This window comes from Pseudomonas edaphica (assembly GCF_965277385.1).
In the GTDB taxonomy this organism is placed as follows: Bacteria; Pseudomonadota; Gammaproteobacteria; order Pseudomonadales; family Pseudomonadaceae; genus Aquipseudomonas; species Aquipseudomonas edaphica.
This window is the reverse complement of sequence record NZ_OZ255725.1, coordinates 858,135-915,805: the sequence shown is the minus strand read 5'-3', so window position 1 is coordinate 915,805 and position 57,671 is coordinate 858,135. Positions and strand designations below refer to the sequence as shown.

Annotated in this window: 36 protein-coding genes (2 of these 36 cut by a window edge); 21 read left to right on the top strand and 15 right to left on the bottom strand. The window is 55.7% G+C overall.

Annotated features, from left to right (window positions below; translation table 11 throughout):
• From ACQY47_RS03715 to ACQY47_RS03705, 3 genes are all read left to right on the top strand, one after another.
• On the top strand, window positions 1-1,135 hold the 3' portion of the coding sequence (locus ACQY47_RS03715; protein WP_428555782.1) for a Gldg family protein. 695 nt of this gene lie to the left of the window's left edge; the window shows 1,135 of its 1,830 coding nt (coding positions 696-1,830); the start codon falls outside the window, past its left edge; the stop codon is at window positions 1,133-1,135.
• 269 nt (window positions 1,136-1,404) lie between these two features.
• Window positions 1,405-2,394 (top strand): fimbrial protein, encoded by a 990-nt coding sequence (locus ACQY47_RS03710; protein ID WP_428555779.1) that lies wholly within the window; start codon window positions 1,405-1,407, stop codon window positions 2,392-2,394.
• 138 nt (window positions 2,395-2,532) lie between these two features.
• A complete protein-coding gene (locus ACQY47_RS03705) occupies window positions 2,533-3,282 on the top strand; it encodes an SDR family NAD(P)-dependent oxidoreductase (protein WP_428555776.1) in 750 nt (249 codons plus the stop codon).
• Here ACQY47_RS03705 and ACQY47_RS03700 read toward each other — a convergent pair.
• Window positions 3,279-4,199 (bottom strand): AraC family transcriptional regulator, encoded by a 921-nt coding sequence (locus ACQY47_RS03700; RefSeq protein ID WP_428555773.1) that lies wholly within the window; start codon window positions 4,197-4,199, stop codon window positions 3,279-3,281. The genes ACQY47_RS03705 and ACQY47_RS03700 overlap by 4 nt on opposite strands.
• 86 nt (window positions 4,200-4,285) lie before the next feature.
• Here ACQY47_RS03700 and ACQY47_RS03695 point away from each other — a divergent pair, with 86 nt between their 5' ends.
• The 7 genes from ACQY47_RS03695 (at window position 4,286) to ACQY47_RS03665 (ending at window position 13,187) form a co-directional block, all read left to right on the top strand.
• Window positions 4,286-5,761, top strand: coding sequence for an aldehyde dehydrogenase family protein (locus tag ACQY47_RS03695; protein WP_428555770.1), 1,476 nt, complete (start codon window positions 4,286-4,288; stop codon window positions 5,759-5,761).
• A 580-nt stretch (window positions 5,762-6,341) separates the two neighbouring features.
• Entirely contained in the window at window positions 6,342-7,019 is a 678-nt protein-coding gene (locus ACQY47_RS03690; RefSeq protein WP_428555767.1) for a fimbrial protein, read from the top strand.
• Between the two features lie 332 nt (window positions 7,020-7,351).
• The gene (locus ACQY47_RS03685; protein WP_428555764.1) at window positions 7,352-7,939 is read left to right on the top strand and encodes a fimbrial protein; all 588 of its coding nucleotides are present in this window, start codon (window positions 7,352-7,354) and stop codon (window positions 7,937-7,939) included.
• A 56-nt stretch (window positions 7,940-7,995) separates the two neighbouring features.
• A complete protein-coding gene (locus ACQY47_RS03680; protein WP_428555761.1) occupies window positions 7,996-8,718 on the top strand; it encodes a fimbrial biogenesis chaperone in 723 nt (240 codons plus the stop codon).
• A gap of 79 nt (window positions 8,719-8,797) precedes the next feature.
• Window positions 8,798-11,293, top strand: coding sequence for a fimbria/pilus outer membrane usher protein (locus ACQY47_RS03675; protein ID WP_428555758.1), 2,496 nt, complete (start codon window positions 8,798-8,800; stop codon window positions 11,291-11,293).
• Window positions 11,294-11,440: 147 nt separating this feature from the next.
• The gene (locus tag ACQY47_RS03670) at window positions 11,441-12,427 is read left to right on the top strand and encodes a fimbrial protein (RefSeq protein ID WP_428555755.1); all 987 of its coding nucleotides are present in this window, start codon (window positions 11,441-11,443) and stop codon (window positions 12,425-12,427) included.
• A gap of 130 nt (window positions 12,428-12,557) precedes the next feature.
• Complete coding sequence (locus tag ACQY47_RS03665) at window positions 12,558-13,187, top strand: response regulator (protein ID WP_428555752.1); 630 nt, start codon at window positions 12,558-12,560, stop codon at window positions 13,185-13,187.
• 11 nt (window positions 13,188-13,198) lie between these two features.
• On the opposite strand, the gene ACQY47_RS03660 is transcribed toward ACQY47_RS03665, so the two are convergent.
• Together ACQY47_RS03660 and ACQY47_RS03655 are read right to left on the bottom strand one after the other, a co-directional pair.
• Window positions 13,199-16,831, bottom strand: a complete 3,633-nt coding sequence (locus tag ACQY47_RS03660) for a transporter substrate-binding domain-containing protein (protein ID WP_428555749.1) — start codon at window positions 16,829-16,831, stop codon at window positions 13,199-13,201.
• A 111-nt stretch (window positions 16,832-16,942) separates the two neighbouring features.
• On the bottom strand, window positions 16,943-17,791 hold the full coding sequence (locus ACQY47_RS03655; protein WP_428555746.1) for an EAL domain-containing protein: 849 nt from the start codon (window positions 17,789-17,791) through the stop codon (window positions 16,943-16,945).
• 194 nt (window positions 17,792-17,985) lie between these two features.
• Between ACQY47_RS03655 and ACQY47_RS03650 the strand changes: the two genes are divergently transcribed.
• Complete coding sequence (locus ACQY47_RS03650) at window positions 17,986-21,228, top strand: response regulator (protein ID WP_428555743.1); 3,243 nt, start codon at window positions 17,986-17,988, stop codon at window positions 21,226-21,228.
• Window positions 21,229-21,257: 29 nt separating this feature from the next.
• Here ACQY47_RS03650 and ACQY47_RS03645 read toward each other — a convergent pair whose 3' ends face one another.
• The 5 genes from ACQY47_RS03645 to ACQY47_RS03625 all read right to left on the bottom strand — a co-directional run bounded on the left by ACQY47_RS03645 (window position 21,258) and on the right by ACQY47_RS03625 (window position 29,588).
• Window positions 21,258-22,691 (bottom strand): efflux transporter outer membrane subunit, encoded by a 1,434-nt coding sequence (locus ACQY47_RS03645; protein WP_428555740.1) that lies wholly within the window; start codon window positions 22,689-22,691, stop codon window positions 21,258-21,260.
• A gap of 10 nt (window positions 22,692-22,701) precedes the next feature.
• Complete coding sequence (locus ACQY47_RS03640) at window positions 22,702-25,803, bottom strand: MexW/MexI family multidrug efflux RND transporter permease subunit (RefSeq protein WP_428555737.1); 3,102 nt, start codon at window positions 25,801-25,803, stop codon at window positions 22,702-22,704.
• A gap of 18 nt (window positions 25,804-25,821) precedes the next feature.
• Entirely contained in the window at window positions 25,822-26,937 is a 1,116-nt protein-coding gene (locus ACQY47_RS03635) for an efflux RND transporter periplasmic adaptor subunit (protein ID WP_428555734.1), read from the bottom strand.
• Between the two features lie 61 nt (window positions 26,938-26,998).
• Window positions 26,999-28,216, bottom strand: a complete 1,218-nt coding sequence (locus ACQY47_RS03630; protein WP_428555731.1) for an MFS transporter — start codon at window positions 28,214-28,216, stop codon at window positions 26,999-27,001.
• A gap of 235 nt (window positions 28,217-28,451) precedes the next feature.
• Window positions 28,452-29,588, bottom strand: a complete 1,137-nt coding sequence (locus ACQY47_RS03625; protein ID WP_428555728.1) for a fimbrial protein — start codon at window positions 29,586-29,588, stop codon at window positions 28,452-28,454.
• 278 nt (window positions 29,589-29,866) lie between these two features.
• On the opposite strand from ACQY47_RS03625, the gene ACQY47_RS03620 reads away from it, so the two are divergent.
• On the top strand, window positions 29,867-30,976 hold the full coding sequence (locus ACQY47_RS03620; RefSeq protein ID WP_428555725.1) for a P1 family peptidase: 1,110 nt from the start codon (window positions 29,867-29,869) through the stop codon (window positions 30,974-30,976).
• Here ACQY47_RS03620 and ACQY47_RS03615 read toward each other — a convergent pair.
• Window positions 30,967-31,767 carry a response regulator transcription factor gene (locus ACQY47_RS03615; RefSeq protein ID WP_428555722.1) on the bottom strand — a complete coding sequence of 267 codons (801 nt, stop codon included), beginning with the start codon at window positions 31,765-31,767 and terminating at the stop codon, window positions 30,967-30,969. The genes ACQY47_RS03620 and ACQY47_RS03615 overlap by 10 nt on opposite strands.
• A gap of 103 nt (window positions 31,768-31,870) precedes the next feature.
• Between ACQY47_RS03615 and ACQY47_RS03610 the strand changes: the two genes are divergently transcribed.
• Window positions 31,871-32,686: a carbon-nitrogen hydrolase family protein gene (locus tag ACQY47_RS03610; protein WP_428555719.1), complete on the top strand. Its 816-nt coding sequence runs from the start codon at window positions 31,871-31,873 to the stop codon at window positions 32,684-32,686.
• Between the two features lie 63 nt (window positions 32,687-32,749).
• Window positions 32,750-33,850, top strand: a complete 1,101-nt coding sequence (locus ACQY47_RS03605) for a polyamine ABC transporter substrate-binding protein (protein ID WP_428555716.1) — start codon at window positions 32,750-32,752, stop codon at window positions 33,848-33,850.
• Window positions 33,851-33,974: 124 nt separating this feature from the next.
• On the opposite strand, the gene ACQY47_RS03600 is transcribed toward ACQY47_RS03605, so the two are convergent.
• The 3 genes from ACQY47_RS03600 to ACQY47_RS03590 all read right to left on the bottom strand — a co-directional run bounded on the left by ACQY47_RS03600 (window position 33,975) and on the right by ACQY47_RS03590 (window position 38,181).
• Window positions 33,975-34,835: a fimbrial protein gene (locus tag ACQY47_RS03600; protein ID WP_428555713.1), complete on the bottom strand. Its 861-nt coding sequence runs from the start codon at window positions 34,833-34,835 to the stop codon at window positions 33,975-33,977.
• 1,577 nt (window positions 34,836-36,412) lie between these two features.
• Window positions 36,413-36,745, bottom strand: coding sequence for a hypothetical protein (locus tag ACQY47_RS03595; protein WP_428555710.1), 333 nt, complete (start codon window positions 36,743-36,745; stop codon window positions 36,413-36,415).
• A gap of 1,244 nt (window positions 36,746-37,989) precedes the next feature.
• Window positions 37,990-38,181 (bottom strand): hypothetical protein, encoded by a 192-nt coding sequence (locus ACQY47_RS03590; RefSeq protein WP_428555707.1) that lies wholly within the window; start codon window positions 38,179-38,181, stop codon window positions 37,990-37,992.
• 352 nt (window positions 38,182-38,533) lie between these two features.
• Between ACQY47_RS03590 and ACQY47_RS03585 the strand changes: the two genes are divergently transcribed.
• The 3 genes from ACQY47_RS03585 to ACQY47_RS03575 all read left to right on the top strand — a co-directional run bounded on the left by ACQY47_RS03585 (window position 38,534) and on the right by ACQY47_RS03575 (window position 51,010).
• Window positions 38,534-43,339 (top strand): dermonecrotic toxin domain-containing protein, encoded by a 4,806-nt coding sequence (locus ACQY47_RS03585; RefSeq protein WP_428555704.1) that lies wholly within the window; start codon window positions 38,534-38,536, stop codon window positions 43,337-43,339.
• Between the two features lie 328 nt (window positions 43,340-43,667).
• The gene (locus ACQY47_RS03580) at window positions 43,668-45,692 is read left to right on the top strand and encodes a M3 family metallopeptidase (RefSeq protein WP_428555701.1); all 2,025 of its coding nucleotides are present in this window, start codon (window positions 43,668-43,670) and stop codon (window positions 45,690-45,692) included.
• Between the two features lie 110 nt (window positions 45,693-45,802).
• The gene (locus ACQY47_RS03575; protein ID WP_428555698.1) at window positions 45,803-51,010 is read left to right on the top strand and encodes a dermonecrotic toxin domain-containing protein; all 5,208 of its coding nucleotides are present in this window, start codon (window positions 45,803-45,805) and stop codon (window positions 51,008-51,010) included.
• 366 nt (window positions 51,011-51,376) lie between these two features.
• Here ACQY47_RS03575 and ACQY47_RS03570 read toward each other — a convergent pair whose 3' ends face one another.
• On the bottom strand, window positions 51,377-52,396 hold the full coding sequence (locus tag ACQY47_RS03570; protein WP_428555695.1) for an alpha/beta hydrolase: 1,020 nt from the start codon (window positions 52,394-52,396) through the stop codon (window positions 51,377-51,379).
• A 169-nt stretch (window positions 52,397-52,565) separates the two neighbouring features.
• On the opposite strand from ACQY47_RS03570, the gene ACQY47_RS03565 reads away from it, so the two are divergent.
• Window positions 52,566-53,051 carry a hypothetical protein gene (locus ACQY47_RS03565; protein WP_428555692.1) on the top strand — a complete coding sequence of 162 codons (486 nt, stop codon included), beginning with the start codon at window positions 52,566-52,568 and terminating at the stop codon, window positions 53,049-53,051.
• A 996-nt stretch (window positions 53,052-54,047) separates the two neighbouring features.
• Here ACQY47_RS03565 and ACQY47_RS03560 read toward each other — a convergent pair.
• Window positions 54,048-54,299 (bottom strand): hypothetical protein, encoded by a 252-nt coding sequence (locus tag ACQY47_RS03560; RefSeq protein WP_200434083.1) that lies wholly within the window; start codon window positions 54,297-54,299, stop codon window positions 54,048-54,050.
• Between the two features lie 96 nt (window positions 54,300-54,395).
• Between ACQY47_RS03560 and ACQY47_RS03555 the strand changes: the two genes are divergently transcribed.
• Together ACQY47_RS03555 and ACQY47_RS03550 are read left to right on the top strand one after the other, a co-directional pair.
• Window positions 54,396-55,181 (top strand): AraC family transcriptional regulator, encoded by a 786-nt coding sequence (locus ACQY47_RS03555; RefSeq protein ID WP_428555687.1) that lies wholly within the window; start codon window positions 54,396-54,398, stop codon window positions 55,179-55,181.
• Between the two features lie 183 nt (window positions 55,182-55,364).
• Window positions 55,365-56,729 carry an ArnT family glycosyltransferase gene (locus tag ACQY47_RS03550; protein WP_428555684.1) on the top strand — a complete coding sequence of 455 codons (1,365 nt, stop codon included), beginning with the start codon at window positions 55,365-55,367 and terminating at the stop codon, window positions 56,727-56,729.
• Between the two features lie 222 nt (window positions 56,730-56,951).
• Here the strand turns inward: ACQY47_RS03550 and ACQY47_RS03545 are convergent, their stop codons facing one another.
• Entirely contained in the window at window positions 56,952-57,377 is a 426-nt protein-coding gene (locus ACQY47_RS03545; protein WP_428555681.1) for a helix-turn-helix domain-containing protein, read from the bottom strand.
• Between the two features lie 81 nt (window positions 57,378-57,458).
• On the opposite strand from ACQY47_RS03545, the gene ACQY47_RS03540 reads away from it, so the two are divergent.
• Window positions 57,459-57,671, top strand: partial view of a DUF2938 domain-containing protein gene (locus ACQY47_RS03540; RefSeq protein WP_395600010.1) — the start only. It continues 279 nt past the right edge of the window; the window shows 213 of its 492 coding nt (coding positions 1-213); the start codon lies at window positions 57,459-57,461; its stop codon lies beyond the right edge, outside the window.

Sequence of the window (57,671 nt, the reverse complement as noted above, 5' to 3'; positions counted from 1 at the left end):
GATGCTCGTGCATCCCAAACGTTTACCTGTGACGACACTGCGAGCTATTGACCAGTTTGTGCTGCGTGGCGGGCGTTTGCTCGTGTTCGTCGACCCCTATAGCGAGCAGGATCGTGGCGATTACTATTTCGGGATACCCAGCAAAGACAAGTCTTCTGACCTCGCGCTTTTGTTCAAGGCGTGGGGCATCAAGCTTCTACCCGATAGCGTGTTAGGCGACAGCCGCTACGGTCAGTTTGTGGCACTGGCACAAGGCGCAGAGCCGGTCTGGCAAGCGACTGCCTTGGGGTTGTCACCCTCTGCGATGAATGAACAGGATGTTATTACTGCTGGTATTGGCAGCCTTAACCTGACCACCGCCGGTATCTTGAGCGCCGTGCCGGGTGCAACGACTACCCTGACGCCGCTGCTGCACAGTTCAGAGCAGGCCATGCCCTACAAGACGGCGCTTCTGGATCATCTGGAAAGCCCCGATGCGTTGACCAAGAGCTTCAAGGCTACAGGTGAGCGTTACCTGATCGCGGTACGCCTGCAAGGACCGGCGCGCTCGGCTTTTATTGATTCACCCGGAGCATTGATCGAGGCGCAGAACATCAACGTCGTGGTCGTGGCGGACACGGATGTATTGAGCGATAACCTGTGGGCGGATGTGCAGCGCCAAGGCAATCAACTGATCACAGTGCCGTGGGCTGACAATGCGGTATTGGTGCTTAACGCGCTGGACAGCCTGTCGGGGTCGGATGCGTTGATCAGCTTGCGCTCACGCGGTCATTACAGCCGCACCTTCACCGTGGTGGAACACGCACAGCAACAAGCGCGTGCGCGCCTGCGCGATATGAGTGTTGAGCTGCAAGGCAGGTTGGACATGACCGAAAAGCGCTTGGCCGAATTGGCCGCGGGGCGTGAACTGAATAAACAGCTGACCGTTGAGCAGCAATCCTCTTTCGATCAATTTTCTGCTGATAAAGCGGTTATCGAAAAGTCCATGCGCCTCGTAGCGCGTCAGCTGGATGTACAGGTTGAGGGGCTCGGGATAAAACTCAAGTTGATCAATATTATTTTAGTTCCGTCGCTGCTTTCCCTGGCAGCATTGGGTGCTTTTCTATGGCGTCGCCGAGCGCAGGATCTAGGTTAGTCAGGACATCGCCACTGTATTCCTTTGGTGCGCACTGTAGGAATTATCTAGCTTTCTGGGTGGCTATATCTGATGGGGGCGTCAGATTGGTGCGGTAGTCGCGATTTTCATGCTGAGTTAAATTTTTGCGTGCTTTCAACGAGCGTCTTTTTGAGACGCCGATTATTCAATTCCGGAAGTTGGCAAGCCCTTTTATATTTACCGCGGCTTATGTATTGGAGTAGTTCCAAAAGGCATTCACGCCCTCTTATAGTGATAAGGAGCAGGAGGTGAATATCAGTAAAGCAATAGTATCTTTGATTCTGCTTTTTTCAAGCTGGCAGGCGCTAGCCACCCAGTGTGTCTATAGTAGCTTGACTTTGTCTCTACCCAATAGTTTTGTTTATCAGGGAGCCGGCTCAGGAATGATTTCTACTGCGTGGCATCAGGCAAGTAATGCATCACTGATGAATTGTGATGTGACAGGCTCCGACAAGGCCGAGATTGTCACTGAAAGTCCGCTGGCGGTTTCTGGAGCATACTCTTTTGATGGGGCTGTCTACGCGCTGTTGCAAAGTTCTTTACCTAATATTTCATTTATTATTGCTTTGGAGGACACCAAGGGTAAATCGAAACCTTATCAAGGGCTACCGGTGACGACCTACGAACAAGTAGGTAGCGTAAGTAGTACCTTTGGAATTAGAGTATTTATTCGTTTAGTGGCTACGGGAAGATTGGATCCAGGTTCGTATATCCTGCCGGCAGTGGATTTGCTGCGTACCGGTGTGAGCCAGGGCGGACATTATACCGGGTCCGCGATTACAAAAACCACGGGGACGATCATTACGTCAAAAAGTCCTACGTGTAAAGTTTTGGTTGCTCGTGAATATACACTTCCAAAAATAGACCTCTCTGATATCCCGCGCGAGAATGCGACGGCGGGTACAATTGCCGTTGCTTTTTCCGCAACGTGTGAGAAGTCGGCTTCTGCGTACAACGTCAAGTATTCACTGGTTGATATGAATAATTCAGTGGCGGGCGCCAATTATGTAACGCTTCGCTCTGTTGCAGAATCGGCTCGCCTTGAGTCGGTCGGTTTGCAGTTAATGGACGGGACTGACACGCTGTTAATGGGTACTGCCTATCCGTTTGCGCAAGTTCCAACAGCCGGTGGGATTATTTCAAAAACACTGCTAGTCAGTTACGTACGTCGCGCAATGACCGCCCTGTCCCCAGGACGTGTCCAAGGTGAAGTAGCGCTCATTTTGTCTTACGAATAAATAGAGGTCGGTGATGCAAGGAACACCGGTGCACTCTGGACGCTCGCGAAGCCTTTCTGGAGTATTGGCTATTAACCGCTCGCAAGGATGCTCTTAATCTGAAGCGACTGATTTAGCCAGCAACAGAAGGAAGTGGGCATGAAAAAGCTGCATAAGAAAGTCGCACTGGTTACCGGCGCCTCGAAGGGCATCGGCGCAGAGATTGCCAGGCAATTGGCCAAGGATGGCGCCACCGTCATCGTCAATTATGCAAGCAGTCGCGAGGATGCCGAGCGCGTGGTTGAACAGATTCTGCAAACTGGCGCCAGGGCTTACGCGGTGCAGGCGGACGTATCCAATAGCGCCGACCTCAAGGCGCTGTTCAAGACCATCGTGCATGAGCATGGTCATCTCGACATCCTGGTCAACAATGCGGGTGTCTACTCGACCAGCGCGCTGGCCGACATTACCGAGGCGGAGTTTCATCGCCAGTTTAACCTCAACGTCCTGGGGCTGATTCAGTGCACCCAGGCAGCCGTTGACGTGTTCAACCCTGAGGGTGGCAGCATCGTTAATATCAGCTCCAGCGTCACCTCGTTCACACCGGCCAACTCGACGGTGTATACCGCCTCAAAGGCTGCGGTTGACGCCATCACTCGTACTCTGGCGAACGAGTTAGGGCCTAGAAATATCCGAGTTAACTCGGTCAACCCTGGGCTGGTCGTCACCGAGGGCGTGCATGCCAGCGGCTTTTTCGAAGATGCCTTCCGGGAAAAAATAGAAGCCATTACGCCCCTGGGGCGCATCGGTCAGCCCCAGGATATCGCACCTGCTGTTGCCTTCCTCGCGTCGTCGGATGCGAGCTGGATCACCGGTGAAACACTGATAATCGGCGGTGGTCTTCATTAAGCCCGGGCGGCGTGCTCGCGCATGTAGTGGCGAGGCGATTGAGACATGACGCGCTTGAATGCCGTGCTGAATGCGCTTTCGGACTCATATCCCAATGAGAACGCGATAGTGGACACCGAGTCATCAGAGTTCTTCAACCGATCACTGGCCAGCAACATGCGCCAGTACGTCAGGTACTCCATGGGGGCTGCGCCGACCACCTGCTTGAAGCGCAACGCGAACGCCGAGCGCGACATGGTTGCCAGTTGTGCCAGCTCCTGAACGGTCCAGCGACGCGCCGGGTCGGCGTGCATCGCGCTCAAGACAACGCTGAGATTACGGTCGGCCAAGCCGTAAAACCATCCGATACCGCTGCTTTCCAGGGTCGCCAAATGGGTGCGCAGGACTTCTACCAGCATCAGATGCGCCAAGTGTTCGTTCATCAGCGAGCGGCCTGGGCGCTTCTGCTGCAACTCCGAGGTGAACCGCTCCAGCGCCCAGCGCAGGACCGAGGCTTGTGGTTCATCGCCTTGCACGTGGACCAGCGAAGGCAGGCTGCTGAGCAGTAGCTGGGTAGGGACGCCGCTGAAGTCAAAGCGGCCACCGACCAGTTGAGTATCGTCGCCGCCGTAATGCAAGGCCAGCTCGTCCGCCGCGAGGGTTTGAAAATACCCGTCGGAATTCATCACCGGCTGGGACATATCACTGTAGAGCGAAAAAGGCATGCCTCTTGTCATCAGAAAGCAATCGCCCTGATGCAGACGCTGCGGCTGCTGTTCGCCATCCACTTGCAGCCAGCAACTGCCCTTGACTACCGCCGTGAACTTGATGCCTTCACGTTCAGGAAAGGTGAACGCCCAATCACCACCCAGGGAGAGCGTGGCGGAGTGGTAATTACGGATTCTCAACAATGAAAGGACGTCGGACAGAGGATCCATGCATCACCTGGTTGGACGAAGAATAAAGTAATGGTGATTTTATATCAGAGCTAATCCAGATTTCACCTTTAAATATGAGGTTTCCCATGCACATCAATTTTGCTACGTCTTATGGTCCGCTGATCAACGGGGTGTTTGAAACTGGCGATAAGTCGCGCTCGTTTGCCGCGGCCGACCCTGCCACCGGCAGGCACCTGGCCTATATCCGTTATTGCGACGCCACCGACGTCGATCGCGCCGTCAATGCGGCACATGCTGCGTACCCCGCCTGGCGTGCCCTGGGCCAGCAAACGCGCTCACGCTTGGTGAGCCTGCTGGCTGACGAGATCGAAGAGCACAGTGAGCGCTTGGCCATGATCGATGCCCACGACGTGGGCCGTTGCATCACCGAAATACGCAAGGACTACCTGACTGCCGTAAGGCACTACCGCTATTTCGCCTCGGTCATCATGGCCCATGAAGACACCGGTCGTGAAATCGAAGGCGGTTACGCCATTGCCAAGCGTGAACCGCTGGGCGTGTGCGGGCAGATCATTCCTTGGAACGCGCCGGCGATCATGGCTGCGTTCAAGCTCGCACCGGCACTGGTGGCAGGCAACACAGTGGTGTTGAAACCTGATGAAAATGCTTCGTTGTCGACGCTGGAATTGGGCAAGTTGATCAACACGATCTTTCCCGCCGGCGTGGTAAATATGGTCACCGGTTTGGGGGAAATAGTCGGTGCGGCGTTGGGCGAGCATCCTTTGGTCAGGAAGCTGTCATTTACTGGCAGTACGGAAGTCGGCCGGACGGTAGCCGGTGTTGCCGCGCGGCGCCTGGTGCCTTCAACACTCGAACTGGGTGGCAAGAGTGCCAATATTGTATTTCCCGATATCGAAGACATTGATGCGGTCGTCGATAACGCAACCTTCGCCGCTATTCATAACAATGGCCAGTCATGCTTGGCCGGCACACGATTGTTTGTGCATGCAGCCATATTTGAGGTGTTCAAGCAAAAGCTGATCGCTGCGTTCAAGCGTGTGAAAGTCGGTTCACCGCTGGCTGTAGAGTCGCGGATCAGTTGCCTGGTCAACGCTCAACAAGGTGAGCGCATATTGAGCTACATCGTCATGGGTTTGGAGGAGGGCGCCGAACTACTCGCGGGTGGCGGTCGCGCAGCGGTAACAGGGTGCGAGCACGGCTACTTTATCCAACCCACCTTGCTACTAGCGCGTAATGACATGAGCATTTGCCAAGAGGAGATATTCGGCCCCGTGCTATCGCTGATCGTGTGGGACGATTATGAAACGATGATTGCCCAGGCCAATGACACGGAATATGGCTTGGCGGCCGGAATTTATACCAGCAACATCCAGCATGCCATGGACACTGCGGCGCGGTTGGAGGCAGGGTCGGTGTGGATCAATCGTTACTCGAATATAACCGATGGCACTGCGTTCGGTGGCTTCAAAAACAGTGGGATTGGCCGGGAGTTTTGCCGGGAGACGCTGAATGCTTATACCCAAGTTAAAACCGTTACGATACAGGCACGGGTGCCGATGGCCTGGTTTTGCGAGGAGTAAACCGTTCACTGGCGTTGCTAAATAGAAAGTAAATAGTTGCTTGATGCCCGATATCTGTCGGGCTATTTCTTGGATATTGAAAGTTCAAGGTACGTAAGAAAGCAAGGTGAGAGGCATTTGATTTCAAGGCAGGTAAGATAAATCGCACAACTTTCAAGATGTATCGGTGCCGCGAGCTGAGCTATCGTCTGTAATAAATTGAATTTAGGTGTTATTGTTCTGGTTTGAAATTTGCGATGTAGACGTATGTGCCAGCTGAAATGGTTGATAGTAATTTGGTTGGTGAGTCCAACGGTTATTGCGCAGGCCGAATGGTTTACACCGGCGAATTCAATGATTCAGTACCCGCAACCCTAACCATACCTGGCAGTCTTGCAGTGGGAAGTATCTTGTGGTCGTTCAGTCCAGTTGTGACGCAGTTGGATGATAGTCTTGAGTCAGGGGAAGTGAGGCTAAGACAGCTGGAAGGCGTTCCAGCACACTTGGAGAGGATGTTTTTGCAACTAATGTGGAAGGTGTCGGATTACGGTATAAGATTTTATTTAAGTCGCGAAATTATCCCGGTGGAATCAATATAGTCGTGACTTCTGATGCCCGGCCTGAGAATCCGTATTCCGTTGGCTGGGAAAGAGGTGACAGTTATCAGCAAAGAGTCTCGGTTGAGCTTGTCAAGACCGGACCTATCAGCGCGGGCACGATTTCGAGTTCCGTCATATCCTTACTTTTGGTGATGTGCCCATCTGGCGGTGTCTGTTGGCCGTATATGGAGTTCGCAGTAGCGGGCAGCGGTGCGACAACGCTCAGTGTCGGCCACAGTTGCAAGGTTGCTACACCCGTTATCTCCGTAGGGCAAGGCAAAGTTTCTATAAGTGCATTTGCTAGCGCAGGCCAAACGTCAAGCCCGACGTCGTTTTCAATATCACTCTCCTGTACGGGCGGGGATGTGGGCACCTCGCTATACCCCTATGTCACGTTGACGGATGCCACTCATTCAGGAAACATTACAGATACACTGACACTCAGTGCCCAATCAAATGCTACTGGCGTTGCTATTCAAATTCTTCAAGAGGCCGATATTCTGAAGTTCGGGCCTGACTCTTCCTCACCTGAAAACATTAACCGGTGGAAGGCAGGTGAAATCATGCGTGGCATGGCGGTATTTCAAATTCCTTTACGAGCGCATTACGTACGTACCCATAGCCCCTTGCAGCCAGGCGTCGCCAACGGTCAAGCACCTTTCACGTTGAGCTGGCTCTGATTTTAGCTTCGCACAATTTTTTGTACGCCCATCCCATCGGGGATATCTACAGCAATCCCCTTTCAGTCCACCAAATCATCCTGTTAAAGCCCTATGTTGTCAGTGTGGTTTGAATAATGCCCGCTAGAAAAAATAGCGCCTCCGAAATTTGCCCATCGTTCTACACGTCATATGGGTCTGTAGGAAATATCCTACTCGCTTGAAAGATTCGTCTACGGGGTCATGTGGATATCAGCGGTTGGCGCTGTTTGTAAGGACGGTAGAATTTGGCAACTCTTATAGTTAAGAGTGAAGCTGTCTATTTGTTGTCGCCAATCTTGAGGTAACTACCTGTGTCTATTCCTTTCAAGCTTATTCTTGCGTCGTCCATCGTAGGGATGTTTGCTACTTCCGCCATGGCTGCGGATGGCACCATCAATTTTACTGGACAAGTAACCGCGGCCTCTTGCGGTATCAGTGCGGGTGCAGGTACCGGTGTCACCGGCACCACTCAAAAAACAATTGATGTGAAAATGGGCAAAGTTAGTATGGATAGCCTGAAAAATACTCAAGCAGGTATTGTGGCAGGTTCGGCCATCAATATCGCGCTTGATTGTGCTAATACCGCAACGGGCCTTTCAACCGTGAAAGTACAGTTTGACCCAAGCTCTGGATCGGGTGTGGACGCCAAGAACAACAATCTGCTGAGAACTACGGGTACCGCTACGGGTGTCGGCATTGGTATTTATGATAGCAGTAACAGCCTGATCAACCTGGCGGGTAATGGCACATTTAATGCGCCATTGATCAAAGGTGGTGTCGATCCCGATTTTAAGTACACCGCCAACCTCAATTTGCGCGCATCTTATGTAGCCAACGGTGATGTGGTCGCGCCTGGCACCGCTGACGGCAACCTGCCATTTACCCTGACTTACGAATAAGTCCCTTGCGTGGAGAAGCATGTGAATGCTTCTCCAGCATCTGCACAGGAAAAGAGATGAAAAGCCCAATTTCCAAGTATGTCCTGGCGGGATTTGCATTGCTGTTCAGTAGTATTGTAAGTGCGGGCATCACATTAGGAGGCACTCGGATTATTTACGCCGAGAAGCTCAAAGAAACTTCAATCATGGTCAAAAATGACGGTGATAAGGACATCATGGTTCAGTCATGGATTGAACCTGATGCTGCGCATGCTGAACAAGAAGTGCCCTTCGCGTTGACACCGGCCCTTAGTCGCTTAGGTGCAGGTAAGCAACAAAGCTTACGCATTTTTTACGCGGGGAAAGGGCTACCCGCCGACAAAGAATCGGTCTTTTGGCTGAGCGTACAAGAAATTCCGCAAAAGTCGGAAGCTGATAACACATTACAAATTGCGATACGTCAGCGTATCAAGATTTTTTACCGCCCTGCAGGTATTTCCGGAACAGAGGAAGAGTCTGCCAAGCAATTGAAGTGGCAGTTGATTCATGAGTCCGGCAAAGCGTGGCTGGTCGCGAAGAACTCGTCACCTTTTTATATTTCATTTGGTGAGGTTGCGGTAAAGCAGGCCGGAAAAAGTTATGCGGTTCAGGCAAATATGATTGCTCCTGGTGCGACCTCTAAGTATCCGATAGGCGCAGAAACTTTGCTATCGAAGCAAGGAAAATTCAGCGTTGAATTTAAAGCAATTAACGATTATGGCGCCCCGAAACTATATGTGGGAGAGGGCACGCCTGAGTGAGGGTTTCAGTAGCTCTGTGTGTGCGGCTGAAAGGTAATCGCTGATTGCAGTTAAATATTTGGTTGTGAGGCAAGAGTTTATGTGGGTATTTCGATCAGGGAGCCAGTGCACTGTTACGCTTCTCGGAGGTATTGGGTCGTCGGGCTTGATTGTACTCGGTGCCTCAGTTCCAGCGGCGGCCTATGCAGTAGAGTTCAACGGCGCTTTTTTGAATAAGCAAGGTACGCCCGTTGAATTGAAGTACTTCGAACAGGGAAGTTCGGTTGCCCCTGGTCATTACAATGTCGATATTTATCTGAATCAGCAATTGATATTGCGCCAGCAGATTGAGTTTACGGCTGAAGGTAAAGATGCCGAGGTCAAGCCTCGCATTCCACTTGGGGTGCTCAAGGCGGTGGGCATCAATGTAGCCCGGCTAGAGCAGGAAAAGCTGATTCCTTCCAGGTCTGATGATAAAGCACTGATTGATATTGATATTCTTGCGCCAGGTGCAGGGGTAGAGTTTGATGTGACTGCGCTGGCGCTGCAAATCAGCATGCCCCAAGCTTACATCCTGCACCAGTCCAAAGGTAACGTCGATCCATCACTTTGGGATAATGGAGTTACCGCGTTTTATTCCAACTATCAGACGAACTTCAGCCGCAATATTAACCAAGGGTATAGCAATGACTATCGCTATGTCGGCCTGCGCAATGGTTTGAATATCGGCGCCTGGCGCTTGCGTAATGAATCGTCCATTTCAGGCTCGACGGGAGTACGTGACAAATTCACTTCAAACCGTACTTATGTCGAGCGTGACGTTCGCAGTTTGAAAGGTAAGCTTGCGGCGGGGGAGCTCTTCAGCCAAGGCGAAATTTTCGACAGCGTCCGATTCAGAGGCGCCCAACTCTCCTCGGAACTGGGCATGCTCACGGATGACGAGGTGGGCTTTGCTCCCGTCGTGCGCGGGATTGCAGAGACGAATGCGACGGTCGAAATCAGTCAGAATAACTACGTCATCTATTCCACGACGGTACCCGCCGGTGCATTTGAGATCAATGACATCTACCCCAGTGGCTCCAACGGTGACCTGAGCATCAAGATCATCGAGGCTGACGGGCGCGAACGCCAGTACTCCCAAGCCTATTCCTATCTGCCAGTCATGACCCGTCGTGGCAATACGCGCTATAGCCTGGCAGCAGGCGAGTATTCGAATGAAGGTAAGGCGGCGCCCAAATTTACCCAGGGCACTCTGGTGTACGGGGTAACGGATAACTTCACGGGCTATGGCGGGCTGATTGCGGCGCAGGCATACAAAGCGTTGAACCTGGGGGTGGGGGTTAACTCTCCGTGGGGTGGGTTGTCCTTTGACGTAACCAACAGCAGTTCACAAGAGCGTTCCGGACGTAAAAACGTCGGTCAAAGCGCGCGCTTTCTCTATTCCAAGACGCTTAGCCAAACCGACACTACCTTCACGATGGTCGGTTATCGCTATTCCACAGAATCTTATCGAACCTTCAGTCAGCACGTTGAAGAGCAAGAACAGGTGGCCACACCATATTATGGCCGGCAGAAAAGCCGATTTGATGTAAACGTCAACCAGTCGATTGCGGGCCGTGGTTCAGTATTTTTAAGCCTGGGTGAGACCAGCTATTGGAATCGGCAAGGCAGCACCCGACGATGGCAGTTCGGCTACAACGGTAATTACTCGGATATCAGCTACAGCTTCGCAGTCTCTCGAACCGAAGGGCAGGCCGGCAGCCAGGGTGCCGATAACCAGATGACCGCATCGTTCAGCATTCCGTTTGGCGACACGCGCCGCTCGCAACGCCTGTATACCAGCGTCACCACCTCGAACCAGGGTGAGTCAGCGATACAGACTGGCCTGTCCGGCAACCTGAATGATGAAAATACCCTTAATTATTCGGCGCAGGGCAGCCATAGTAAAACCAGTGGCAGCTCTGCCAGTTTCGGGGTGAACTGGGACACGCCGACCGCGAAAGTCAGCGGTAATTATGGTCAGGGTCGAGATAACAAGCACCTTGATGTCGGCGCATCGGGTTCGGTTGTCGTACACAGCGGCGGAGTGACCCTGGGGCAACCTGTCGGTGAAACGTTTGCCCTGGTCGAAATACCCGGCACAGAAGGTATCGGTATTGACTCTGCCAATGCGGTAAGAACCGATAGCAAGGGCTATGCGGTTGTACCTTATGCGCAACCCTATCGTTATAACTGGATCAACTTGGATACCAGTACGATGGGCAGTAATATTGAGGTGACGGAAAGCTCAAAGAAAGTGGTGCCCACGCGCGGTGCAATTGTTAAAACCCACTTCGAGGTCGAATCGGGACGTAGGCTCCAATTTAATTTGACGGACAGTAAAGGTGCGCGTGTACCCTTTGGCGCGCAGGCTTATGATGTGGAGGGGAAGGTCCTAGGGTTGGTTGATAATGCCTCTAAGCTACTTGTCTTCGGCCTGAAGGATTCTGGCGTATTCAGCGTCAAATGGGGCGATCATGCGTGCGAGGTTAAATATGATCTTCCACCTGTTAATAAAGACTTAATGTATGAGCAGTACGCAGGTGCATGTTTGTAATGCTCTCAAACTGCGTGATTAAGTTGACTAACTCCTCGGTGTTTTCGTTTGTGTTTAGGGGGTGTGCAGTGTGTTTTAGTGCGCTGTTGAAATGCGAGGTGAACGAGTATTTATCAGCGGGTGCTTAAGCGTGTCAAAGGTGAGCAAGTGAACATTACTAAATTTGCGATTGTGTTATTGGTTGTTTTTCCTGCTCTGGCGGAAGCGGTGGTTACGTGTTCTCAAATAACCGGACAAAGCCTGACGCCTTCGCTCGCAGCAGTACCCAATAATACGGGTGGAGTGTTATCGAGCGCTTGGCACACTGCGGATCTTGGCGTTAGATGCAGTGGTATGCCGATTTCTTATATGGCAGAAAATAAAATAACTCCGGCGGGCGTCGATTCCGGCAAGACGTTAATGTTCGAGGGTGTTTCTTACAAACTCTATAGCACGAGCGATAGCGACGTTTTCTATTTTGGTGGTGTGGCAGGGCCAGACGGAATCAATCGCCCCTTTGGTAAGCCTTACGCTCATACCCTGTGGCCCCCGGAATATACGGAATTCATCATTCCTGCGACGGTGAATGTCAGGTTTTACTCTACGTCGAAATCAATGACGCCCGGTGTACACACAATCAACAACGCTGGGCTAGTCAAAGGTCAGATTTTTTTCAACCGGCTCATTGCCGAGTCAAGCATGAACTTGTCGGCCTTCTCATTTGTTGTGAACGGCCCTTCATGCAAACTGACAGTCCCTGCTGAATTAAAGCTGAAGTCAGTGAATCTATCGGCAATTCCTATGCCAGGGAACACCGTCGAGGCTGCCAGCTTCCAACTAGGATTAGCCTGCGCAGGCAGTACGCCAGCTTATCAGGTCAGTTATTCCATGATCGATATTAACGACGCGGCTAACCCGTCTTCCACACTAACATTGACAGACGGAGCCTACGCAACAACTGGCGTTTCACTACAGGTGGTCGAGGGGGGGACTCCGGTTACGTTTGGGGCGACTTCGAAACACTCGTTCGGGTGGATGCCAAATGGCGGTGGCATGATTGGCAAGGCCATGAGTGTCCGCTATATACGAACCGCCCCCGTGGCGCGACCGGGTTCCGTGAAAGCTGGTGTGACAGTTACCTTGTCCTATAAATAGTTCATTCTATTCTCTGCATAGCTTAAGTTGAGCTGACAAGATTTTTCAGCGTTTGTACTTATAGTTCTTTGTTTTGCTCCGTGTGCAAGGCATTATTCCATAAATATATTTCCTTAGGATTAATCAGCCCATGGGCAACATAGTTATTGTTGACGACCACCCCCTGATGCGCATGGCTGTGCGCGTGATGCTCGAGCAGGAAGGACATTCGATTGTCGCTGAGGTCGACAATGGTGTGGACGCGGTGGACGTTATCCGCAAACTACTCCCGGATCTGATCGTCCTCGATCTGAGCATTCCGAAAATGGACGGCCTCTCCGTCATCGCCCACCTCAAGGCCATCGGCATTTCCACCCGGGTGTTGATCCTCACCTCTGGGGATACGCGTAACTTCGCCATGCGCTCCTTGCAGGCCGGAGCGGCGGGTTTTGTTTGCAAGGATGACAACCTGGACGAACTGGTGGGCGCAGTGAAGGCTGTGCTATCGGGTTACAGCTATTTTCCGGCCAATACTATTCATCAGTTACGCGACAACACCCAGGCCGCCAGTGAGGAAAGCTTGTTGATCGCGCAACTGTCGGACCGTGAAATCACGGTGTTGAAGTTGCTTGCACGCGGGATGGGCAACCAGGCTATCGCCGATGAGTTGATGATCAATCACAAGACTGTCAGCACTTATAAAATTCGCCTGCAACGCAAGTTGAGTGTGGAAAACCTGATTGCGCTGGGTGAGCTGGCCAAGCGCAACGGCTTGGCATAGTCGCCCTCCGCCTAAGGTTCCAGCATGCGCTGAATTCGCCGTAACTCCTTCTTTACTTGCCTGACCTGCGCCGGGACGTCTTCGGCGCCGGTTCGGCAACCATGTTCCAGGTCCTTGCACAGCCCAAGCAGATAATCATTGCGCATCAATGCCGCGCTGCCCCTCAGGCGATGGGCCAGCAGCGCGATGCCAATGAGGTCCTGTGTCTCGGCGAAGTCCCGCAGTTGCTCGATGTCCCGTTGATTGCTGCGCATCAATTCGGCTTGCAGCTGTTGAATGATTGCCGAGTTGCCACCGGTAATCGGCTTGAGCAGATCCATGTCAAATTCAGGGCGGTGCTGCGTCGGTTTGGCGCCCTTATGGGCCGGCTTATCCGCGGGCTCCAGGGATGCCAGCCGCTGTTCGAGAATCGCCAGGCTGATCGGTTTGATCAGGCAATCGCCCATGCCAGCATTCAAGCAACGATCCATTTCTTCCTGTTGGGCGTCTGCTGTGAGTCCCAGAATTATTAACGCGCCGCCAGTGCGTTGCTGTTCTTCCTTGCGGATCGCCAGTGTCAGCTCAACGCCATCCATGACTGGCATGTGGTAATCGGTAATCAGCCAGTCAACCGGGTAGTCACGCCATGCCTCCAACGCCTCCAGACCATTGCTGGCCTCTATGACTTTGCAGCCTAGGTACTCCAGCTGCGAGCGCAACATTTGACGATTCAACGTATTGTCGTCCGCGATCAGTACTCGCATGGCCCAACTTAGGGCTACTTCTGATGAAGCGGGCATCGGCGGTTCTTCTTCAGGCAGCGGTTCCAATAGCTTGACTTTTAGCGTGACGTTGACCGTAGTACCTTGCCCCAGCCTACTAGTCAGCTCCAGGCGGCCACCCATCATCTCGCACAGCGAACGCGACACCACCAGCCCGAGACCGCTGCCGCCGTGGACCGAGAGGTCCGACTGAGTCACTTGTGCGAAGGGGCGAAACAGCGTTCGCCGGTTCTCTTCACTGATGCCTATGCCGGTGTCCTGTACTTGCAGATGCATGCTCAGCCTCTGCCCCTCTAACACACGGCAAACTAAACGGATGACGATGCGGCCCTGCTCGGTGAATTTGATGGCATTGCTCACCAGATTGGACAGCACCTGCTTAAAGCGCAGTGGGTCGATGGAGACGTCCAGGGTTGTACCAGCATCAATCTCAAGGAGCAGTTCCAGCTTTTTCTTTCTCGCCAGCCCTTCGAACACCCGTGCCACCATCTCCACCAGGTTCTTGAGGTTGGCTCGGCGTGGCGAGAAGCTCAAGTGCCCTGATTCAATACGTACGATGTCCAACGTATTGCCCAACAACTCCAAAAGATTCTTGGCTGCGGTGTAGGCCACGTCAATATTCACTCGGTCCAGCACACCGTGGTCGGCGCGCTTGAGTGCCAGTTCCAGGGTACCAATCACTGCGCTCATGGGCGTACGGATCTCGTGGCTCATGGTCGCAAGAAACTGGGTCTTGGCGCGGCTGGCTTCGTCAGCCTGGGTTTTGGCCTGTTGCAGTTGCTCGATCAGTTGATGATGCTGCGAGACGTCCTGCCAGCCGCAGATCACCCCGGCGATCGTGCCGTTGGAGTCACGAAACGGCTGAATCCAATGTTCGATAAAGTGGGGTTGCCCGTCGATAGTGATCTGCAGTTGCTGTTCGATGGCGTTGCCATCTTCCATGGCCTGTAAATAGCTCTGGTGCAGCGAAGGTGCCAGTTCGATATCGCCATGGTTCGATTGCAAGGCAGTTTTACCCAACACCTGGGATTGGCACAGCTTCATGACGTGTTCATAGCTGCGACTGCATGACAACAGGCGACCCTCGCGGTCACGTACATACACGGGCACAGGCATGGCATGGTTCAAGGTTTGCAGAAATTCCAGCTGATCATTCAGGGCTTTTTCGGCCGACACTCGGCGCCGGATCTGGCGGCGCAGTTGCACGATCCGAATGATCGAAACCAACAGCACCAGCAGTGCGCAGCAGACGATCTGCAGGATGACCAATTTGTAGTCGCGCCAGCTCTGGCCGCTCATGGCCGCATTGGCGCGCCAGCGAATGGTGATCGCGTTGAGCTCGTCGGGCGGGATGCTTAACAAGGCTTTATCCATGATTGACTGCAACTCGGTTTCGCCACGGCGCATGGCGAAGTTGGCGGTTGCCACCTGGCCGTCGACGATGCCGGCTACGCGCAGCTCCTTTTCATAGAGACGAGCGGTGTAGTAACGCGCCATGGACAAGGTCATCAATACCGCGTCAGCTTTGCCATTGACTACCATGCGCATAGCCTCAAGGTTGTTCGCCGGGGTGATCAACTGCACGCTGGGGAAGCCCTCTCGGATACTGTCGATCAGTACATGCCCTTGGACAATTGCCAGGCGTTTGCCGGCCAGCGCATTGAGGCTTGAACGTCCACGGCTCGATTCGGCGGTAGACGCGACCAGCGCAAACGAGCTGGTAGCAAACGGATGGCTGAAACGGAAATGGTTGAGGCGCTCCGGGCTGGCCGTCAACACGGCTAAATCGGTATCACCGTCTCGTAGAGCGTTCTGGATGCCTTCAAAACTGGAGACACGTTGAATATCGAACTTGAGTCCGGTGCGCTGGGTGATGATCTCGAATAGATCGGAGATCACCCCGTTGAAGCGGCCCTTTGCATCAAAGAAGGCCGAAGGCGCCATGTCATCGTTGATCATGAAGCGCGCCACCGGGTGCTGGGCCAGCCAGCGTTTTTCATGGACGTTCAGTTGCACATTATCGTCTGGCATGACCGTGCCCCCGCCAGTCCAGCGCTTGATCAGGTAGCTCATGCGCAGATGGCCAAACGTAGTCAGCGAGGTATTCAGGATGCGTAGCAGGCGTTGATCTTCCTGCTTGAGCAGAAACCCATAGCCGCCTGAGTCGATTTTCAGGAACTGGATAAATTTGAGGTAGCTGAAAAAGCTATGGTTGATCAGGTAGTGGGTGGTTACCGAGTCGCCCAAAAACACATCAACGTTCTGAAATGCTACGGCGGCCAAGGCTTGCGCGGTGGTGCCGTAGGTAAAAAACTGGGCGTGGGGGTAGCGTTCAGTCAGCAGGGCGTACGGCAGGTAGTCTTTGGAGACCGCCACGGTAAGCCCCTTGAGGTTCGAGGCTACAACAAAGTCGCTGTCCTGGCGTTGATAAAGCACCGGTGCATTGACGCTGTAGGGCCGCGTCGCCACCGTGTCAGAAGACTCGCGGTCGTAGTTGCTGGACCGGCTGATCAAGTCGATTTCGCCGGCTCGCAAGGCGGCCATCGCCTGCCCGCGGTCAGCAAACCCGACGACTTTGATATCCAGTCCCAGTTGCTGCATGAGCATTGTCGCCACGTCGGCGCTGATGCCCTCGTAATCACCGTTGCCGTAGACCATGTCGAAGGGCAGGGTGAACGGGGCGACCACGCCAAGGGTGAGGGCACGCCGCTGGCGCAACCAGGCCCAGTCGGCTTCCGGTAATTGCAGCTTCTGCGGTTCCTGGCTCACTTGGCTGAGCAAGTGCAGGGATTGATGCGGCATCGGTATTACTGCGCCAGCGCCATAGGATAAAGCTGGCAGCAACACGGTGAAGAAAGCCACGAAGGCTTTGAGCGTGGACATTGAAACGGTTACCTGACTGCAAAAAATGCCAAGTACGCCGAGCTGGCCGACACAGGGGCGACCACGGACGTGGCCTGTGGGTTTGGGAGTTGAAGCGACGTAGATTGAGGCTCAGACTGACGTCAGCACCACGCGGGAGCCCGCGATGCATTCAAGGATGAAGGGCAGAAGGGCGGTATCTGCCATTGGCGGGGCGATGGCATAGCCTTGCACGATGGAAACGCCCAGGCCTTTGAGCCGCTTGAGCTGGGCCGGGGTCTCGACACCCTCGATCACCAGCGACATGCCCAGGCTGGCTGCCAGGCTGACGGTGTGGGTGAGAATGGCGGTGCAGGCCGAGTGCGTGTCGAGTTTGTGTACAAAGCCGGCGTCGAGTTTCAGTTCGCTGAAAGGCACGTCGCATAGACGCTCCAACGAAGAGAACCCGGTGCCAAAGTCATCCATGGATAAACCGCATCCCAACAGTTTGAGCTGCAACAGGTTGCTAATGGCGACACTGCACGGATTGAGCGTGCCGGTTTCGGTAAGCTCAAAAATAATGTTATGAGCAGAACAGTCATGCGCATCTAACAGCACCCGGATCGCCTGGCTCAGCATGGGGTTGCTTAGCTGAGACGGTTGCAGGTTGAACGACATCGTCAACGGCAAGTTCAGGATGGCGAGTTTCTGGCGCAGCACCAACCCTTGCTCGAAAAGGCGCAGGAACAGCTCATCCATCAGATCATGGCGCTCAAGAGCGCGCAGAAAATAACCGGGGGTCAGCAGCCCTTTGTCGGGGTGGCGCCAGCGTGCGAGTACCTCTAAGCCTGTAATCGTGCCTTTGGACAGCGAAAGCTGAGGTTGATAGAAACCAACAAATGCGTGATCCGCCAACCCTTGGCGCAACGCCTGCGCGTCGGGCTCTGGAGCCTGCAAGGTAGCTGGAATCTGACTAAAGCTGAGTGCGGCGAAGGTTTTCATGTAGTGCCCTGCAAGGGATGACCATGGGTCAATTCTGAGGGATGTGACAAACCATAAGCGTCAGCTATTTCGAGGAGGCGTGTAGGACTAATCTTACCAGCTAATGAAAAGCCTATAGACTCATCCGCGTGAGCCGTTGTCCGGCAACCGCACATGAACGCTTTTGGCCCAAAATCCCCCTATGAATACTGCAAATGGCACCGCGTATGCGCTATAGGCAATCGAGCGTCGGTAAACTCGAAAAAGTCTCGCTGCGTCTGAGTTTTGGCTTACTGGTGTCCCTGCTGCTCCTGGTGTTCTTCGCCGTGGCCGGCTATTGGGTGACCTATAAGGTCATTCGTGGGGAAGTGTTGAAGGTCGATTATCACTTTATGCGTTTCGTGGGACGCGCCTACGATCATGAAATATTTCTGCTGCGGGCGATCAAGGCCAGCAGCCAATTGGAATACAAGCCAGTATTCAACTCCGAAGCCTATGTGGTCAACGAGACTACCCAAGGCAACATGCGTATTTATGAAGGCCAGGCGTCCCAGGTAGCGACGACGTTTTCGGCGGCCTTGCCCATCAAGTCCGCCGATGCGGATGACGGTGTATTGGCCCAACAACTGCACCTTGGGATTGCGCTGGCCAATGTGTATGGCGATTTCTGGAGCGGTTCAACCTTCACGTCGCCGCAAATGTTCCTGTTTGACCTGTCGAGCGATTTCGATATCGCCATTCCTGCGATCAGCCCCCAGGGCTATCCGGGACAGCGGAATTTTTCTCAGGTGTTGGAAGAGGTCAAGCGGTCTGCACGTCAGCTTCCGCCCCTGAGCAGTGACTTGCTGGTGCGTTGGCGGCCCAGTCATTTCTTTCTGGGCGGCGAGGATATTCAACAAATTCTGGGCTATGTCTCCGGTCGCGTCGAAGAGGATCGGTGGGAACGAAAGGGGCCTCCCAAGGAGTTGATTGCCGCCACCTTGCTGTATTGGGATGAGTTCGACGCGCCCGGGGTAAGGATAGAAAAGCAGTTTTTTGATCTGCCGCTTTACAGCGATGTCGACATCATCGCGCCGGACGGCACGCGTGTGGTGGGTGGCAAGTCACCGCAGATCTACCAGTATGAAAGTGGCTTCCATTTCACCCTCTCGGGGCTGCTTATCAAGCGCAGTGCCGGGGACATGGGTGCCTGGCAGGCCCTATACCGTATCCCTTATATACAACTGGTACAGGATGCGCATTGGCAGTTGCTCGGACTAGTCGGCTTGCTGGGTTTGTGCGTCATCAGTGGCTGGTCGGTGATCCGATGGTATCGACGGCGCATTGTGGGTCCGGCGAGCGATGACTTTCGGGAGTTACTGGTCAACCATGATTTCAACCTGTCGTTGCTACAGACGGTGCCACTGGCATTGTGTGTGGTCAAAGGGCCGCAGATCGAACTGGTGACTCAAAACAGTTTGTATGCGCAATGGTTGGGCGAGCCGACCGGGTTTGCAAACTTGATGGCGCTATGGCCGCTGTTTGAGCAGGATCAACCCCTTACCGGCGAAGGTTGCCTGCTAGTCGACCAGCGAGCCCTGCATGTGCGCTACACACCCACCGAGTATCTGGGAGACAGCGTTTTACTGTGTACCTTCACCGATATTTCCTCCCACCGCGAAGCATCCGCATCGTTACTATTCGCTCGCCAGGCAGCGGATGCGGCGAATCAACAAAAAAGCGACTTCGTCGCCACCCTGAGCCATGAGCTACGTACGCCGTTGTACGGTGTGCTGGGCACGCTTGAGCTGTTGGGCATGACCTCTCTCGATGAGCGTCAACTCGGCTACCTGCGTACCATAGATGGCTCCTCAGCGGTATTGATGCGCTTGATCAGCGATGTGCTCGATCTGTCCAAAATCGAAGCGGGCCAGATGGTTCTTGAATCCGTGGCGTTCCAGCCTCTGGAAATGCTCGAAGAAACCGTGCGCGGGTTTTCGGCGATGGCGGCGAACAAAGGGCTGGCGCTTTACTGTTGCGTTGACCCACGCGTGCCTAACCTGGTGCAGGGCGACCGCCTGCGTATCCAGCAGATCGTCGGTAACCTGCTCAATAACGCGATCAAGTTCACCCGGAGCGGGCACGTCGCGGTCGCTCTGTCGCCTATCGGATTTTCTTCAGGCAAAGTGAGCCTGCAATGGTGCGTGATCGATAGCGGCCCAGGGATGTCCGACGCGGTGCAGGCGCAACTGTTCGAGCGCTTTTACCAGGCTGACAGCAAGCATCACACCGTCGCCGGCACCGGGCTCGGGCTGCCTATCTGCGCCCATCTCAGCCAGATGATGGGGGGCGCATTGAGCGTGGACAGTGTGCCGGGCGAGGGCAGCACCTTCATATTCGAGTTGGCCCTGGAAGCTCTAGAGGCCCGCCGATCTTCACTCCCACAGTTATCAGGCAAGTGCATCGATGTTCGTACCCCCTATGCAACCTTGACCGATAACCTGTGTGCTTGGCTGGAATGGCACGGGGCATACACTATCGTGATGGGCGATGACGTGGGCGTGGCGCCTGATGCCGTATTGACGGTCATGCCGCAGGAGGTCGAGGTGGGAAGCTCAGGCGCAATCAATGTCTTCGCCCAGCATGATTTCAGTAGCACGCCCCAGTTTATCGGCCAGGACGTGACGGTGAACCAGAACAGCGTCAGGTCCATTTGCCGTGCGTTGGTGATGGCGATCACCGGCGAATCGGAGGCACCATTGCCGCAGGCACCGGTGATGCATCTGCAACTGGATCTGAATGTGCTGGTGGCCGAAGACAACCCGGTCAATCAGGTGCTGATGAAAGAGCAACTGGAACGCATCGGCTGTACGGTGGATGTCGTGTCCGATGGCGGCCAGGCTTTGCGGCAGTTGGAGTTCAAGGTCTACGACGTGCTCTTAACGGATGTAAACATGCCGCTCATGGACGGTTATGAGCTGGCCGACACCTTGCGCCAGCAAGACGTGGATATGCCGATTATCGGCGTCACCGCCAACGCGCTGCGCGAAGAGGGCGAGCATTGTATTCGCGTGGGTATGAACAGTTGGTTATCCAAACCGATTGATATCCAGGGGCTTTATCTATGTTTGCGCAGTGTGCTGGACCCTACGCAGATCCAGGCCTCCCCAGGCGCTGCACAGGCAAACGATCTAGACGAGATCAATGTGCCGGAGCGCATGTTGGAGCTGTTCCTTGAGACCATCGCCCAGGATTTGGCTGAGCTTAAAGCGCTGGACAGGAGCCAGGGCCGTAATGAAACTGTCCGTTTGCTGCATCGGATTCGGGGCGCGTTGGCGGTAGGCAAAGCTAAAAGCCTGATCCAGCTGAGCCGCGAGTTGGAGGTCGCTGTCGCACGGGACGGGTTGGTCCATACCCATGCAGACGTGGCAGTTTTCATCCAGCGCGTCGAACGCTCTATAGCGAATGTATATGCTTGAAATGCCGCCCCATTCGGGGCGGCCATGGGTTACTTGGATACCACTGATTCCGGTGCGCGCCAACCGCCGCCCAGCGCTTTATAGAGCTGCACTACGTTGAGGTAAGAGGCGGTTTCAGCCTGGGTCAGGGCATCCTGAGCAGTCAACTGCGTACGCTGGGCTTCCAATTCCACTAGATACGCCGCCCCACCTGCCTCATAACGCGCATGTGCCAGTCGCGCCGCACGCTCACTCTGCGCTGCAGCTTCAGCCAAACTGCGCACCCGCTGCTGCGACAGACTGTATGTGGTGAGCGCGCCCTCGGTTTCCTCAATCGCATTCAGCACCACTCGCTCATAATGCGCCCGGCTACCCACCTCACGCGCCTGCGCCTCGCGCTGCCGAGCCTTGACGCTGGCCAGGTGCAACGCCGGCCAACTGACTGAGGGCATCACGCTGAACGCTCGGCTGCCACTGTCGCCAAAATCCCCGCCGCGCAACGCTACGAAGCCGAGAAAACCACCCAGATCGACCCTTGGGTAAAGCTCGGCGGTCACTGCACCAATGTCTGCGTTCGAGGCAGCCAAAGCGCGTTCGGCGCTGGCAACATCGGGACGCTGGCGCAGTAAGTCGCTGATCTGGCCAATCGGCAAGCGTGTGACCAGGGTCGGCAAGGCTTTCAGCTCGGTCAGCGCTTGCAGGTCACTGGGCCGCGAGCCCGTGAGTACGGCGAGTCGATAATGGCTGAGCGCTTGACGGGTTTCCAGGCTTGGTAACGTGGCCTGCACACGTGCGCGCTCGGCCAGGGCGCTGGCCAGTTCATCGGCAGTGCCACGTCCTGCATCCACGCGGCCCTGAACCAGCTCCACGGTTTTTTCCTGATTGCTCAGGTTGGCCTGAGCCACCGCCAGTTGACGTTGCGCACCGCGCAGTTCGAAGTAGTGACGCGCCACGTCGGCGGTCACTACGATGCGGGTTTGTGCCAGGTCCGCCGCGACGGCTTCGGCACGGGCGGAAGACGCCTGCGACAAGCGCTGCAGCCTGCCGAACAGGTCCAACTCCCATTGCGCATCCAGGCCGGCCTGATAGGTCTTGGCCAGGTTGCGTTCACCGCTCGGGCCGGGGTTGGCCTGGGACAGGCTACGTGAGTAAGCACCGCTGGCGGTTACCGTTGGCAGTTGGTCCAGCTGACGCTGATCCAACACCGCGCGCGCCTCCAGCAACCGAGCCTGGGCGATGCGCAGATCATGGTTGCGTGACAATGCTTGATCAATCAATGCATCCAGTTGCGGGTCCTGGAATTGCCGCCACCAGTCTTGTTGCAGGCGAGTATTGCTATACAACGCCGCATCGGGTTTTTGAGTGAGTTGCACCGCTGGCTCGTTGCTGGCCCGGTAGTCCGGGCCGACGGTACAACCCGTGACCCAGGCCGAGCAGACCAGCAGTGCCAGCGGGCGAAGCACGAAGGTATTGAATGGATGCATGTGTGTCTCCTTACACCGGATGGGCCGTGGCGGCGTCGGCTGCATCGGCAGCGGCCAGCGCACGGGCGCGGGGTGTGGTGGCCGCGATACGATGGTCGACGGCAATGAACGAATACATGGTCGGCAAAACCAGCAAGGTGAACAGCGTGCCCACCAACATGCCCACCACGATCACCAGGCCCAGGTCATAACGGCTATGGGCACCAGCACCGGACGCGAACAGCAGGGGAATCAAGCCCGCCACCATCGCCGCCGTGGTCATCAGGATCGGCCGCAAGCGCATCTTCGCTGAGTGCAGAATCGCCTCGCGACGATCCAGGCCCTGCTTGACCTGCATCTCATTGGCGAACTCCACCATCAGGATACCGTGCTTGCTGATCAGGCCGATCAGGGTCACCAGGCCGATCTGCGTATAGATATTGATGGTCGCCATGCCCAGGGCCAATGGAATCAGCGCACCGCAAATCGACATCGGCACGCTGATCAGAATGATCAATGGGTCACGCAGGCTTTCATACTGGGCGGCGAGTACCAGGTAGATCACGATGATCGCGAACAGGAACGCCATCACCAGCGCGCCGCTCTCCTGATGGTATTGGCGTGCATCCGAAAGCCAGTCATAGGTAAACCCAGGCGGCAGTAGTTTGGCTCGCGCCTCAAGGAACTTCACCGCGTCGCCCATGGCCACGCCTTGGGCGGGAATCGCCTGGAAGATCGCCGAATTGAGCTGGTCGAACTGGGTCAACTGATTGGGCTCAACCCCGGTCGAGACGCTGACCAGGTTGGACAGCGGCACCTGGCCGCCGCTGGCGCTGGTCACATAAAAGCGCGACAATGCTTCGGGCGTCAGCCGTTCACCACGCAGGCTCTGCGGGATAACATCGTAGGAGCGGCCGTCCATGGCAAAGCGGTTGACGTAGTTTTCGCCCACCAGTACCGCCAGGGTGTCGCCCAGATCCTTCATGGTCACGCCCAGGCTGTTGGCCTTGGTGCGGTCGACTTTGATCTTGATCACCGAGTTGTTGTAGTCCAGGTCGCTGTCGACCACCATGAACAAACCGCTTTCACGCGCTGCGTGCTTGAGTGCTTCCATCGCCTCATAGACCACGCTGTAGTCACCGGCACTCTTGATCACCATCTGCACCGGCAGGCCACCGGTTGAACCCGGTAGCGAAGGCAACTGGAAGGCGAATACGTTGCTGCCCTCAATGGTGTTTGCACGGTTTTGCATGTCGCCCTGGATCTGGTCGGCGTTGCGCTCGCGTTGTTCCCAGTCGACGAAGTTGACCCCGCCAATGCTGTTGGACACGCCGTTACTGCCATTGATCAGCCACAGGTTGCTCTGCTCCGGCAAGGTCACCATGACGTCGTTCCATTGCTTGCCGAATTTCTCGACGTAGTCGATGTTGGCATTCTGCGGCGACTTGATGGCCGTCAGGACGGTGGACTGGTCTTCGGTCGGTGCCAGTTCGGTCTGGGCGCGGCTGTACAGCCACGGCACGCTGATCAACACGATCACCGCAATGCTGAACGTGACCCAACGGTGATGCAGCGACAGATCCAGCACGCGACCATAAGCGCCGCCCAGGCGATGGAAGAAGCTCTCGGCCTTGCGCGCCATCCAGCCTTCGTTCATTTGGCTGTTGAGCAGCAGTGAACTCATGACCGGCGACAGCGTCAGCGCGATGATGCCTGAGACCACCACCGAGCCGGCCAAGGTAAAGGCGAACTCCTTGAACAGCGAGCCGGTCAGCCCGCCCATCAGGCCTATGGGCGCATACACTGCCGCCAGTGTCAGGGTCATCGCAATCACCGGCGCTGCCACCTCACGTGCGCCCAACAATGCAGCGTAAGTTGGCGACTTGCCTTCTTCGATATGGCGGTGCACGTTCTCCACCACAATGATCGCGTCATCCACCACCAGGCCGATGGCCAATACCATCGCCAGCAAGGTCAGCAAGTTAATGCTGAAGCCGAACATCGACATGAACGCGGCCGCACCCAGCATCGACAGGGGAATGGTGACCACCGGAATAATCACCGCCCGCGCCGAACCCAGGCTCAAGAAAATCACCAGCACCACGATGGCGATGGCTTCACCCAAGGTACCGAGCACTTCATCAATTGATGCGCTGATAAACCGCGCCAGCTCAAACGGCACGGCAACTTTCACGTCCGGTGGCAGGTTGGCACGGATGCCCGGCAGCAGTTCATTGAGCTTTTTGACGATCACCAAGGGGTTGGCATTAGGTGCGGCATTCAAACCGAAAAACACCGCTTGCACGCCGTCCATGGTGGCGCTGGTGTCGGTGGACGCCGCGCCCAATTCGACTGTGGCAATGTCATTCAGGTGCACCACACCGGCAGCGCTGGACTTGACCACCAATTGGCGAAACTCGGCGACATCTACCAGGTCGGTGTTGATCTGAATATCCGACACCACATACAAACCCTTGGCCTGGCCGGGCGCAGCCTGCACGTTGTTATTCAACAAGGCCTTGGCCACATCGCTGCCGGAAATGCCATGGGCGGCCATGCGATTGGCATCCAGCCAGATGCGCATGGCCATTTTCTGCCCTCCGTTGAGGTCGATGCTACCGACCCCTTCGATGGAGGACAGTTGTGGTTGCACCACGCGCTGCAAATAGTCCGAGAGTGCTGCTGTGGACAGCGTCGGGCTGGAAAAACCCACATAGGCCACGGCTGTAGCTTCACCGGAGGATTTGACGATGACCGGATCGTAGGCCTGCTCCGGCAAACGGTATTTGACTTCGTTGACCTTGGCCATCACCTGGGTCATGGCCTTGTTGGAGTCGGCGTTGAGCTTCATCCGTACAGTGATCACGCTTTTGCCTTGGGTCGACGTCGAGCTCATGTAGTCGACGTCTTCCACCGTAGCAACAGATTGCGCGATGGCCTGGGTGACGAAGCCTTGCATCAGCTGCGGCGAAGCACCGGGGTATTGGGTGGTGATCGTCAGCGTCGAGCTTTCCGTCAGCGGGTACTGACGAATCGGCAGGTTGTTTATGGCCAGCAGCCCCATCAATAAAATCAGGGTGCTGACCACCAGCGCCAACACCGGGCGCCGCACGAACAAGTCGGTGAATTTCATGTTCAGATCCTTGGTGTATCAGCGGCTCGAAGCCTGTTCGAGCCCGACGGTGTCCTTGTGCGCGATGTGTACCAGGGCGCCGCTGCTCAAACGCAACTGGCCGGAGGTGACCACGCGATCATCGACCTTTACGCCGTCAAGCAGCACAACCCGGCCGTCCGAGCGCTGACCGGTCTTTACGTAGACCTGGCGTACCGTATTGGTCAGTTGTGTATCAGCGCCTTCGACCACATAGACAAAGTCGCCGTAGGCGCTGTAGCTCACCGCTGTTTCCGGCACGCTGATGACGTCTTTTTTGGCTGGCAGATGGACTTCGCCATTGGTGTACATGCCGGGTGACAAAAGGTTGTCCGGGTTTGGCACCGTGGCCTGGACCAGCACCGTGCGGGTGCCTGGGTTGATACGCGGTTCGAGGGTACTGACGTGACCCTTGAACAAGCGCTGCGGGTACGCATCTACGCGAATGCTCATCTCCTGGCCGGTTTTGAGCTGTGCCAGCGCACGTTCGGGCAGGGTGATATTGGCATACAGCGTCTGCGCGTCGGTCAGCGACACCATGGCATCGCCGGCCTGCACGAACTGACCCAGATTGACGGTGCGCACACCCAGCACGCCGGTGAAGGGCGCCTTGATGCGTTTTTGGTCGATCAATGCCTTGATCCGCACGATATCGGCCAGCGCCTGTGAGTAGGCGGACTGCACCTGATCCAGTTCCTCTTGCGTCGCGGCCTGTTGAGGCAGCAAGCGCTGGGTCCGTTGCAGCTGGGCTTTGGCGTTGGCGGCCTGGGCCTGAAGCCTGGCCAATTCGCCTCGTTCCGGCGCATCGTTGAGCTGCACCAGGGTTTGCCCGGCTTTCACCCGCTCGCCGGGTTGGAATGCAATGGCACGTACCAGGCCACCGCTTTCGGCAGTGACCATGACTTGGCGTGTGGCTTCCAGCTCGCCGATGCCCGCCAGAGTGTTGGGCATATCAGCTTGCGTGGCGGTGGCGACGGCCACCTGGATGGCCGGCGCAGCCGTTCCCGCCGACGTTTGGGTCGGTTGGGCAGAGGTGGACTGCCGGTACAGGCCGACGGCGCCGCCAATGGCGAGCACCGTGGCAATCGTGACGCACACTTTGAGTTTTTTATTCATGATTCCGGTACTGACGTAAGGCAAAAAAAAAGAACCCTGAGGGCTCAACGGTGACGCGCGCTCAACCTGGTTGTTGATGCGCATGAGGGAGTCGGACCCGTGTAGCGAGAATCGCCAGCACGGCACCGAGCCCCAGAAAAAAGACCAAGGCGGCGAGTACGCTCGGGGTAAGCCCCATCGCGTCCACCAGCAGCCCAAGCGGAATGGGCACCGCGTTGAACAGGTAAATGGTCATATAGAAATACGCCACCAACTTGGCGTGGCAGTTGGCAGGTGCCAGCTGATTGATCAGCCGGGCACTACCGACAAAAATGGTGCCATAGGCATAGCCGCCGATTACCAGGGCCAGGGCTGCCAGCGTCAGCGAATGGACCGAGAAGGCCGTCAGCAGGAGCAGGAAGGCGGCACACTGGGCGAGCAATCCAGAACGCAATGCACGCGCTGCATCCAGACGCTTGCAATACAGTTGGCTGGCGCCGGCGATCAACAGGTAGACCGCCATGCTGTAGCCAAACATTCCGCGATCGCTCAGGCCCAGTTGCTGTTCGGCAGCGCCGGGGCCAATCACGAAGACGCAGGCCGTGAACGACCAGCTGAAAAACACCGACCACGCGCACAAGTGAAAGGGGCGACCAATACCCCGCAGGCCTTCTCGTAACGACGCTTGTGCAGTGTGAGCGGCGGGTTGGGCCTGGCGGGTGTGGCGCGGCCAGAGCGCCAGTACGCCGAGGGCCGCGACAGTGACCAGGGCCATGATCGACCAGAAGGGCAGGCTGGCCGGGTATAGGTTCAGTTGCAGTGCAATGCCACTGAGTACCGGGCCCAAAGCCAACCCCAGGATCATCGCCAAGGTGGCCAGCGTCGCCGCTAACTTGCCGTTGTCGAGCGGGCCGAACCGTACCAGCGTCACGTTCACAGCGGTGGTCATGATCCCCGCACCCAGCCCCGAAATGGCACGGGCTGCACACAGGGCCCACAGCGAATCACATTCGGCGCACAGCCAGGCGCCGACCAGCACCAGTGCAATGGCTGGGAGCAGCAAAAAACGCTGGTCTTTGACATGGCCGGCGATGCGCGCCAGTGTCACCAAAGCCACTAGGACACCGGCACCGTAGGCGCCAAATATATAGGTCAGGTCCACAGCATTGATCTGCAGGTGTTCCTGGTAAAACGGGTACAGCGGCGTGGGTGCGCTGCTGTTCATGAGCGCTGCGGTCAGCGACAGCGCAAGAAAAAACAACAGGCCTTTTGAGCCGTGTTTAGTGATATCGACGGACATGTGTCTCCCAGCCCAGCGCTCAGGGCTTTTGCCGAGTGAATGTTTGCAAGCGGGATCTGAATGAGGCGTTCGAGGGCTTGACCCGTCGGCAAATGATACGGACCGTGGCGATTGGCACCATGCCCGAAACCCCAGGCTTTATTCGTCATCGTCCAAGGAATGGCATCAGTGGCGCTTACGGGATGGCCGGGTGTAAATCCAACAATGCACGCTCACGGCGCGATCAACATGAACGTTATTGATAAGACATTGTTATTGTCATGCCGGCATTAATCTTGCCCGGTGCCAGCGGCGCTGTGGTTCTAAGGTAGCGAACAGTAAATGACTTGCTGAGCCGGCCGGCGCTACTGGTAAGTTTGCCAAAGTCTCTCTGGTTTACCGTTCCTATCAACGATGAGTCAGGGCCGAAGCTGACGAGCGCATCATTCTCCAACACCTGCATGGCAAGTCCTGTTGCCGTGCTTGCCCCCACATTTAATTGCAGTTCCGATGTGGTATTAGAAGGAGAAGAAATGTCGGTAAGTGTGTATTTTACATTCACGTCTGTGACCCCGGCCTCGCAATTCAAATCTATGTTGAACGGCGTGTCACCTGCTGTAGCACCAACTGTTTGCACGTCGCGTGTCAGCAGCATTGGAAGCTTTATCAGTGATGGCATTTCTAATTGACAGGCGGGGTATTTAACGTCGATGTTCGTGCTTTGTGCTGTAATTTTTCCCCAGCCGTAATACGCACCTAAATATATGCCGTGGCGCATCAGTTGAAAGGAGGGAACGTTTATAGGTCCTGCTGGCAAATGTTCCGTGGCGACGAATCGTATTCGATATTTACTGAGCGCAACGGGAGCGGTCCTCGTAGTGTCTGAATTCCACATGATCACTTCGGAGGAGATGAACGGCTTATAAGAAAGGTTGGTGTCAGCGGCACTCATGATAACGCCGATGCCTTTAACGCCTGTCATGTATATTTTATATGAGGCTCCCTCAAACATTAAACTTTGCGTTGTTGCGGTGGCGACGTTGTTGGCGAGTGAGAAGAACTGGGTCCCGCTAGGGTAGTTGATGCAGGTGCTTAGCCCATCTTCTGTTTCATGCCAGGTACTTGAAATTATTGAAGGGAGTGCTGCATCTTTAGCGCCTACTGAAAGTTCAGAGGTGGGAATTTGATTGTTAGAGTGAGTGCATGTCGTAGCTAGGGCATTACAGCTAAAAAAGGTGAGAAGTGATAGGAGCTTTCTCATGGGAGGGTCTCGGTGCGTTCTGTAGCCAGTTATAAACAAGGACAGGATTTGAGATTTTTGAAGTTCGAGCCAGGCAAAAAAGCTCAGTACCGGATGTTTCATAGAGGCGCATTGGTTGAATGCGGATTTCATATTTTAGCTTTTCGATTTTGGTTGAAATCGGTGGTTTAGTCAGTGGGGTGAATCGAGTAATGGCGTAAGAAGTATCAGCGTTGGCCTAGGATTATTCGTCTCATGCACATCATTGAGACCACTTGCCTTAACATATGCGTGGCCGCTGCTAATCACGGTACCGTCCAATTCATCGACTGCCTAACGCATCGTGGGTACCCACAGGAGGTTATCGTCACGTATTCGTCGCGAACCTAGACTTAGTGCACGTTCTTCACTCGATTATTGAGAGTTAAAACATGCGCTTACGAGAACTGGGCATCACCATTGGCACGGGCAAACCCGGGGCGTTCAACGCCATCACCGACGTGCCCGGCGTACGTGTCGGCCATCACACCCTCAATGCCGAAAGCTTGGAGGGCTCGATGCATACTGGCGTGACCATCATCGAGCCACGTCCGGTCGCGGCACACCTGGCGCCGTGTTTTGCCGGCGTTCACGTATTGAACGGCAATGGCGACGCGACCGGCCTGGAGTGGATTCGCGAAGCCGGTTTGCTGACCACACCCATCGCCTACACCAACACCCATAGCGTTGGCGTTGTGCGTGATGCGCTGGTGGCCGCCGAGCGTGAAATGGGTAAGCAGCACACTTATTGGTGCATGCCGGTAGTGCTGGAAACCTACGACGGCATTTTGAGCGATATCTGGGACCAGCACGTCACAGCCGAGCATGTGCACGCAGCGCTGGCGGATGCACGCAGCGGCCCCGTGCAGGAAGGCTGCGTAGGCGGTGGCAACGGCATGATTTGCCATGAATTCAAGGGTGGGATTGGCACCTCGTCTCGCGTCCTGAGTGCAGAGGAGGGCGGCTGGACCGTGGGCGCACTGGTGCAGGCCAACTACGGCGTACGCGGTGCATTGCGTGTGGCGGGTTACCCGGTGGGCAGCGTATTGCAAGATACCCCTTCGCCTTATGACGGGCCGATGAATGTCGGTGTGCCTGGCATGGGTTCCATCGTGATCACCATTGCCACCGATGCGCCCTTGTTGCCCCATCAATGCACGCGCCTGGCACAGCGTGCGAGTATCGGCCTGGCCCGGGTCGGTGGCGGCACCGAGGACGACAGCGGCGACATCTTCATCGCATTTTCGGTGGGCAATACCGGCTTGCCAGTTGCCAATCTCGGGCAGCCGGGCCCGCCGACGACTGCCTTGCAGATGGTCAATAATGACTATATTTCCGCGTTATTCGTGGCCGCAGCCGACGCTGTCGAGGAAGCAATTCTCAACGCTCTGCTGGCCGCCGAAGACCTTCAGGGCCGTGGCAAAAAAGCACTGGCGCTCAAGCCTGAACAACTGCTGGCAGCGATGTCGAAAGTGGGCTGGACGCCCCCAGTTCACGCCTGAGCCTGAAGGAACAACAGGAACAGCTCGGACTGGGATTTGATCCCCAGCTTGTTGTACATGTGCTTGCGGTGCACCTTGACCGTTTCGGCAGAGATCGCCAGCTTGCGGGCGATCTCTTTGTTCGAGCAACCACTGAGCATCAGTTGCGCCACTTCGGCTTCACGGGTCGATAACGCCGAGCTGATTTGCAGCGTCGGCGACAGGAGGCGTTCTTGCCAGTCCGGTGCCGGCTCCGCTGGTGGCGTGCTGTTCGATGCATATTCGAACACGCAACGCTGACGCATCAGGCCGGCCACCCATGGCTGGATCAGCCGTAATAGTGCGAGCTGTTCCTGGCTGAATCGGCAACGGCTGCCCAATGACAGGCTCAGGGTGCGTTCGGGATCGAGTTGCACATTGAGATGAACCTCATCGGCGACCACGTTCAGGCGAAAGTAGCGCTGGTAATAATCGGTCTGCTCAAAACACTCAGGGGCAACGTCGTCCAGTTGAAATAGCCCGTTTCTCGGCGATTCGCGATTGGCCAAGTAAAAAGGATCGAGCAGATAAAGCCCCTTGAGGTAGTCCTGGAACAGCGAGTCGGTGCCGCCTTCCTCCGTGGGCGATTCAGCCAGTACCAGTGGCCTGCCAGGATTGAAGATCAGCACCACCCAGCTGTCCACCGGCACATAGCGCCCGAGCAAACGCGTCATGGAGGCCCAGAAGTGCGGTTGGTCGAGGTTTTCGATCAGCCGCCCAACCGCGTCATGCCAGGCCACATCCTGCAAGGTCAAATTGGTTTCACTACCCATTGCGGGGTACCCCATCGAAGTGATTTTTTCGCATTGCACGGCACCCCATACTCAATTGAAGGCCCGGGTAAATTCGGGTTTCCACTTTGCCCAAGGACCAGCCATGAACATCGAACTCTTGCAGTTAGCCGGCCGCGACGGTGACACTGCTTATAACCTGGGACGCGCCTTGGAGGCCATCGCCAACTGCAACGCGGATACCGACTTGGTGGTGTTCCCTGAAACCCATTTGATGGGCTTCGTCGGTGGCGAACAGCTGGCCAACGTTGCCGAGACAATCGAAGGTCCGACGCTGCAAGCGGTGCAACGGGCAGTACGCCAGCGCAATGTGTCAGTGGTCATCGGCTTGGTCGAACGTGACGCCGGTACCTTCTACAACACCTCGGTCTTGATCACACCCGAGGGCATTGCCCTGCGCTACCGCAAAACACATTTGTGGCCTTCCGAACGCGCAGACATCACACCCGGCGATCGCTTTGTCACCAGGCTGTGGAACGGCGTGCGTGTGGGTCTCTTGATCTGCTACGACATCGAGCTACCGGAAACGTCGCGAGCGCTGGCGCAACTGGGCGCTGAATTGATCATCGTCACCAACGGCAATATGGATCCCTACGGCCCGGTTCACCGTACCGCGATCATGGCCAGGGCCCAGGAAAATCAAGTGTTCACCGTGATGGTTAACCGCGCAGGGCAGGGCGATGACGGCCTGGTGTTTGCTGGCGGCAGTGCGGTGATCGACCCGTTTGGTCGGGTGTTATATGAAGCCGGGCGCGAAGATACACGCCAGGTGATCAGCCTGGATCTTGCTCAAATCAATGCGGCCCGCCGGGATTATCACTACCTCAATGATCGTCGGCTGCTGCTGCAAGGCGAGGCTGTGGAACACCCCGATGGCCGCCGTGAACTGCTGATCCGCTGACTGCGTTTGTACCCCCCATAACAATAATCAGCTGGCGCGCAGGTGCCGGCCCAGGAGTTCGTGATGATCGCTATTCGATGCGTGCAATGGGTGTTGGCTGTCGCATTCAGTGGTGCGATAGCTTGCGCCCAGGCGGCGGAACCGAAGGTCAATATCTATAACTGGTATGACTTCATTGCCCCCAACACGCTGAAAGATTTCCAGGCACAGACCGGCATCCAATCGGCTTACGATGTATTCGACAACAGCGAGGTCATGCAAAGCAAACTCATGGCCGGGCGCAGCGGCTATGACGTGGTGGTCGCTACCGGCGACCTGCTGCCGAACCTGATCAAGGCCGGCGTGCTCAAGGAATTGGATCGCTCGCAACTGCCGAACCTGTCCCATCTGGACCCGGACATCCTGGCCAAAGTCAGCAGCAATGACCCCGGCAATCGCTTCGCGGTGCCTTATTTGTGGGGCACCACCGGAATCGGCTACGACCAGGCCAAAGTCCAGGCGCTCCTGGGCAAGGACGCACCGGTGGATTCCTGGGACCTGATTTTCAAGGAGGAAAACCTCGCCAAGCTGGGCGAGTGCGGCGTAGCCATGCTGGATGCGCCCGCCGAGATCATCCCGATCGCCTTGCACTATCTGGGGTTGCCCTATAACAGCCAGAACCCGGATGACTATCTGAAGGCCCAGGCCCTGCTGTTGAAACTGCGCCCTCACATTCGCTACTTCGACTCCTCGCGCTTTATCACCGATCTGGCCAACGGCGATATCTGCGCCGTCGTCGGCTGGGCGGGGGGTGTGATGGATGCGCGCAAAGCGGCCGACGCCGCCGGCAATGGTCGTCGGATTCAGTACAGCATTCCCAAGGAAGGCGCGCCGATCTGGGTGGAAAACCTGGTGCTGCTCAATGACGCACCGAACCCTCAGCAGGGCCTGGCGTTCATTGATTACATGCTGCGCCCGACGGTAATTGCCGCGTCGTCCAACTATCTCAGCTATGCCAATGCCAACAAGGATGCCAAGAGTTTGGTGGATGCGAAAGTGCGTGATAATCCAGGGGTTTACGCGTCCAAGCCAGTGCTCGATACATTATTCGCACTGGAGCCGCTGCCTTTGAAACTAGAACGCGTGCGTACCCGGGTCTGGAGTAAGGTCAAGAGTGGGACCTGATCACAAGCGGTCTGTGAGCAGTCTGGCTCATGCGTGGGATATGCGGAGGCGAGAAATATGATATGTCACGACTATTCCCGTCTATGGAGGTATGCCCTTGATAGACCCGTCGGCAAGCTCCCAATCATTGGTAGCTCATGGTAAATGTGATTTCGGTATTAGCGGTGCCTGGGATTACACTCGACCCCTTCGCAATTTTTAAGTAGCGTGCGTTTAAAGGGATTGTGAAGTTTCCGCCTTTGTTTGAATACTCATTGAATGTCTTGGCTTGGTTCAGCACTATGGGTGACAGATTACCGTCAGTAATCTGCAAGCCAATCCCCTTTGCGGTTGAGTTTTGGTTGAGGTTTATAACACCTTGAAGATTACTTTGTGAAGGGGCGCTCGAGGTCGGGGTGAGCGTATAACTGACGTTGTTGATTCCCGCTGGGCAGTTGTTAAGTTTAAGACTAAAGGAAATGGCTTTTTTCGAGGGGGAGCCATCATTGGGGATATCCTCCAGTCGATGTTGGCCCATTTTTACGTTGATATTAGGTGTCTCGCACGAGCTAGAGGCGAGCTGGGTAGTGTTGACGAGTCGAAAAGTTGCCAATTTCAGATTGTCTGCCATCAAAGACCCAATGTCGCCAACCGGAATAGTAGTGTCGCTCGCTATAATGCCTGTTGCTAATATACGTATAGCCGCTGTGGACGTGCTAATATTATAGCCGGTGTCGTGGTAGGGTAAGGTAGTAGATCCCAACGCGTTGACAGCGACTCTGGCCGGCATATAGCGAATAAACTGCCAGGAAAGACCGGTGTTGCCTATAGGGAATAGGTCCGATCCTAGGGTCGTGCTTCCCAAATTATTTTTTACTCCAAAAGGGACTGCTGTTGGGCATTGGAAACCTGTAGCGCCGAATGAATATACGGAGGATTCAAATAGAGTAGCACCGACAGCAGTGTTCCTGGGAAGTGTAATTGTTTTGGGAAGGTTTACGTTCATTATTTGTTCTGTGCCCCCCGTTTCGATCTTGAAGGCGCAAAATGCGAATGAGGGGGTGGAAGTTAATAAAAGTACAGTTAGGATCAGTCGCTTGGGCGTAATAAATGTGCATGTCATATAGGTTGCCATTGTGGGTTTTGTGTGGTGCTAATGAATTGATTGTTTAATTTTCTGAAAAAGATCTGTCCATGGGATAAGTTGTATTTCATGCTCTGGGTCTCTTTCAGGTTTTGTATTCGTGGAAACTCATTAGTTTATTGTCTGCCTTTATTAAAGTGGTTGTCGGCGGGTGCGCCAGGCTCAATGTAATAACACTGGGTTAGTACGGTGAGTGGTTTGTCTTCAGTGGCGGTTACTTCGAGCTTTTGTAATGAAGTGGGAGTGCCGCAAGATTATTACTAATGGTCACCAGTTAGCGCTGATGATAAAATCAGAGGAATCTTACAGCGCGACGGACAAATCGTGACGCGAAAAAGATAAAACGATTTCGGCACCGATGAAGGTCCGTAACCATCATGACGTGTGGTTTTTGTGTCCGTGAGTTAAGTAATAGAAGGATTATCTCCCTAAGAATGGGTTCCTGTTTCTTGTGCTTTCTCGCCTCCAAGGCGTGTGACTCATTCATTTGAGCTTAAACATGAGTTGCTTGAACGGTCACATCGCTCTTCGTGTCTTATCAATAAAATGACGTTCCCACTTTTCCATTGATCAGAAAGCCCTGAGTCGATTAATTTTTATTTGAGTTCAAGTTTTTACGGTCTTTCTCGTAAAGCGTCGAAAGCAAAGAGCGTCACCCCTATAAGTCCAACGATTAGTATTGCTTTTGATAGGCTTATATTTATCATTTGCAGCGTCCATTGCGTGTGGTTTTATTAAGTGTTTAGGATGTGCGCTGAAGCGCAAAGTGATGGTGTGCTATTTTTTGTATACGACTTTCAGTTTTTTATTGACGTAGTCTTTTATGATTTCGTAGTCGGGGTTGTAGGTCGCTAGAGTGTGGCCAGCGCTAGCGACAGTAGCCCCAGCGTCTAAGGCAACCCAACAAGTGAAGAAACAACTCCAATGACAGTGCACAATATACCGCCTTGAGCGATGGCACCTTTCATATCGCTTTTTACTAGGCATTTAAATCCAAGTCGCTCAATTTCCTTTTCTACGAAATTAATGGCCGCATTGAAGCTTCCTCAATAGTGTAAGCGTCCGCCAAAATCACCTTACTTGACTCACGCGAATACCCCGAAAGGGTGGTGAGGAATTTTCCTTCACTGGGGCAACGGGTGAACGGTAAATCGCTGGGAAAGAGATCTGCTTGGCAAAGTAAAAAGCGGAGGAATTCTCTAGCATTCGGCTAAAGGCGAATGTCCGCCTTTGGCCGATTTCTGCCTGTCGACACCCTCAGTTATATAGCTTGGGCTGGCGACCAATTAACATTGATATCAATACGGAGTGATCATGTTGAATCAAGTCCAGGGTATGGCTAATCTTTGAGGCCTCATTCGATACGAGCCTGTTGGGTGATCCCCGGGAACCGAATGCGGTTTAATGCCTCGGCGAGTGAGCCATGGAGAAGTACCCACTTACATCGACTTGACCGATACCACTTCCACAAACCTGAATTTTTTTCTGGCCGTCTTAGTAGCTTCTTGTTCTGCAAGTAAGGAACTCAGCGTATCGGCCTCATGTACCATCTCCTGCATCTCGCCTTCGAATTCATTTCCCACTCGGAGCGTGACTCTCAACCTAGGTGTGAAGCCTTTTGAGGCTGGCTTTTTCTTCGCTGCCTTCACCGGTTGCACGAACACAACATCCGAGACTGTGTCCTGCGCTTTTGGGTGAGTTGCCGGCGCAGGGGGCTCAGGATGACCGAATAGCGCCCGGCGCATCTCATCTTCTATCAGTTCTGTATTCATGCCATTTCTCTAAAGGGTGTTATCTATAGCCTGATCGATTCTATCAGGATGACCAGAATCCGTTGTAAAGCATCGCTGGGGGGAAACCTCAATTGGTAAGGTCCAGCAGATACCGGCGAATGTCGGCGTTTCCATCTGCTGCCTATCATGCTGGCAGCTGCCGCTCACGACAGGTGGAGCCGACCAAGAACGATCACAAAAAGCTGGCATAATCCGAGGGTGACTCTCTCCTTCTGCTTTCGCTACTCCATGTCACTGAATTCCACTAATCGAGTACTGGGAGCTAGCTGCGTCTTAGAAAGCGAAAGTCGGAAGGAAGATAGGTTTTTCGACTCAGGGCGTAGGCCCGCTGAGTTTTCTTTTCGCCCGATGCGAGCATCTGCACTGGGGGCTCATCGGCATAGGGCAAGCCGTGGACCAGCACCGATGCTCGAAGCGCATAGACTAGGGGGGAAGCTGTACGCCGGTGTGCATCAGTATCCAGCGAGAGATCATGAGCGTCGCGTGTTCTTCGGTTCGTGATGGTTCACGGAACGCAAGAGCTGGGTGGCAGCGCCTTCCGTGTGATGATTTTTCGTCCGATCGTTTATGCGCAGAATCCAATAGTCTTACATAGAATTAACCCTTTTTCGCCCTTGAAACACGGCCAAAACAAGTCCAGAATTGAGTCTTTTCCTGCTCTGGAAAGAAAAGAAACCCCTTCGACTTCAATGGGTAGGGCGTCAGATGCGAGTCTCGTTTCCCGCTCCAAACACAAAGAAAAAGCCACTCTAACGAGTGGCTTTTTTTTGCCTGGGATTTACGGAATAGACGCTTAGGCGTCTTTTTTTTGGACGACAGCAGGTAACCGCCGAGTTCCAGAGCCGCGTCGTTGTAGCACCGATGCCCTGCACGCATATCGCCAATTCGCCACAAATGTGTCGGCGCACGTCGAGCAGATCCCGTCGGATGAGGGGTCGACACAGTGGGAGATGATCCGGCCGCCAATGGGAAATCGGGGTAGGAGAGTGGCGAAGGCGGGCATGGGAATACGCAGGTCCTCCACGGCGGTGGGCTTCGTACTCTAGGAGGGCAAAATGTTTCGGCGGCGAGGTCGCGGTACCAATCACGCTCACAGTGGAGTTGTTTTTGGGGGCTGCAGGCATGCTTCGGCTGGGTAGGAAAACTCCATCGGGAAGGCCCTGGGCCAAGTGTCCAACCCAGCCGGTGTTTCATTGTTCGCTGACAGATAGCTGTGTCACTTTTTATTGGCGAGGGCGTTCGGATCGGTTGGTTTCCTTGACCGCAAACATCAGACAGCGCACCGCTTCACGATCCTGTTCTGACAATAAGCGGTAGTAGCGGATCAGCCGCTCTTCCGCTCGATTGAGTGGGCGGGTGCGCAGGGATGTACCGACGGCGGTACGCAGTGAAGAAATAAACGAAGTATTTAGCATGAATCTAGCCCTTCATGAGGCGAATGGATGCATGGGCTTCTTGCCCGGAACAACTGAATAAATAACGTTTATCGGAGAGAGGGGCTCGTCATTTTTCGCGACTGTTCGGTTTTTCAGAAGGGGCCGTCGGAAGTGCTTGTTAGAGGCGTAGGAGCGATCTTTCAAAGCCGACTGAATCAAGGCGCGATGGAATGGAGTGCCTGCAAAACCGGCATCAATCGTCAGGTTGCCGGTGGGTAGGTGAAAAGTGGTAGCGCATTACCGCCGCCGTCTCCACCTGCGTGGTACTCCTTTTTGCCCAGCTCCCCCACATCGGGTTTCGGAGCCTCCACGGACAAAAAGGACGTTTTCCATGCCCATCAACCCACCTGACACCATTCCCGATAACCTGATCGCCAGAGCCGTCGGCGTGCAGTTCATTCATCACCCCACCTTGATCTCCGTCGTCGGCCAATGGCTGGAAAGGGGCATCAAAGAAGCCTATCCAACCCTGGCCTTCAACCTCGTCACCACCAAGCTTGCCGTACCCAATGCATTGAATGGATGGGACTTACGGTTTTTGCTCAATGTCGCGCTCGACCACCTGGGTAACGGCACCTCACTGGATTTCTCAACGCAATACACGCGGGATCATTTCCTGACCAACAACGCACCAACACCGCTGGCGCCCACAGGTGTAGATGCGCCAGCTGTAGATATGAGCGTGATTGAGCAAGTCATCCGCGAGCTGCCTGGCATTGTCCCGATTGCTTTTCAGCAGGCACTGATCGCGTATTGGGACCAAGACACCGAGGGCGGATCGACCCGTTGGCGCTGGCTCAGTGAGTTGCTGCGCAGCAACCTGATCAACACCGCCATCGCCCCATCATTCGCTCATGCAGCCCGTAATGCTCTCCAACAGGTAACGGACTACCCGGATCGACTCGACCGTCTCGCAGCGTTGCAGTCGAAGGCTGTTCACGTCTATGTCATGGAAACGACGCTCACCCGGGCGGGGGCCTCGTTCACCCTGTTATCGCCGGACCTGCTGGTGGTCAACGCATCGTTGATCCTGCTGTGTCCTTTAGCGGGAGGCGTCGTGTCATTTGCTTCTCAGGATGAGTTTGATCGCTACTGGGAGTCGAAGATCGACGGCGCATTTGTTGCGGACCAGATCACGTGGAAGCGTTACCAGCCCAATGGCAATGTGTTCGACGTCCAGGCGGCTGCGGTGCTCAATCAGCAGTTGCAGGACCTGGCGGCTATCCCGTTACCCTCTCATCAAGGGCTTCATAAGCTGGAGCAGCAGTATGATGCCGTGAGCGATCCCACTCGCTTATTTGTGACTCCGACACCTACCACAGTGCCTATGGCCGCCCAACTGCCCGACTGGTTGAAAAGCGCCTCGGAGGCTCAACGCCTGGCCTATCGCACCCATCTATTGGAGCTCGCCGCTGCTAAAACCCAGGCTCAAGGGCAGTCCTTTCTGGACGGAGTAAGTGATATCAGGACCTTTGCAGCGAGCGCCCTGCATGCGCAGATGCTGATCGATCAACCGATCGCGCCTGGCTATAACCCTGACGAACTGGAGCTGACATTTGCAGTGGCCGCAGGCTACCCAGGCGGTGCGGGAAGTATTCAGCGCAAAACACTGTCACTGACTGATCTCGCCTTGAGCAACCTCGTTGGCAAGCCCAAGGGCTCGATGACCATAGGGCACACCGGCGGTCAATTGATCCAGGACTGGACCACCCCCGATTACCTGACTGATCTGGTCCAGCGCGTGGACATCGGCAAAACCTACCCGGACTACCTCAAGCGCCTGCTGCTGTCCGATAGCGACGAAACCCTGCAGCGCCAACGGCTATTCGGTGAGCAGTTGCGAGCGCAGCTACCGTTGCGGGCGTTGGCGCTGGCGATCCAGGGGCAACAGGGGTTCACGGTGCAGGGCTATCGGTATGTCGCTGCGCTGATGCAATTCAGTGATGCTGAACGTGTTGTCGAGGACCGCCACATCGTTATCCGTTCGCTGGCACTGCTGCGCAAACCGGGTGCCCAGCCGGACAAGGTCGACAACATGTTTGTGATCGAAGCACAGGACCTCCAGCCTGGCCCGGTTGTTCTTTATCGCCCGCTCTATCCGCAGTTGTTGACTCAGTACGCCAACCGCGAGGCCTTGTTGGCGGCGATGGCCCTGCCTGGCGCACTGCAGGACAGCGTGCTGATGTGGCTTAGCGAACCTGCGCGAGCGGTGTATGCCAACGGGGGCTTCAATGAGCCGCATATCATCCGGTTTGGCATGGGGTCTGAGTTCGACCGTCTGGAGATACCCGTTCCTGCAACGTTGGCTGCCGATGAGGGCAGTGAGGAGCTGCTGCAACATCTGAGCAATGGCCGCTTACTGCCGTATCTGTTTGGCGAACATGCACGGGCACTGGTGGACTTGGCAGATCGCGAGTCGGTGTCCAATGCTGAAAGCCGTTGGGCACTGCTGCTGGAAGGCGGTGGGCTGTTGCTCAACACCTTGCTCTTGCCCCTGTTGCAAGGCTCTGCGATGTCGGTCGCGTGGTTGTTGATGCTGACCCAAAGCTTGAACCAGGACATTCCTGCACTGCAGAGCAGCGATCCCGTTACGCGAGAGCTGGCCTGGATCGACCTGTTGAGCAGCCTCAGCCTGGCACTGTTGCACGTCACCCGCAGCACGCAGCCCAGTAAACCCTTGATCGCGGCCGATCCACGCGATGCGGCGTTGGTGTTGGCACCCGTGCGTCGTCCCTCTGGGAGCCTACCCACCGGGGCCAGGCTGGCGGCGAGCACCGTAGCCTTGCCTGACGTACCGATTGCAGAGGGCCGAACGGTCTTCGATTTTGCCTTTTCTAACGCCTTGAACCACCTCAGTACCAGTCAGCGTGCTTATGTCGAGGGTTTCAAAGTGCCTCGTCCCGCCCAACTGCCGGTGCCGATCATGACCGGGCCGCTCCAAGGTCTTTACCGCCTTGACGATGGTTTGCATGCCCTGATTGGCCATGACCTGTACCGCGTAAGCCAAGAGTCGAGCCGTGTGTTTATCGTTGACGCGCTCGACTCATCACGCACCGGGCCATGGTTGAAGAGCAATGGCAGCGGCCGCTGGACCTTGGATCTTGCGCCGAAGCTGTGGGGTGGCGCGCCGGGCGATCAGATCAAGGCACAACAAGAGAAAAATCGTAAAGCGAAGAGGAAAATGAAAGCCGAACAACGCCGGCTTGACCTGGAAACCGCGCGCGTGGCGGATGTGATGACTGCGCGTTTCGACAACGTAAAAGCTCAGCGGGAGCCGTATCTAGCTGCCAGAAAGAAGCTCAGAAACTGGTGGGCACTGCTCAATCAAAATACCGACGAGCGAAAAGTTACTTTCCTGAAGAAACAGCACGAAGACCAACAAGCCGCCTGCCCGGCATTGCTTGAGTCATTCAACAGTGCGCTGGAAGCGTTCGTGTCGCAGGCGGCTCTTTTGATTGATGCACGACGCGCGCTGATCAAAGCGATCAAACCCGCTGAAGCGGCGCTGGAAACCAGCGACTTCGAGAGCGCCCGTTCCAGTGAATATGGCGCCATCAGCGCCACGCAATTGCTTATCCATAATCTGCATTTGGCACTGGCCATGGACAGCAGTTTTTCACCACGGGGTGAGTCCATTGGCGAGATTGTCCAGCGTATCGATCCGAACACTCCGACCCGAACACCCGAGGCCTATCAGGACCTGATTTCCCGCTACATGGAGATGAACGAGCGCGAACAGCAACTGCTTCAAGACACCTATGCCCTGGAGGCCACGCTGAATGAGCAGGCCCAGGATTCCACCCGAGGCTTGGGGGAGAGTCGGACGTTTATCAAGTCGCTGCCCACCCAGGAGATGGCCGACCCGTTCAACGTTGCACTGAACAATCTTAACCTGCTCAGAACCTTGAGCATCGACAGGCTCGCGCTGACGGACGCCCCTTCGGTCCAGCATTTTTACCAGTTTCTCCATGAGCAGAATCTGCGATTGGCGACGTCTTCTCACATTGCGCTAAGGACCTATGCGCATTTTTCGGTCAGCGAGCGCAAGGCCGTGCTGGCGACCTTGATCAACCAGTATGGGGTGCTTGCGACTGCATCCGACTCACTGCACGGGCTTGAACCGGCGTTGAGTCGCCCTGGTTACCAGGCGCGTTTCGTGGAGCGGCTGGATCAGGCCCGCATCAGTGCCGAATCCGACTTGGCGGCATTGGTTCGTGAGGAGGAGGGGATAGCCGCACCAACACCTGCGTCGTCCTTTCGAGAGCCCAGGGGTTCTACCCATCGAGCTTTTAAAACCCAACGTCGCGGCACGTTGATCGGTGACGTCCGGGCGGCGCAAACAGAGGGGCAGGTGGCCGTCATGGATATTCGCGACCCGTTCAATCAGCAGCCGGTTGCCAGTTTTGTCGAGCACCCCGATGAAGGGGTCTGGAAGGAATTGGTGATTGCCGGCCCTGCAAGACCAACACCCACGCCGCCTCGTCGCTCCCTGGCAAACCTGAAGATCGCTGCCAATCAACTGATAGAGCAGAAAAATGGCATTCGCAGCTCCATCCATTTCCAGATGAAAAAACTGCAAGACCCAACACGTCGTGAACATGTCAACCCAATGGATTGGGACATCATGTTGACGCAGCAAGCCAATAAACTCAGTGGCATCATTGACGAAATTGAGGCCGCCCATGCTGACAAACCCGGCGTGTCGGCGTTGTTGCGCGAGTACCGAACCGAGGTAACCAGCATGCTTGAGGAAGGGCGGGGCTACTGCAGCACGGGCTACAAGGCACAACGCCCCACTCAGGAAAACGTCGACTATCTGTGGACTCACCGAAAGGTCGATATCAACTTGGTTCATCGGCGTCAGCCCACTGCCAGTGGTGACTACGTCGCTGAATTTTCAGTTCGGGAAAAGAACCAATCGAACGTGCTCTGGTATGCCCATTTTCACTATGCCAATACCGACGTAGTGGACAGCGCCTACAGCGTTGCTCACCTCAAGTTGGCTCACCAGCGGTTTCTGCTGCAGAAGGATCTGGTGCGAAACGCCGGCTCCAACGACAGTGCCGTGCTGAAGGTGATCTATGCTGATGTGACGCCACCGTTGGATCACAAGCTGTTTCTCAACTTGCTTGGGTGAGCACAGTGATAAGGGCGTGGTTAAACAGGGTGAGCTCGTACCAGGGCTGTGAGTGAAACAATGTGCTCATCACAGGCTTTGTCATGCCTAAAGGAGTCCGGAATTTTGTCCATCGAATACGTTTATGTTATTGAAACTTAAATGTATTCGATGGGGCCGATGGCGAGTGAGCGCCTAAGGGCATGTGACTCCCTGCGCGAGGCGCTTGGGCAGAACGCGAAGTATCCGATTCTCCGCGCTGTGGCTTTGCTCATATCTATCTACTCCTCCAACGACAATTCATTCCCTAGGCTGGCTGCTTCGACAGCTACCTTTGAAGAGTGACTTCATGTCTGAAAGCAATCCACTGCTACTGCCCTACGAGTTGCCACCGTTCTCAGCCATCAGAGCAGAACACTTGGTGCCCGCCATTGAGCAGATCATTGCTGAAAGCCGCAGCGCCACCGCCACGATTATTGCCAGCCAGGCTCTTTTCCCCACCTGGGATGACCTGGTGCATGCCGTGGAGGAGCTGGAGGCGCGCCTGGATGGCGTTCTTAAAGTTATTGAACTGCTTGACTCTATTCCCCAAGAGCCGATTTGGAAGCAGGCATCACACCGCAGTTATGAGCTTGCGATGCAGTACAGCGCCGAGTTAGCCGCGAACCATGATCTGTATCAGCTTCACCGACAACTTGCCGACAGCCCGATTGCGGCCCTTTTCAATCAACAACGCCAAAGCGCGTTACGTAAAATACTGCGTAAGTACCACTTGGCAGGCCTTGATCTATCTCCTGAGAAGCAGCTAAGGCTGAAGGCGTTGAACCTGCAAATCGAGGAATTCAGTCAAGAGTTTTTGCGCCGTGTGAAAGATTCCAGCGACGCATGGCGCAAGCATATTCAAGACAAGGCGCTGCTGAGCGGACTGCCTGACGCAGTCCTGGCCCGCATGGAGGTCGCGGCTCGGGACGCAGGCCTGGATGGCTGGTTATTAACCCTTTCCGAGCAATCCTTTCAGGATGTAATGAGCTACGCCGAGCATCGAGCCCTGCGCCAGGAAATGATGGTGGCTTACTACAGTCGTGCCGTGGGCACCGGCCCTGACGCCATTGCCACCGACAATGAACTGGTTCTGACCGTGTTGCTCGACAGCCGTCACCAGAAAGCCCAACTGCTGGGCTATGCCAATTTCGCCGAACTGGCGCTGGTGGACCAAATGGCAGCGACGACCGATGAGGTCACCACATTTCTTCAGCAACAGATTGATCTGGCACGCACGACATTTGCCCATGAGACACAACAACTGCAGCGCTATGCCGCGCAACGGGGAGTCGATGCTCTGAAACCGTGGGATTACGACTTTTTCGCGGAAAAAATTCGCCAGGACGTAGCGGGTGTCTCCCAGGACGCAATGCGCAACTACTTCCCGTTGGAAACGGTGCTGCAACGCTTGTGCACCTTCACCAAAACGCTGTTCGGCGTTGAGCTGATCGAAAAAAACACTGTCGATACCTGGCACCCGGATGTGCGGGTATTTGAACTTCGGGAGTACGCGGAGCCGATCGGACATTTGTTTATTGACCCTTATCGCCGCGTGGCGGGCGGCGAGATTGGCGCCGCCTCGGGCTTGCGCACTCATCGGATGACTGCCGAGGGGCGTCCACAACGGCCGATAGCTGTGTTACGCAGCCAGCTACCAAGACCTGCAGCGACCCAGCCTTGCTTGCTGGATCATCTGCAATTGAGGGTTTTATTACATGAGTTCGGCCACTGCCTGCAGCATCTGTTGAGCGCTGCCCCCTACCGGGCGATTTCCGGTATGGGCCAATTAAGCCATGATACGACGGAGTTTTTCGGCCAAGTGCTGGAGCAATTCGGCTTTACCCCATTCTTCCTGAACTGGCTATCCGGACATTTCCAGACGGGAGATCCCTTGCCTGAAGATCTGGCCACTCAGATGAGCCGATTTGTTCACACCCAGACCAGTCAGGAAACTGCCAGTATTTTGCTCACGGGTCTCGTTGACTTCGAGTTACACCGTACCTACGGCGACGGGCGTACACCTCATGAGGTTTTCACCCATGCCAACGTTGAAATCGGGCATTTGCAATGGCCTGATGACGCCCGCCCGATCAACAGCTTCGAGCAACCGATGGGTAGCTATGGGGCCAAAATGTGTTCCTATAAGTGGTCTGGTGTCCTGGCCCGCCAAGCTTTTGAACGGTTTGAGCGTGATGGCCTGTTCAACCCAGAGACCGGGAAAGCCTTCCGGGACGCGTTCATCACTGAGGGGGATACCGGTACGCTGTTGAGCTCACTTGCGCTTTTCCGGGGTGAAGGCGAGCGGTGTGTCGAGCATGCCACGGGGGCATAAAGCACGGGTGCATATTTAGCCCCTCGGCTGAAACTTGAAACGCCAGAGTGATCCTCTCCGATCACTCACGGTTGCTCACCTCAGCAGCCAATCCGGCATGGAAGCATTCAATGGGCACTGACCACCCGCCGTATTTTTTCAGCGAAACCCAAACCGATCGCACGCAGCTAAGCGAGCGCCAACGCGCTCGCAATTTTACCCTCAAGGACCTTGACTGGTTCGACTCGGTCTATCTGGCCACCGATGCTTTGCGGCGGTCACAAAAAGCGCCGATGCACGTTCAAACCCTGCAACTGAACGTGATCGGTCAACCGGCTATTGAATTGGCGGGTACATTCGTCATGAGCCCCGCTCCGGAAGGTGGGGTTGTTCTCTATACGCCCGCTCGTGGTCTGGAAAAGCTGGAAAGCCATGAAACACTCAAGACGCAACTGAAGTCGTGGCTCAAAGACTCGTCGCAGCGCCAAGCGTTGCTTGATTACCTTTCCATCTCCCAGCAAGTAACCCTGACGCCTACTGCAACCCTGACGATTACCACACAGACCGTGGCTGGCGCTGTCTTCGAAGCACAACATACGACCCTCTCCAATAACCTGCTCGAAAATGCGCGTCTGATGCGCGAGGAGCTGCTCAAGCTGCCCAGTTTCACTTCTCTGCTGGATGAATACATTTCCACTGAGTTGGCGCAGTCTTTTACAGGTGTCGATCAGCGCCAAATCCAAGTGCAGAGTTATGTCATCGACGCATCCAGCGAATCAGGCAATTCTGGTACGCCAACGTCCCGACACACCACCACCCGCTCCTTGAGCGAAACCGTCCTCATGTATTTCGTCGCCAATGGCTGGCCTGCGGGCGAAACACGGCGCTACTACAACCCCCAACGCGTCCCGGATTCCCAGCAGTCTACTCAGGAGGCTGACGATCAGTTGCGTTGGGACGTATCCGTCCAGGGGTTGGCCCTGGGTTTGAAAACACATATGAAGCAACAGCCCAAGACATTTTGGGCGCTGCCGGCTGCCGTAGGGTTCTCGCGGGTGCAACTTTTTACCCATGCCATGGCCAATGCCTTTTTCACGGTGGTGCTGGAGCAACAACAGCAAACGACGATTACGGTTGACCAGCGTCTGCAACTACACGCCTTGCCGCTCAAGGCTGCGCTGCCCGCGACAACGCAGGCTCCCGCCGTTGATGTTGAAAAGGCACTGCTGAGCGAGCCTGAACAGTCCCCCGTCGAGCTGGCAGGCACCTTCATCATCAGCAGTAACAAAAGCGACGATGGCTCGCCCTGGCTGCTCTATACCCCTCACCGAGGCCTGCAATCGTTTACCGAGCTGGGTGCCCTGAAAACCCACCTTTTCGATAGTCTCAACCCCCAGCAGCATGCCGATGACTGGAGACGTCATCTGTCCAGGCCGGAACGCTATAACGAAGTCAACCTGCTGGCCTGCGACGTCACCACAGCCCCGATCACCGGGGTTATTTTCCAAAGCATCATGGACGGGATCATTGAAAAACAAGGTTGCAACCTTGAATACGCCCTCGATCAGTATCGACTGAGCCAGGGCACGATGGACCTTGACGCCCTGGTCGACCATGTGCTGGATGTGCGTGGCATGATTGATCCAAAATTACTGACCCTCGACCCCATGGGCCGCTGGAGTACCCAGTTGGCTGACACCTGGACGGCGACGGCGACAGAACCCAGAGTTCCGCCAACGCTTGCTGCAATGCGCACCACTGTGCATTTGCTCGAAAACGTCAGCACTGAAATCGAACAACACGTAGCGTTGCGCCCCTCTCTGGAGCGTTCCGTCACCACCTATCTCAACACCAAACTGCACGCTATCAAACAGCAAAACCTGCAGGCTGCGTGCCTCTCGGTACGCCAATACAGCAACCCCTCAAGTGATACTGACAAACCTCAACTGCTGTCATCCAGCAGCATGGTCGACTATTTTCTGGCGCGTTTATGTGGCGAAGTGGGTCCACTCATCGATCCGCTGAACACCCACGTCTACTCAACCTCTCCTGATAAACCCGCCATTAAGGTCTCGGGCATGGACTTGAGTGCCTTCAATACGCAGATCGACAGCGCAATCGGCGGTTTTAAGCAGTATCTGCGTAGAACCCACAGTGTGTACCCGAACATGGAACCCTTGCTGAGAAGAGCAATGGAGATGGGCTTGACCGGGGAAATGCAATTCAGGCTTTGGAACAATGCTTTATTGCCCCTCGACTACGAAGTGCTCTTAACCGTACTGGGTCTTTACGCCAGAGACTTACGCCTGAGTGTCAATGGGTTCCGCCCTGACGCGTTTTCTTTGCGGGTCGCACCTGCTGGGCGCAATACCCCGCTGGTACTCAATAACTGTTTCGTGCTGACCGAGCGCGGCGGGCTTGACCCTCAATATTGCGGTCGCACGCTGCTATGGACGCCGGCGTTGGGCCTGGAAAGTTTCCATTCATTGAGTCACCTCAAAGCCGAGATGGACCGACGGCTGGCCATCCCGGACGAACGACAGGCCTTCCTGGCGAACCTGGCGCAACCGGACTGGGATTCACATCCGAGCTATGCATTCGGTTCTCTTGAACTGATCGAAGACAACCTCGTCGAGCACTTGCAACGGACCTATGCTCAACAAAAAGACCGTGAATTGGCTCAAATCCTGTCCATGACACTGTCGGTCGAACAGTTGCGTAAGCTGTGGCAGGTTCAAGCCACACAAAACCTGGCGCCCACCAACGTGCAGCGTGCCAAGGACATGGTCCAGGCCATGATTCTGCAACAGGGTTTGCAATGGTTGGGCAAAGCCAGTGCTGTGGATCAACAGCTCTATGCCGAATTGTTGGAGCAGTATCGAAACAATGTCACCGACAATCAGGATTACTTGCACGGCATCGACTCTGTGGCTCAGTTCACGCGCAAGAAGCTCAGCACTTTACTGAAGGACCTTGACGATCAGGACAGCGTCACACCTGATGAAATCGAAGTCGGGCTGCCGGCGCAGGGCAGTGCGCCGGCCCGCAACCAGTCGCTGCTGGACTATGCCTTGAGTCATCAATCGTATTGGAACGATGAGGTGCCTTTCTTCGCCAGCACCAGTACAACGCCGTTGCCTGACACCCTGGATGCGCAGACGCTGAAAACGCGGATACAGGCGCTGAACATCAATGCGGCTTACCAAACGTACGTCCAATCCGTATTGGGCCCTGCCAGCCCGGACTTTGAGCAACGCTCTACGCGATTCGCCAAGCAACTGCCGTGGCAACTGATGCAATACGCTCATGGCATGACGTTGCAAGGCCAGCTTTCGCCGGCGGCGTTCGGGCTCATTCAACAGATCATGGACATGCCCGATGCTATCGCCCGTGCGACAGTAGTGAACGCCAACGCCATGATCCGCCCTCTGGAACTGCTGGTGGATGACGGGAAGAAAATCATCAAAATTCCCGGGGCTTATTTGATCGGTTCCGCCTCAGGTGACGAGGGACCTCAAATCCTTTATGCCCCCTATAGTCCAGGCTACACCCTCAAGGAATATACCGTTGAGGCCGCACTCCGTGCTGAGCTGACAGCCTCGGGCGCCTTACAGCGTTGGGTTCGGCTAGTGGTCCCGGCCGTTGACCAAGCGGCACTGACAAACGCACTGGAGCAACCCCAAGCCAGCACCACCCTCCAGCTGGCATGCAACCCCATCAACACTCCGTTGTTCAAACAGTTGTTCACCGACAATGTCGAGCTGCTGACAACATTGCTGGGCTGCCAAAAAGTGGCTGATGCAGGCACTGCCTGGGATACGGCCAAGGCCGTGTTCTCTGAGGGGGTGCAGGAGGCCATTGTGTTTTTGGCTGGCAAACTGGCCTACCCCTTGGTGGTCTGGCAGAGCTATAAACTGTTCAAGGCTTCTGCCGAGGAGCTGCAGGAACACCAATGGCATGAGGCACTGGGTCATTTCATCGGCGGGGTCGCCTTGCTGGTCGGTTTGCGCGATTCCATGCCTCTTGTTTCAGAGGGCGGCACACCCTCGGCACCCGAGCCTATCCCGCTGCCTTCCACACCCGTGACCTCTGTGGTGTCCTGGCCCGCGCTGGACATTACCGCTGCTTCCCGCACCCGGCTCCAGCGTTTCGAGGTCCTTGAGCCGAGCTTGGCTAGCCTGATCAAAGATACCTCACTCAACCTTTACCGGTCGGCCTCCAGCCACTACTACGCGGCGGTGGCAGGGAAAGTATTCCAAGTCATCAAGCAGGGGCCGGGTTGGCGTATCACCGGTGATGGAGAAGTCGGTCCTGTGGTGCACAGCAACGCTCGACAACAGTGGATGCTCAGTAGCACTGACCCATTGCTGACGGGGCGACGAACCCTTGCGCGACTGGCCAATCGGTTCTACTCCGAGCCATTTGCGCGCCCCAGCATGAATATATTGGCCAGCGGCATGCGCGAGATTCGAGCGCTATACGCTCAGGAATCGTTGATGATTACCGAGGCCCTGGCATTGGCCACGTTCTATACCAGGAACGCCCAGGAAAACTTACGCCTGCTCGCACAAACGCCCCTTGCTGCACCTGAACTCATCAAACAGATCAAAGCGTTTTTTGGTTTGCAGACACTTGAGGTCGAACACCTTGAAAAAATCCAGGAGATCGTCGACAAGGTGTGCAGCGCGCTGATCGAGCCCTCCTTGGCCTCGCCGAATTCAACGCGATTTGTGATTGGCCGCTCGCGGATGCCGGCACTTCAGGGGGTATACAAGGTGATGGCCTTTACGATTGTCCCCGACCCCCTTCAACTGGTGTACTTGACCGAGGCATTTTTTATCCCAGGTCTGAATTACAGTCATCTGTTGATAAAGCCGTTCTACGTCAACGTCCATGCCCGTGCGACCACCCTCATTCACGAAATCACTCATCATGTGTGTGCGACGTTGGACTTGGCTTACGTGCAGTCCACCCATCCCTTTCATGACCTGATCGATCCCCAAACCGCTACGGGCAGTAACACTAAAGCAGCTTTGGAAAACCGCCAGCTTTCAAGATTGTCGCTCAACACCCCGGCGCAGGAGTTGTTCCAGGTTGTCGATATTGCCACCGGCCTCAAAACAGACCCTGCCACGGGCACATCAACACAGCCTGTATTGGACAGGCTGCTCACCGTCACTGGCACCCAAACCCTCGCCGATGCCCGGCAAATTTTTCGTACCGATCCGCTTAAACGCATCGTTACGGTACTTAACAACGCCGACTCCGTCGCCTACCTGATTGCACAATTGGGACGCCGAAAAGAGAGACCTGTTGGCCTAACCGGCAATTCGCCCTGATTCGCAATGCTCATGACTACAGCGTCTGGCCATCGCCCTGACGCTTGTGCCTGCACAAGCTGCGGAGCAGAGGCCCATGTGAGTTTCAAGGCATCGCGCGTGACTTCGGTCCGTTGCCGCACTGAAGCAGCGCGTGGAACAATGCGCTTATTACAGGCTTGCCACGCCCAAAGACGTCGTCCATATTCTTGTTCATTGAAAGCGTTTATGAACTTAAAAGCTAAACGATTTCAAAGGGATAGGCGTTTAGTAAGAAACTCGTTTCCCTGTTCCAGACACAAAGAAAAAGCCACTCAATCGAGTGGCTTTTTTTGCCTGCGATTTACGAGCTAGACACGTCGGTGTCTTTTTTCGTTTTCTCGACCGTCACCCGAGTTTTCTAACCAGCAGCCAAGTGCTTATAGCCTCAACCAGTTCCGTCTTGCACTCCACCGGCAACCAATGCCCGCCGGACACGCTGGTTACGCTGAGGTCTGCGCAAGCCGCACGCATGGGGTCGCCCAACCGATTGCCCTTGATGGTATTCATCGGGTCGTAATCGCCATTCACAAACAACACGGGCAATGACAGGCGGCCGCCATCGGGCGCTCGATGCGCATACTCGATATTGGCATCGTCGTTCAGATACCACGCGCAGGGCGCGCGGAAACCATGCGCTTCGAAACTGCGTACCAGTGCAGCGAAATCCGCCTGCGGCCATAGCGCCAGGTCTGGTTGGGTGGGTGGCGCCCGATGCGCCTCGCCAAACCGTCCACCTTTGCGGGTCACTTGCGCGTTTGATGCCACCTTGGAGATATTCGCCGGGTCGCCTCGCCGATAAATCGACGCCAGCGATGCGGCTTTATCCGCATCAAGATCAGCGACAGCAGACGCAAAGTGCGTGTTGTAGTAGCGGTAGTAATCCCATTGACCGTCAGGGTACTGGTCCGCCGGATAGAGCGTTCGGTCCACCAGCGGGATGAGCGTGGGCAGTGCGTTGGTGCTCGGGAAGTACGGCACCGACACCAGCACCGCGCCACGGCTGCGCTGCGGTTGATGGGCGGCCAGTTCACCTGCCACCACGCTGCCCCAATCATGGCCCACCCAGATGGCGGGTGCCCCACCGAGATGCTCATGCAGCTCGGCCATGTCGGCCACGATGTTTTCAAGGGTGTAGGCGTTGATGTCGGAGGGCGCAGAGGAGCCACCATAGCCGCGCATGTCGGGTGCAACGCAGTGCCAGCCTTGGGCAGCGAACGCCTCGATCTGCGCGCGCCAGATCAGGCTTAGTTCTGGCCAGCCGTGCAGGAAGATCATCAACGGCCCATCGGCCGGGCCCGACTCCAGATAGTGCGTGGTATGGCGGGGCGTGCTGTAAACACGCGAAGTCAGCGTGGAAGTGGACAAAGGCTATCCTCCTGCTTGCCGGCCGGTAGAGGCGAAGCGGCAACACTATACTGAGCGGTATGTTTCGCCGTTTGTTCCCCTATGAGAATGCCTTCAGGATCATGAGGGTTGGTTGGCCGCATGCTTACAGGGTTGCCCCGTCCTCTTTGTTTTTGTGTGGAGTAGCTGAATGCTTTTGCGGATAAAACTATTTTTCTTGTTCGTTCCACTGGCCCTGTTGGCGTGCGGGCGACTGGACATTTCATCAAGCCGCTATGAATCCTATGCGGCGGCGCTCGAGGCCGACGCGATAGGGCAAGGGCGGTGGCTGCCGAGCCAATTGCCAGCCTCGGCAGTTGGCATTCGTGAAGCACATGATATTGATACGAACGAGGTCTGGTTTAGTTACGCGAGTGCTTCCAATAGGCCACCCGAGGAATGTAGCGAACTGCTGGCCGACCAATTGCGCCTGCCGAGATCCCGATGGGTCTACGAGGTTGAAGAGTTCTTCCGTGGCTTGAAGGATGTACAGGCGTCAGGCCGAGCAAGTTTCTATAGTTGCCACGATGCAGGGTACGACTATTACCTGGTCATAGACCCAGAACGTAACCTGGCCTACGGCTGGTCACTTGGAGATCAGTCAACACCAGGTAGCCCGCGCATTCACCGGCAGTGACGGCGACCAGGCATCGTTGGCTAATCACCGCGTCATGGATAAACACGCGCCGATGAGCGTGGGCTGCCGCGTAGGCATCCAACTCCACCAAGGCGCGTACGTCATCAGGCGTGGCCTGGCGGATTAGCCGGCTCTCAGGGGCCGGCGGGTGTCGGTCTTGGGCCATTGGAATCACCGTTGGGGCGAATGGGTAATGTATTAGTGTTGAAGGCGTTTGCAGTGTTCAAAAAAAGAACAGCGGGCAAGTGCATCAGCAGCATACAGCCAGCGCTGGCCTTGAGCGCCTCCTTGGCCAGCGCTTTGCTGTCAGCGTGTCAAGCACCAGGCCTGACGCGCAACGCCAGGAAGACCGGGCCGTCCTGGAAGGTACTGGCTTGCAGCTCATCGAGTGGATTGAGCGTATTTGTTCGCACCCCTGGGTTGCTGTAGAGCGTGTGGAGGTATCAACCTGGTAGTCGAAGTAATCTGTCGAGACGATGGTGCTGGTCGTGTTGGCGTCAGGTGCCCAGGTGAAATCCAGGACTCTTGCGGCTTTGATCTGCTCCTGCGAGACGGTGGCCTGGGTGGTAGTGGTAGCGCCTGACTGCTGCAAGTCGTCGTTCATGATACTCATCCTTAAGTAAAGTGCGTGCTTGAATGCGGGTCGACATGGCCCGAAGCGTATGACTGCCGTTATAGCGCTATTTTTCTACAGCGCAAGCGTGCTTCATTTTTTATGCTGTGTGGATAAACAGTGTTCTGAGTTTTGTCGCCTCGCAACTGTGGCGAGGGAGCTTGCTCCCGCTGGGGCGCGAAGCGGCCCCAAAAATGGGACTGCTACGCACTCCAGCGGGGCCAAGCGCCCTCGCCACGGGTCAGTGATTGTCAGCTCGAACGCTTAACTGGCTGGCATTACGTAGGCTGGGTTGTTTTAACTCAGCTGCGCGCCGCCATCCGCACGGGCGTATTGCGCCAGCAGATCGGCTGCATCCTGGTAGTAACCCGCCCGCCGTGCGCTCAATACTGATCTACCAGGCGCTGCAACTGCGGGTCTCGAATCGTGAACACCTCAAACAGCCCAAGGGCACGTAATGCCGGCAGCAACGCCAGCAGGTCTTGCTCGGCGACAGTTCGCAGCTGTGCATCGGTGTTTGGGTCACACCAGGCCTGGGCATTCACCAGGAAGGCACCTACGCTGCCTTTGCGGATGACAACGCCGTGGCGTTCGGTCTGATTCTGATCATCGGGTAACAGTTCATCGGCGCGCATGTTGTGTATTCCTGGGAGTTGAGGCTGCGACTATAGACGCACCAATGTGGCCTGGGTACGCTATTGAAGACAATCAATAGTCCGCTAAGGCCACTTATGTCCGCTCCGCTGATTCCCACTTCGGTATTAACGGCTGTCGATGCCCCGCTGGTTGTCGCCGTGGTCCGAGTGGGCGCTGAACCGCGTATCACCGAGCGCCATTGCCATGTGCGTGGGCAGTTGCTGGGCACACGCCAGGGCTTGTTATCGGTGGACGCCGGCGCCAGCCAGTGGGTGGTGCCGGCGACCCATGCGGTGTGGATCCCGCCGAATGTCTCCCATGGCGCGCGCTCCCATGGTCCCTTCGCGGGGTGGAGTGTCTACGTGTCGCCGCAGGGCTGTGTCGAGCTGCCGGATACGCCTTGCATCCTGGCCACCTCCGGCCTTTTGCGCGAGGCGGTGATGCGCGCTGCCGCCTGGCAGAGCCCTGAACTGGATGCTGCGCAGCAACGCTTGGCCGGGGTGATTGTGGATGAGATTCGAACCTTGCCGCGTGTGACCCTGGGCTTGCCGATGCCTCAGGATGCGCGCCTGCGCAAGATCGCCGAGGCGCTGTCCGATTGCCCTGATGACGAGCGCCACCTGCAGGAATGGGCGACATGGGCGGGCATCGCCCCGCGCACACTGACACGTCGGTTTGTGTTGGAAACGGGGTTCAGTTTCACCGCGTGGCGCCAGCGCGTGCGTTTGTTGCGCGCGCTGGAGAGGCTGGCGGCGGGTGTGCCGGTCACGCGTGTGGCGCTGGAGTTGGGCTATGACAACGTCAGTGCTTTTATCGCGCTGTTTCGCCGCACGTTTGGGGTGACGCCTGGGCGTTACTTCACAACGCATGAGAGTTTATGAGTAAAAAATCAATACCTGAAGTTAGTGGTTTGCACTTTTAATGATGGTTATTCAGCTGTTGTTCAGGTCGAATTAAACTGAATAAGCAGGGCGTATAACCTTTACAACTCTTTACCTTTGCGGTCTGGATGCTCGAAAAAACAACATGCTAGCCTGCGCGTTTTAAAACGGCAGTAGGTTCGCATGAAAAGGCTAAAGGAACTGGCTGTAAACAAACCCTGTTCAGCTATATTTATACTGGCGTTTATTGTGTTGGCTGTCCTGCAATACAAACCGGCCGTGCTCAACTACACCACACGCTTTGTCGACTTTGCCGAGTATATGCTCGCCCATGGCGTGACACTGTTTCCCATTGCTGATGACCTGCGGCCATACCCCGATTACACGGTGCTCAATACACTGCTTGTGTACCTGGTTTCCTTGCCGTTTGGGCGTGTATCCATACTGTCGATGGGGCTGCCTTTTTGCGTGGCGGCCGCCTTGATGCTGGTGTTTGTCTACAAGCTGGGTGCCCTGCACGAAAAAAAATGGGGCGCCTATGCGGTGGTCTTTGCGCTGTTTACCTGGTCATTTCTGGACGGCGTGAATTCCCTGGCGCTGGACATCTACCCGGCGCTGTTTACCGTGATGTGTTTTTACCTGGCTTATGCGGGCCAACTGCACCCGCACCGTTTTCATGTGCTGCCGGTACTCCTGGGCCTGGCGCTGGGCTTTGCCTTTCGTGGCCCTATTGGCCTGATCGGCCCGGCGGGCGTGGTCGCCTCCTATTATCTGTTAAGTCGACAATGGCGCCTGCTGGTGGTGTTCTGCTTGCTCGCAGGCCTGGTGCTGGCCGCAGGTATCACAGTGCTGAGCGGCGCGGCCTACCTGCAAGGTGGGCAGGCTTTTGTGCAAGAGGTGCTGGTTATGCAAGGCTTGGGGCGCTTTGGCACTGATCACGCCCCGCGTTATTACTTCTACTTCTCTGCAGGCTTGCTCACCTATGGCGTCACAGCCTTTATCGCATTAAACGTGATCATCAAGAAGGGCAAACACTTCTTGGATCGTTCGCCGGCGCCGGCCACTCAGATGCTGCTGTACCTGACGGGTTGGTTATTGGTGGTGATCGTACTGTTCACGATTCCAAGTTCCAAGAAAGCGCGTTACATTCTTTCGATTACGCCGGCGATTTCATTATTGGCCGCGTATATCTTCGTGGATCGCAGCCAGCGCTTTGCAAGTACCCGCGACAAGTTGCTGAAGTTCTGCCTCAACTTACCTATGGTCGGCCTGGGCATGCTGTTACTTGCCTTCCTCTATGGCGTGTTTGCAGCGACGCCGCTGCGGCCTAACTATCTTGGCGCGTGTGTCGGGTTGATCAGCCTTATTGCCATTCGCCCTTGGGTGACGTCACGGTTTCATGTACATCCACACCGGGAGTTCGTACTGTTGTGTTTTGGTGCTGCCGCCTTCCTGGTCCTGGATATGTTCTTCTTCAATTCGATTACTTACCACCTGGAATTGGCCGATGAGCCGACACCCAAGTTTCTGCCTTATTGGTTCTGGTAGGGCATGTTCGCAGCCGGACCCGGAATCAAGCCAAACAAAAAAACGTCACGCGCCAACCTCAGTCGAGCATCGGGTGGTCGTTCGGGCGGGTGTTCAGGAAGTAGCCGAATAGCAAGGCGATCATCATACCCAACCCCGTGACTGGAAAATTGCAGGCTGCCTACTGCGCTCCATGGCTTTATCGAGACCTTGATCGGCTGCCTGCAACAGGTCAACTGAACACTAACGTGTCAGGCTCGCGCCCGCGTGCCTGGCACGCTTGAACGCCCCCGCGGCGGCAATGTCGAGTAACCGCCGAAATTTCGGGCATTGCGCGTGGTCGGGAGCAGGGCAGGCCGCAGCGTGGCGCAAGCCGCGGCTCATGGCTTGCAGTTGTTTGACCGTCGCGTCGAGTTCATCGGCCTTGGCCAGCAGCAGCGTTCTGTCCACCGTGGCCTGGCCATTGGGGGACAGCATGGCCTGTATCTCGTCCAGCGACAGGCCGCCCGCCTGGCCGAGGGCGATCACCGCCAACTGCTCAATCACCGCCGCGCCAAACTGACGGCGAGCGCCGGGCGGGCTGATGGAGGTGATGAGCCCTTTCTTCGCATAAAAACGCAACGTGTGAGCCGGCACGCCCGTGCGTTTGACCACCTCAGTGATATCCATTACCAGACCCTTGACTTGAAGTTGACTTCAACTTCTATGATGCCTGCGCAGGTTAAATGGGTCCATGAATTAGAGGTCGATATGGCATCGCTGCACGTGGCTGCACAGGTAATTTTATTGGGGGCCGGGGCTACGGTCGTGATGGATATGTGGATGCTGTTGATGAAGGCACTGAAGGTGCCCACGCTGAATTTCGCCTTCGTGGGGCGCTGGGTCGGGCATGCGTGCCACGGGCAGTTTGCGCATCGCAGCATTGCACAAGCGCCGCCCGTGCAGGGTGAGGTGGCCCTGGGC

What these genes read in the sequence shown, in the direction of transcription:
- ACQY47_RS03595 (WP_428555710.1), bottom strand. Translation starts at nt 36,745, where the DNA reads ATGAATACAGAACTGATAGAAGATGAGATGCGCCGGGCGCTATTCGGT.
- ACQY47_RS03640 (WP_428555737.1), bottom strand. Translation starts at nt 25,803, where the DNA reads ATGAAATTCACCGACTTGTTCGTGCGGCGCCCGGTGTTGGCGCTGGTG.
- ACQY47_RS03615 (WP_428555722.1), bottom strand. Translation starts at nt 31,767, where the DNA reads ATGGGTAGTGAAACCAATTTGACCTTGCAGGATGTGGCCTGGCATGAC.
- ACQY47_RS03625 (WP_428555728.1), bottom strand. Translation starts at nt 29,588, where the DNA reads ATGAAATCCGCATTCAACCAATGCGCCTCTATGAAACATCCGGTACTG.
- ACQY47_RS03630 (WP_428555731.1), bottom strand. Translation starts at nt 28,216, where the DNA reads ATGTCCGTCGATATCACTAAACACGGCTCAAAAGGCCTGTTGTTTTTT.
- ACQY47_RS03680 (WP_428555761.1), top strand. Translation starts at nt 7,996, where the DNA reads ATGAAAAGCCCAATTTCCAAGTATGTCCTGGCGGGATTTGCATTGCTG.
- ACQY47_RS03665 (WP_428555752.1), top strand. Translation starts at nt 12,558, where the DNA reads ATGGGCAACATAGTTATTGTTGACGACCACCCCCTGATGCGCATGGCT.
- ACQY47_RS03560 (WP_200434083.1), bottom strand. Translation starts at nt 54,299, where the DNA reads ATGCGCGCCGATGAACTGTTACCCGATGATCAGAATCAGACCGAACGC.
- ACQY47_RS03695 (WP_428555770.1), top strand. Translation starts at nt 4,286, where the DNA reads ATGCACATCAATTTTGCTACGTCTTATGGTCCGCTGATCAACGGGGTG.
- ACQY47_RS03700 (WP_428555773.1), bottom strand. Translation starts at nt 4,199, where the DNA reads ATGGATCCTCTGTCCGACGTCCTTTCATTGTTGAGAATCCGTAATTAC.
- ACQY47_RS03635 (WP_428555734.1), bottom strand. Translation starts at nt 26,937, where the DNA reads ATGAATAAAAAACTCAAAGTGTGCGTCACGATTGCCACGGTGCTCGCC.
- ACQY47_RS03675 (WP_428555758.1), top strand. Translation starts at nt 8,798, where the DNA reads ATGTGGGTATTTCGATCAGGGAGCCAGTGCACTGTTACGCTTCTCGGA.
- ACQY47_RS03545 (WP_428555681.1), bottom strand. Translation starts at nt 57,377, where the DNA reads ATGGATATCACTGAGGTGGTCAAACGCACGGGCGTGCCGGCTCACACG.
- ACQY47_RS03655 (WP_428555746.1), bottom strand. Translation starts at nt 17,791, where the DNA reads ATGAAAACCTTCGCCGCACTCAGCTTTAGTCAGATTCCAGCTACCTTG.
- ACQY47_RS03550 (WP_428555684.1), top strand. Translation starts at nt 55,365, where the DNA reads ATGAAAAGGCTAAAGGAACTGGCTGTAAACAAACCCTGTTCAGCTATA.
- ACQY47_RS03650 (WP_428555743.1), top strand. Translation starts at nt 17,986, where the DNA reads ATGGCACCGCGTATGCGCTATAGGCAATCGAGCGTCGGTAAACTCGAA.
- ACQY47_RS03575 (WP_428555698.1), top strand. Translation starts at nt 45,803, where the DNA reads ATGGGCACTGACCACCCGCCGTATTTTTTCAGCGAAACCCAAACCGAT.
- ACQY47_RS03645 (WP_428555740.1), bottom strand. Translation starts at nt 22,691, where the DNA reads ATGCATCCATTCAATACCTTCGTGCTTCGCCCGCTGGCACTGCTGGTC.
- ACQY47_RS03660 (WP_428555749.1), bottom strand. Translation starts at nt 16,831, where the DNA reads ATGTCCACGCTCAAAGCCTTCGTGGCTTTCTTCACCGTGTTGCTGCCA.
- ACQY47_RS03610 (WP_428555719.1), top strand. Translation starts at nt 31,871, where the DNA reads ATGAACATCGAACTCTTGCAGTTAGCCGGCCGCGACGGTGACACTGCT.
- ACQY47_RS03605 (WP_428555716.1), top strand. Translation starts at nt 32,750, where the DNA reads ATGATCGCTATTCGATGCGTGCAATGGGTGTTGGCTGTCGCATTCAGT.
- ACQY47_RS03580 (WP_428555701.1), top strand. Translation starts at nt 43,668, where the DNA reads ATGTCTGAAAGCAATCCACTGCTACTGCCCTACGAGTTGCCACCGTTC.
- ACQY47_RS03590 (WP_428555707.1), bottom strand. Translation starts at nt 38,181, where the DNA reads ATGCTAAATACTTCGTTTATTTCTTCACTGCGTACCGCCGTCGGTACA.
- ACQY47_RS03600 (WP_428555713.1), bottom strand. Translation starts at nt 34,835, where the DNA reads ATGAACGTAAACCTTCCCAAAACAATTACACTTCCCAGGAACACTGCT.
- ACQY47_RS03705 (WP_428555776.1), top strand. Translation starts at nt 2,533, where the DNA reads ATGAAAAAGCTGCATAAGAAAGTCGCACTGGTTACCGGCGCCTCGAAG.
- ACQY47_RS03620 (WP_428555725.1), top strand. Translation starts at nt 29,867, where the DNA reads ATGCGCTTACGAGAACTGGGCATCACCATTGGCACGGGCAAACCCGGG.
- ACQY47_RS03565 (WP_428555692.1), top strand. Translation starts at nt 52,566, where the DNA reads ATGCTTTTGCGGATAAAACTATTTTTCTTGTTCGTTCCACTGGCCCTG.
- ACQY47_RS03585 (WP_428555704.1), top strand. Translation starts at nt 38,534, where the DNA reads ATGCCCATCAACCCACCTGACACCATTCCCGATAACCTGATCGCCAGA.
- ACQY47_RS03555 (WP_428555687.1), top strand. Translation starts at nt 54,396, where the DNA reads ATGTCCGCTCCGCTGATTCCCACTTCGGTATTAACGGCTGTCGATGCC.